Raw genomic sequence first — 57,671 nt, 5'->3', positions numbered from 1 at the left:
GCCTGTCATTCGACCCGCCGCTGCCGGCCCTGCGGGACCGGGCACAGTCCCACATGCTGCCGGGCGACGCCATCAAGTTCCAGGTCGAGTACCAGCACCCGTTCTGGCGGGATGCCGGGCTGAGCGGCACGGTGCTGAGCCTCGACCACGACGTGTCGCTCGTCTACGACAACTGCATCCCGGACCCGGACACGGGCACAGTCGATCGCGGCGTGCTCGTCGCGTTCGTCGAGGGGCGGCACGCCCGCGCATTCCATTCGCTCGAGGAGGCTGAGCGCACCCGTCGCGTCGTCGCGGACCTCACCGTCTTCTTCGGTGAGGAGGCGGCCAGCCCCTCCGAGGTGCTGCAGCGGAATTGGACGGAGGAGCCGTTCACGCGCGGCTGCTACGGCGGCCGGTTCGGCACGGGGCTGTGGACGACGGCCGGCACGCACCTGGCCGCCCCGTCCGGCCGGATCCACTGGGCGGGCGCAGAGACCGCGGCTGTGTGGAACGGCTACATCGACGGCGCCATCCGCTCCGGGCGGAGAGCCGCCGACGAGGTCGTCAGCCTCCCGGAGACTCCTCGCCTCCCGTAGGGTCCTGCGCCAGTCGCATGCTGCTGATGAGCATGTCGATGAGCTCCGACTGCAGCGAGTCCAGCTCCCCGGGCAGCGGCGTGTGCACCTGCGCGCTGCGCTGGCGCAGCTCCGGGTCCGTCAGCGGCACAGCTTTGAGCTGCGGGTCGTCCGCGATCTCCTGACCCAGCATCGAGCGGAACACGACGCCGCCCCCACGCCGTGCGAAGTCGAGCAGGACCGCACTGCGGTCGGCCTCCACGACGGGGTCCAATTCGTGTCCCCGCTGAGACGCCGCAGCGGACAGCAGATCACGCTGTGAACTCTGCCCACTGAGCAACCCGTAGGGGTGCTCGAGCGCTTCCTCGAGACTCAGCGCCAATCTGCCTGCGAGCTCGTGGTCGACGGACATGATCGCGGCCATCGGCAGCTGCTCCGTGTACTCGACCCGCACTCCGGTGGGGATCCCTGTGACGAAGCATGCCCCCATGTCGACGCGCGCATCCCGTACGAGCTGGACGGTCTGTGCACTCGAGCACGCGATCACGTCGATCCGCGCGGTCGGGTGGGTGCGGACGAAATCGGCGATCACACTGCCGACGAGAGACTCCGCGAAACCGTCGGAACAGGCGATGCGCAGCCGCCTGACGCCACCAGCGGTATGCGTGAGATCGGCCAGCAACTGCTCCCGTTCGACATCCGATCGTCGCACCGAGGCGAGGAGCCGGTACCCGTGCGTCGTGAGCTCCATGCCCCGACCGTGCCGCACGAAGAGCGGCACCCCCAGGGAGCGCTCGAGCTTCACGATCTGGCGGCTCACCGCGGATCCCGCCACGTGCAGCCGTCGCGCGGCCTCGTTGACGGAGCCCGCGGCTGCCGTCTCGCGAAAGTACTGCAGCTCGACGGACAGGATCTCAGCCACGACTCGCACCCCTCGTTCCGTTGCCTCTGGGGCAACGGTACAGTGCGCGATCGGCTGTGGCTCGCACCACACAGGCGGGGTCGACCTGACGTACCTTCGTCTGAGAGGACTGACGGGTCGGCCCCCTTCACCGCCGAAGGCCGCACTCGATCGCTGGCACACGGAAGAACTGTCCGTGGTGATCCAGGCAACGACTTCCAGGAGAGACTTCGTGCACGCACCCACCACAGCTCCGCCGGTCAGACGCCGGACCCGTCTCCTCGACGCGATCGAGTGGTTCGGGAACAAGCTGCCGGAGCCGATGATCATCTTCCTGTGGCTCATCGGCATCATCATGGTGGGCTCTGCAGCGCTCGCCGCTGCGGGGGTCTCCGTCATCCACCCCGACAGCGGTGAGGACACTCCCGTCCAGAGCCTCCTCAGCGGTGAAGGGCTGCAGTTCGTCCTCGAGAACACAGTGTCGAACTTCGTCGGATTCGCGCCCGTGGGCACGGTCCTCACGATCATGCTGGGCATCGGACTGGCGGACAAGATCGGGCTGCTGCAGTCGCTCATCCGTGCGGTGATGCTCAACATCCCGGTGTGGCTGCTGCCCTTCGCCGTCTTCTTCGTCGCGAACACGGCGACGATCGCCGCGGACGCCGCGTTCCTCATCATGCCGCCGCTCGCGGCGATCGTGTACCGGACGCTGGGTCGCAACCCACTGGTCGGGATCGTGTCCGCTTTCGCCGGCTCCTCCAGCGGCTACGGGTCCGGATTCCTCATCACGTCGATGGAGCCGATCCTCGCCGGGCTGTCGACGGAGGCCGTCTCCATCATCGGTGCAGACCTCGAGGTCACCGCGGTCGACAACTACTACTTCATGGTCGCCGCCGCAGTCCTCTGCACCGTGGTGGGCGGATGCATCACGCGATGGGTGGTGGAGCCCCGGTTCGGCGAGTACGCCGGTGAGCAGATGGCGACCGCGGAGCCCCTCAACACGGAAGAGAAGCGCGGGCTGATCGCGGCGGGGCTGGCGGCCGCCGCCTTCATCGCGGTCATCGCTACCGTCGCACTTCTGCCGGGCTCACCGATGCAGAACGAGGACGGGGGCTTGGTCCCCTCGCCTCTGCTGAGCGGTGTGGTCCCGGTCCTGCTCGTCTTCTTCACGCTCACGGCGCTGGCCTACGGCGCCGGCGCCAGGAAGATCTCGCGCGGCCGTGACGTGGTCGAGCACTTCGCGGAGGCGGTGGGGAGCATGCGCCACTTCCTCGTGGTGATCTTCTTCATCAGCCAGTTCAGCGCGTACTTCACATGGTCGAACATCGGGCTGTGGGTGTCCGTCAACGGGGCCCAGGCCCTCATCGCCATGAATGCCTCCGGGATCGGCCTGCTGGTGGGCGTCGTCATCGTGTCCGCCATCATCACACTGCTCATCACCAGCGGAACGGGTCTGTGGGCGATCCTCGCCCCGATCTTCGTCCCCATGTTCATGCAGCTGGGCTTCCACCCGGCCGCCGTCCAGATGGCCTACCGGATCGGCGACTCCTCGACCTCGATGGTCACCCCGCTCATGCCCTACATGATCGTGATCCTGGGCTTCATGCGCGAATGGGACCCCAAGCAGGGCCTGGGGAATCTCATCTCGGCAACACTGCCGTACGCGGTGGGAGTCTTCATCGCTCAGAGCGGTCTGTTCCTCGTCTTCTACGCAGCGGGTCTACCCATCGGTCCGGGGGTCGGTTTCCACCTCGAATGATCACCCGTGTCGCCGCCCCACTCTTCACGCACATCGCCGCACCCTCTCATTCCATGTCCTGCCGAAAGGAACCCCATGACGATCTCCGGCCCCACCCGTTCCGACGCCGTCGCCGCCGCACACGGGCGGTTCGACTCCGGGCAGCTCTTCGAAGAGCTCGCCGCGCGGGTGCAGCGGCGCACCGTGAGCACGGACCCGTCGCTCGCGGAGGAGACGGAGGAGTACTTCAGAGCCGACCTGGGCCCCGCCGTCCAGGCGATGGGGTTCACCTGGAACCGGTTCGACAACCCGGCCTCGTCCACGCACCCGTTCTTCGTGGCGGAGCGGATCGAGGAGGACGCGGCCTTCACCGTCCTCATGTACGGCCATGCGGACGTGCAGCCGCCGCAGACCGGTCAGTGGCGCGACGGCCTGGACCCGTGGACGCTCACGGTCGACGGTGACCGGTGGTACGGACGCGGGTCCGCGGACAACAAGGCGCAGCACACGATCAACCTGGCCGCACTCGACGAGGTGATCCGTCTGAGCGGCGGCACGCTGGGCTACAGCGTGAAGCTGCTCGTCGAATCCGGGGAGGAGGCCGGGTCCCCGGGTCTGTCGCAGTTCTGCGCCGACCACCGCGAGGAGCTCGCCGCGGACGTCTTCCTCGCCTCCGACGGGCCCCGCATGTCCGCGGAGACACCCACCGTCTTCCTGGGTTCCCGCGGCACCACGCTGATCCGGCTCGAGGTGGACGAGCGCGACCGCGCGCACCACTCCGGCAACTGGGGCGGGGTGCTGTCCAACGCCGGCACGATCCTCGCCCATGCGCTGGCGTCGCTCGTCGACGCCCGCGGCCGCATCCTCGTCGATGCGCTGCGCCCCACCGGCATCGACGATGCGGTGCGCCGCGCCACCTCGACGCTGCGGGTGGGCAGCGACCCCGGCGACCCCGCACTCACCGAGGGCTGGGGCGAGCCGGGCCTGTCACCCGCCGAACGCCTCTTCGCGTGGAACACGCTGGAGATCCTGGACTTCCTCTGCGGTGACCCGCACCAGCCGGTCGGAGCGATCCCCGGGAGCGCACACGCGGATCTGCAGTTCCGCTGCGTCGTGGGTTCGACCGACGCCGAGGCCGTGGTCCCCGCGATCCGCGCCCACCTGCAGGCGGCCGGTCTCGACCGGGTGAAGGTCGTGGACCGCGGCGGGATGACCGCGACACGTCTGAGTCCGGAGGATCCGTGGGCGCAGCTCGCGCTGGCCTCGTTGGAGGAGACGACCGGGAAGGCTCCGGCGCTTGTCCCGAATCTTGCAGGGACGATCCCGAATGGAGCGTTCGCGGACGTGCTGGGACTGCCGACGGTGTGGGTGCCCCACTCCTACCCGGGGTGTGCGCAGCACGCTCCGAACGAGCACGTGCTGGCGTCCCTGACGCGCGAAGCCATGGGCATCATGGCGGGGCTCCTGTGGGATCTGCGCTCCCACCGACCCTGAGCCGGTCTCAGCTCTGGTCGCGGCGAGCCGCCTCCCGTTCCGCGCGGCGTGCGTCGCGGGAAGCGCGCGCCATCTCGCGGAACTTCTCGAGCTCTGCGAGCGCTTCCGGGGACCCCGGCAGCAGGGGCGCGGGCTGATCGACGGGCGGCACGATGCGGGGGCCTGAGCCCTCGACGACGACGAAGGTGACGGTGCGGTCGGCATCGTGCGTGATCGACAGGTGCACGGTCTCGCCGCCCTTCTGCCGGAAGTGCTCGAGCACCCAGCCGGTCAGCCGGAAACTGGGGGCGCCGGAGAAGGCGGAGACGACCTCGGCCTCCTGCCACGGGATGATCTGCGGCAACTGGAGGGCTTTCACAAGCGCCTCCTTCGCGGAGAAGCGCGCCGCCAGGGATTCCGCGGAGCGCCGCTTGCCGTTCTTCTTGAGCTGCTCCGCGGGGGTGAGGAGCCGGTCCAACAGCTCCGGCACCCGCTCGATGTGTTCTGCGAATCGCGGCACGTCCGCGATGTCGACGCCTACTCCGATGATCGCCATGAGGACGACCGTAGCCGATCCCCGTCACCGCGGACGCGGATCGCCCCGCCGTCATGGACAGCGGGGCGATCACAGGCCACCTGGGCCGCTCACTCCACGGTGACGGACTTCGCGAGGTTGCGCGGCTGGTCGACGTCCAGCTCCTTCGCGGTGGCGAGCTCCATCGCGAAGATCTGCAGCGGCACGGTCGCCAGCAGGGGCGCCAACAGGGTCGTGGTCTCCGGGACGTAGAACACCTCGGAGGCGAACTCCTCGACCTCGGTCGATCCCTCCTCTGCGATGACGACCGCGTTCGCACCACGGGCGCGCACTTCCTGGATGTTCGACAGCACCTTCGCGTGCAGCGAGTCGCGGCCCTTCTTCGATGGGACGACGATGATGACCATCTGCCCTTCGTCGATGAGCGCGATCGGGCCGTGCTTGAGTTCGCCCGCGGCGAAGCCCTCCGCGTGGATGTAGGCGAGCTCCTTGAGCTTGAGCGCCCCCTCCATCGCGACGGGGTAGCCCACGTGACGGCCCAGGAAGAGCACCGACTGCTCGCCCTTGTGGCGGACGGCGAAATCGGTCACCTGCTGCTTCGTCTCGTCGAGGATGCGCTGGATCTTCGCGGGGATCGCCTCGAGCTCGTCGAGGATCACCCGGATCTCGTCGCTGTACTTGTTGCCGCGCAGCTGCGCCAGGTAGAGGCCCAGCAGGTAGCAGGCGACGACCTGCGACAGGAACGCCTTCGTCGACGCGACCGCGATCTCCGGACCGGCGTGCGTGTAGAGGACTCCGTCGGATTCGCGCGGGATGGTCGAACCGAAGGTGTTGCAGATCGCGATGACCTTCGCACCCTGCGCACGTGCGTGGCGGACCGCCATGAGCGTGTCCATCGTCTCGCCCGACTGCGACACGGCGACGACGAGCGTCTTCTCCGTCACGACGGGATCGCGGTACCGGAACTCGTGGGCGAGTTCGACCTCGGTCGGGATGCGGCACCAGTGCTCGATCGCGTACTTCGCGACCTGACCGGCGTAGGCGGCCGTGCCGCAGGCGATGACGACGATCTTGTCGACGGATTTGAGGACCGATTCCTCGATCCGCATCTCCGACAGCTGGAGCCTGCCGTCCAACCCGAAGCGTCCCAGCAGTGTGTCCGCGACCGCCTGCGGCTGGTCGTGGATCTCCTTGTCCATGAAGGAGGCGAAGCCGCCCTTCTCCGCGGTCGCCGGATCCCAGTCGACGTCGAAGGGCTCACCGTCGACCGGGTTGCCCGCCGCGTCGATGATCCGCACGTCGTCCGGGGTGATCGTGACGATCTGGTTCTGACCGATCTCCACCGCGCGGCGCGTGTAGTCGATGAACGCGGCGACATCGGAGCCCAGGAAGTTCTCGCCGTCGCCCAGGCCGATGACCAGCGGCGAGTTCAGGCGGGCGGCGACCACGGTGTCCGGGGCGTCCGCGTGGACGGCCAGCAGGGTGAATGCGCCCTCGAGCTGTCCGACCGTCACCCGCATCGCCTCGGTCATGTCACCGGACGCGCGGTAGTTCTTCGCAAGCTGGTGGGCGGCGACCTCGGTGTCCGTCTCGGAGGCGAAATCGACGCCGCCGGCGACGAGCTCCGCCTTAAGCTGCGCGTAGTTCTCGATGATGCCGTTGTGGATGAGCGCGAGCCTGCCGTCGTCGGCCAGGTGCGGGTGGGCGTTGCCGTCCGTGGGACCGCCGTGCGTCGCCCACCGGGTGTGACCGATCCCCGTGAGAGCCTCCGGGAGTGGGTCGTCCTTCACCTCGTCGAGGAGGTTGGCGAGCTTGCCGGCGCGCTTCCGGGAGGCGAGCTCACCGCTGTCGGTGACGACTGCGACGCCCGCGGAGTCGTACCCGCGGTACTCGAGGCGGCCCAGGCCCTGCAAGAGGACGTCGAGGGCGAGGTGGTCGGCACCGTCACGGGCGGCCGAGGAGACATATCCGACGATTCCACACATGGAAAAAGCGTAACCGCCGGAGCAAGGGCACACGTGCCGGTCGGCCGGGCCAGTACCGTGATCCGAAGGAAAGACGCAGGTTCGGCGTGCTCCGCGTCACGCGGCCGACTGCGATATCCGCCGCATCACTCGACCACGCAGCCGGTCACCGCTCCACCCGGTACCGGTGGAACGCCGGGACCAGCGCACACGCGGTGACGACGCCGACGATGACGAGCAGTCCCCCGCCGCCGGTGGCCCACCCGGCGCCCACGCCCGAGGCCGCCCACCCGTGGAGGATGTCGGCCAGTCGCGGTCCACCCGCGACGACGACGATGAAGACCCCCTGCAGCCGGCCTCGCACGTCGTCGCTCGCGGCCTCCTGCAGCATCGTGGAGCGGAAGGCCGCCGACGCCATGTCCGCGGCCCCGCCCACCACGAGCATGCCGAGGCCCACGACGAGGAGGACGAGCAGCATCCCGCTGACGACGAGTCCGCCGTCCGGGCCCGAGGTCGTGGACCCGGCCGCGGCCTCGGCGGCGGGGAGGTGACGGTCGGCGAGGCCGACGGCCAGTCCCAGCACGGCCATCGCGGCGCCCCACACGATGATCGCGTTGACGACGGCGAGTCCCTGCCGCTCCACCCGGGACACCCAGCCGGAGAAGATCCCGCCCAGCACGGTGCCGGCCGGCATCGCGGCGAAGAACAGCGCGTAGACGATCCCTCCGTCGACGGGCCCGCCGAACGATTCGTGGGCGATCTCCGGGAAGAGGATGCGGGGCATGCCGAACACCATCGCGATGATGTCGACGACGAAGCTCATGAGCAGCACGTGGTGCAGGCGCAGGTAGCGGAACCCGTCGATGACGCTGCGCAGGCCGGGACTGCTGATCGCGTTGTCCGGGACCAGGGACGGCAGGCGGATCACCGCGTAGAGGGTCGCCAGCAGGAAGAGGGTGTCCGCGAGGTACAGCCACGCGAATCCCATGATGGGGATGAGTGCGCCGCCCACCAGCGGGCCCACGATCGCCCCCGCCATGACGACGGTCATGTTGAGGCTCATCGCGGACGGGAGGAGGTTCATGGGGATGATCTTCGGCAGGATCGCGGTGCGGACGGGCTGGTTGACGGCGAAGAACGACTGCTGGAGCGCGAAGATGGCGAGCAGCAGCCACACGTTGTTCAGCTGCAGGGCCGCCTGCACCCAGAAGAGGGCGGCGGTGAGGATGAGCCCGGTCGTCGTGACGAGGAGCAGCTTCCGACGGTCCATCGAGTCCGCGAGCGCCCCACCCCACAGCCCGAACACGACGAGCGGGACCAGACCGAACACTCCCGTGAGTCCCACCATCGCGGACGACTGGGTGATCGCGTAGATCTGCGCGGGGACCGCGACGACCGTGAGCTGCGCACCGATCGACGTGACGATGTTCGCCGTCCACAGCCTGCGGTAGTGCGCGTGCTGGAGGGGGCGGGTGTCGGCGAAGAGCGCACGCAGGCGACGACGGCGAGGAGGACGAGGGGTCACAGAGGTCGATTGTGTCAGAGCAGGCGGACGGGGCGGCTGGCAGCAGCGCTCTCCTACTCCCCCCGCTTCGCGTAGGCGAGCCCTGCAGGCAACGCGCGCGTCCACGCCTGGTCGCCCCGGAGCAGATTGGTCGCCTGCTCCGTCAAGAAGTCCTGCAATCCTGGTGGCGGGCCGTACCCTCCTGTTCCGTCCTCGCCGATCCCGTCCCCCACCGTCCGCTCAATCGCCCGAAGCGTGTTCGTCACGACCTCAGCGGCGCGAGACCGGGAGAGCCCCCAGGCGGACGCTTCGGCGATGAGGTCCCCCGCAGTGACCGCCCCCGCAGCCGCCTTCCCATTCACGCGCATGGCAAGAGGATCGGGTTCAGCCGTGAAGAACGATTGCGGGACGATGTCGTAGGCGTCGGCGAGCCGCACGGTCCCCTCGGGTTGAGAAGTGGGAACGCCGATCTGCGGCAGCAGGAGCGAGAAATTCTTCGCGTGGGCATCCGTGTTGCCGGCGACGATGTTGAGGGTCGTCATCTGCAGTAGGCCCTCACGGTCGTCCGACCCGGGGGCGAAGACCGACCCGTGCACAGACAGCAGTGAGGCCACATTCCGCAGCGAGGCCCGTGACTCCACCTGCTCGTACTTCGCGTTGCCTCCCCAGGGAAGGCCCAGAGCCTGGGCTGCATCCTCTTGGTGCACACGCACGGCCGGACCGTCGTCGGGGACCACCCGGTCGTAGCGCTCGACCACCAGGACCACGTGCTCTCCTGCGCCCTCCACTGACGCTGAGTGGCCTGACAGACCGATGGCGCGCGCGATCGCGTTGAGGTACGCCTCGGCTCGGACCCCCGCCGCCTCTTCCCGGGGGACGGGCTTGAGCAGGTGTGTGGAAGGGTACGACCCGCGCCCCACCATCCACTTCTCGGTCGCGGAGTCCCACGTGAGCGCGACCTTCGGCCGCACTCCGGTCGCAGAGGAGCCGCCTCCCCCGACTGCGCTGGCCCGCAGGTAACCTCGTGCCCTCTCGAGCACACCGCTGAGATCAGGTTCGTCGAGGACGAGGGGATCCAACGGCGGCCGAGGTTCGCCGATCGTGACAGCACCGCCGACATCCGCACCCACTTCCGCGAGCAGGCCGTGCAGGTCGTCCGATGCGACCCTCGCTTCTCTCGCCAGTTCCTGCAGACCGATCCCTTCCGGCAGCAGTCCGCCGAAGAAGGGCCCGGGGTCCGGTCGGTCCGCACCGAACGGAAGACTGTGGGAGAGCACTGCCGAGTTCAACGGTGACAGTTGCTCCCAACCTTCGGCCCAGCGGAACGAGCTGTCAGGCAGGAACTCACCGATCACCGTCCCCGTGAGCCGTACATCGAGTGATGCGGTCATGACGCGGGCGGTTCGTCGATGCCGTGCACCTCGGCGTCCAGTCGCACACCCAGAGCGGTGAGGACTCGGAAGTAACGGTCGTTGAGCTGCTTGCCCTTCCCCGACTCCAGCTCGGACAGCCATCGCTGGGTGACACCCAGACGCTGGGCCAGGTCCCGCTGCGACACACCGTGGTGGTTCCTCACATAGCGGACAAGGCGGCCCATGTCCGCCGCAGAGCTGATCTGTGCACGCATGCCGCTCCCTGGTCGTCTCTCTCCACCCGTCAATGACTACAATAACGTAATCAACGCGCCGTGACTACCGATTCGTATTCACGACTGACGAGTGCCGCTCTGCCCCGGCCCTCGCTCGGTCGTCCGTCTCACACTCCACCCGCGAGACATGGCTCACGCCGTCGCATGGAAGAATCGGGCGCATGGTTGAGCACGACAGGGAGTCCCTCGTCTCCGATGCCGCCCGACGGCTCGCGGGTCTCCGACCGAAGCCCCGGCCGGACACGGACGCGCAGTCCCCGTACTGGCACTTCACGCGCGAGCAGTGGTCCAGGCTCGCGGACTCCACCCCTCTCCCCCTCACCACGTCCGACGTGGCGCGGCTGCGCGGTCTGGGTGAGCGCATCGACATCGACGAGGTGGAGTCGATCTACCTCCCGCTGTCGCGGCTCCTCAACCTGTACTCCGCGGCGCGGGGGCAGAAGCACGACGTCACGCGGAAGTTCCTCTCCCCGCTGCGCAACGAGGGGTTCGAGCCCGCTCCACAGCGCACACCGTTCGTCATCGGCGTCGCGGGCTCCGTCGCCGTGGGCAAGTCGACGACCGCCCGTCTGCTGCGGGAGATGCTCGCCCGCTGGTCGGACACGCCCCGCGTCGAGCTCCTCACGACGGACGGCTTCCTCTTCCCCAACGCGGAGCTGGCCCGCAGGGGGCTGAGCGGCCGCAAGGGCTTCCCCGAGTCCTATGACCGGCGCGGCCTGCTGCGCTTCATGGCCGCTGTGAAGTCCGGTGCGGAGGAAGTGCGCGCCCCTGTCTACTCGCACCACACCTACGACATCGTCCCCGGCGCCAGCATCACTGTGCGCCGGCCTGACATCCTCATCGTCGAAGGCCTCAACGTCCTCCAGCCGCCCCGCCCCCGCGCAGACGGCAAGGTGGGCGTGTCCGTGAGCGACTACTTCGACTTCTCCATCTACGTCGACGCCTCCGCCGCAGACGTCCGCTCCTGGTACATCAGCCGGTTCCTGCGGCTCAAGCACGGCGCGTTCACGGACCCCGACTCGTTCTTCCACCGCTACTCGCAGCTGAGCGACGACGAGGCCCGTGAACTCGCCACGGAGATCTGGGACTCCATCAACGCCCCCAACCTCCACCAGAACGTCATGCCGTCCCGCGGCCGCGCGGATCTGCTGCTGCGGAAGTCGTCCGACCACTCCGTCTCCCGCATCCAGCTGCGCAAACTGTGAGGCCGTTCAGCCGCGGATGACCTCGCAGAGCTCGTCCGCGAGTGGTCGGCTCGCCACGATGACGCCGGACCAGCGGCGGGTGAGGTCCGTATGGCGGCACGCACCCTCGACGCGCTCTGGGGCCTCTCCCGTGTGATGCGGGAATCGAAAGCGGGTCGGCCGGTGTTGAGATCGTCGATACCGATCGCACCCGACCCCGCGCGCGGGCCCGCCGCGGGCCGCCCGTGCAGGGTGCGGTCGTTCCCGCCTCACTCGTTCCCGCCCTCAGGGAGGCCCTATGAGCATGAACAGTCCCCACATGATGCTGCGCCGGCAGACCAGCAGCGTCCGCTCCGGCGGTGATGCCCCGGACGTGAAGATCGACCGCCCCACCATCAGCCGCATCTTCCGCTTCGCCGCCCGGCAGAAGGGGAAGCTCATCGGCTTCCTCGTCCTGTCCGTCCTGGCGAGCGTCGTGGGCGTCGTCACCCCCGTCCTGTCCGGCAACGTCGTCAACGCGATCACCGCAGGCGGCCCTCTGTCGACCATCGGGTGGCTCGCCGCCGCCATCGCGGGTCTCGCGATCGCCGAGGCCGTCATCACCATCGCGAACCGCTGGCTGTCGTCCCGTGTGGGTGAGGGCCTCATCTACGACCTGCGGACCGCCGTGTACGACCACGTGCAGACGATGCCGATCGCGTTCTTCAACCGCACGCGCACCGGAGCGCTGGTCTCCCGCCTCAACACGGACGTGATCGGCGCGCAGCGCGCGTTCTCCAACACCCTGTCCGGGGTCGTGTCGAACATCGTGTCGCTCGCACTCACGGTGGGTGTCATGGTGACGATCTCCTGGCAGGTCACACTGCTGTCGATCCTCCTCCTGCCGATCTTCCTCATCCCCGCCCGCTCGCTGGGCGGCAAGCTCGCGAAGCTCCAGTACGAAGCGGCTGATCACAACGCGGCGATGTCGACGCGGATGACGGAGCGGTTCTCTGCCGGCGGTGCGACCCTCGTCCGCCTCTTCGGGGATCCCGCGCACGAATCCGCGGAATTCGCGGTGCGTGCCGAACGCGTCCGCGACATCGGCGTGCGCGTCGCGATGCTGCAGGCGACGTTCGTCACCGCGCTCACGCTGGTGAGCGCGCTCGCTCTCGCCCTGGTCTACGGGCTGGGCGGTTGGCAGGCGGTCGCGGGCACGCTCGATGCGGGCCAGGTCGTCACGCTCGCGATGCTGCTCACCCGCCTCTACGGGCCCCTCACGATGCTCGCGAACGCCCGCATGGACATCATGAGTGCGGTCGTGAGCTTCAAGCGGGTGTTCGAGGTCCTCGACCTGGTCGCCCTCATCCGCGAGGCGGACGACCCCACTCCCCTGCCGGACGGCACCCTGTCCGTCGCGTTCCGCGACGTCCGCTTCGCGTACCCCTCCGCGACCGAGGTCTCACTCACCTCCCTCGAAGAGGTCTCGACCCTGGACGAGCGGGGTGGGACCGAGGTCCTCCACGGCATCGACGTCGAGATCCCCGCGGGCCGCACGATCGCACTGGTCGGTTCGTCCGGCGCGGGCAAATCGACGCTCGCCTCCCTGGTGCCGCGTCTGTACGACGTGACCCACGGTGCGGTGGAACTGGGCGGCATCGACGTGCGGCAGCTGTCCTTCCGCGACCTCCAGCGCGCGGTCGGGATGGTGACGCAGGACGGTCACCTCTTCCACGAATCCATCCGCGAGAACCTGCTCATCGCGAAGCCGGGCGCGTCAGAGGAGGATCTGCGCGACGCAGTGCACCGGGCCCGCCTGGACGGAGTGCTGGCGAACCTGCCCGACGGCCTCGACACCGTCATCGGCGAACGCGGCTACCGCCTGTCCGGTGGTGAGCGCCAGCGGCTGACCATCGCCCGCCTGCTGCTCGCCTCCCCGCCGATCGTCATCCTCGACGAGGCGACGAGCGCACTCGATTCGACGAACGAAGCGGCCATCCAGATGGCGTTGGGCGAGGCGATGGAGGGCAGGACCGCCCTCGTGATCGCCCACCGGCTGTCCACGATCAAGGCCGCCGACGAGATCCTCGTGGTCGAGGGCGGCGAGATCATCGAGCGCGGTGATCACGCGGCGCTCCTCACCCGGGACGGGCGCTACGCAGAGCTGTACCGCACCCAGTTCCGCCAGGACAGCTGAGACCGCGCGGCGTCAGAGGGCCAGGCACTCCCCCACGACGGTCGCGAGGTGCTGCGCCTGGGAGTGCGCGTCCTCTTCCGTCGCCGCTTCGACCATCACGCGGATGACCGGCTCCGTACCGGATGCGCGCAGCAGCACGCGACCGGTCTCCCCCAGCTCCGCTTCGACTGCGGCGACCTGCTCCTGCACCGTCGGATCGCTGCCCGCACGGGTCTTGTCGACGCCCTTGACGTTGATGAGGACCTGAGGGAGCTTCGGCACCTCTGCCGCAAGGTCGGCGAGCGTCCGCTTGGACGTCGCCATGCGGTGCATGACGTGCAGCGCAGTCTGCACGCCGTCGCCCGTCGTCCCGTGTTCCAGGAGCAGCACGTGGCCCGACTGCTCGCCTCCCAGCGAATAGCCGCCCTTGAGCATCCGCTCCAGCACGTAGCGGTCGCCCACCGCCGTCTCCTCGATCCGGATGCCGCGCTTCTCCATCGCCAGCCGCAGGCCCAGGTTCGACATGACGGTGACGACGAGTGTGTCGTCTGCGAGAGCCCCGTCCTCCTTCATCCCCAGCGCGAGGATGCCCATGACCTGGTCGCCGTCGACTTCGCGGCCCAGAGCGTCGACGGCCAGGCAGCGGTCGGCGTCGCCGTCGAACGCCACACCCAGATCAGCCTGCTGTTCGACGACTGCGCCGCGCAGGTTGTCGATGTGGGTCGAGCCGACACCGTCGTTGATGTTGTAGCCGTTGGGTTCCGCCGCGGTGACGATCACCTCTGCACCGGCCTGCCGCAGGGCCGCAGGCCCCACGACGGAGGCCGCACCGTGCGCGCAGTCGACGACGACGGTGAGTCCGGACAGCGGCTGCTTCCCCTGGGACACGCCCAGTCCCCGCACCAGATGCTCCGTGAATTCGTCTGCCGCGGCCGGGTAGCGGGCGATCCGCCCCACCTGGGCACCCGTGGGGCGGTTCCAGTCCTTGTCCAGCAGCGCGAGGATCTCGTCCTCCTGCGCGTCGGTGAGCTTCGTCCCGCCGGGGCCGAAGAACTTGATGCCGTTGTCCGGCATCGCATTGTGCGACGCGGAGATCACGACGCCGAACGCGGCACCCGTGGATTTCACCGCGTACGCGATGCCCGGGGTGGGGAGGACACCGACGTCCTGGACGTCGACTCCTGTCGACGCGATGCCGGCGGACGTGGATGCAGCGAGGAACTCACCGCTCACTCGCGTGTCGCGGCCGACGATCGCCACGGGTCGCCTGCCGAACGGAGCGTTCTCTGGCTGGGCGAGCACGCGGCTGCCGGCGACGGCGAGCTGCAGGGCGAGTCGCGCAGTGATGTCGCGGTTCGCGAGACCTCTGACGCCGTCGGTGCCGAAGAGTCGAGACATGTATCCGGTGTCCTTCCTGAGACTGTGGCCCACAGTCTACGGCCGTCCCCGCCGCGAAGGTCCGAAGACGGTGCTGTCGGGACCGCGGGTGTCGGATGCCACAGCCGCGGAGCCCGTGGAACGGGGCGTCGACTGCGGTGGCTCAGTCGACGGCGAGGGATCAGGCGTCTGCGTCCTTCTCCGTGTCCTTCACGAGTGCCAGCTCGAACTCGAGCGTGATCTTGTCGCTCACGAGCAGCCCGCCGGAATCCAGCGGGGTGTTCCACGTGACGTCCCAGTCCCGGCGATCGATGCGACGAGTGCCCTCAAGACCGGCCCGCGTCTGCCCGGAGGGGTCGACGTCGATGCCGATGAGGCTGAGCGGCACGGACAGCGGACGGGTGATCCCACGGATCGTGAGAGAACCGCTCACGATGTAGCTCGCGTCGTCGATCTCCTCGATCTGCGTCGATTCGAACGTCATGTTCGGGTGCGTCTCCACGTCGAAGAAGTCCGCGCTGCGCAGGTGGGCGTCCCGATCGGCGTTGCGTGTGTCGACGCTTGCCATGTCCACCTCGACCGCGACGGTCGAGTTCTCCGGGTGCACGGTGTCGATGACAGCGCTGCCGGTCACCGCGTTGAACGCTCCGCGCACGCGCGTGACCATCGCGTGCCGCGACGAGAATCCGATACGGGAGTGTGACGGATCGATCGCCCAAGCGCCGTCGAGGATCCGGTCGGTCATATGCTTCTGCTCCAAGCTTCTGGCGGTGGGGTGAGCTGGCGGTGCGCACGAAGCGCCCGCAAAGCCGCAGGTGGAAGGGCCTACCCCCATGTCTCGTCCGACAACGATAGTACAGAAAGCATCTACTTCGCGGCTCTCTCATCCGACAAGTTCGATTACCGTCGCGTTCTACTGGAGGGTATCTTCGGGCCGGCCCCCGCATGAATGACGAAGACCCCCGACCGTGCAGGTCGAGGGTCTTCGTGACATCCGTGCCGCAGCGCGCTGCGACGGGATGGGATCAGCGCTTGGAGAACTGCGGCGCCTTGCGCGCCTTCTTGAGTCCTGCCTTCTTCCGCTCCGGGACGCGTGCGTCACGAGTGAGGAAGCCGGCCTTCTTGAGGTCCGGGCGGTTGTTGTCGCGGTCGATCTCGTTGAGTGCCCGTGCCACGCCCAGGCGCACAGCGCCGGCCTGGCCGGACGGCCCGCCACCGCTGATGAGGATGATCACATCGAAGCGACCCTCCAGATCGAGCAGGCGGAACGGATCGTTGACGAGCTGCTGGTGCAGCTTGTTCGGGAAGTAGGTCTCCAGGTCACGGCCGTTGATCGACCATTCGCCGGTGCCCGGCACCAGACGGACGCGAGCGACCGCCTGCTTGCGGCGGCCCACTGCTGCCCCTGGTGCGGTGATCGACTGCCCGCGGCCACCGGCCACGGTTTCGCCCAGGCCCGCATCGGCCGGGGTCTCAGTGCTGTATTCGGTCAGTTCGACATCGTCGACGGTATTCTCTGCCACGATTCTCCTCGGTGAAAGCTGTTCGACCCGCGCGCTTACTGCGCGACCTGGGTGATCTCGTACGGCTGGGGGTTCTGAGCGGAGTGCGGGTGCTCCGAGCCTGCATAGACCTTGAGCTTGCGCATCTGCGCCCGACCGAGGCTGTTCTTGGGGATCATCCCGGTGACTGCCTTCTCGACCGCGCGCTCAGGGCGTGTGGCGAGGAGTTCGGCGTAGTTGACGCTCTTGAGGCCACCCGGGTAGTTCGAGTGGCGGTAGGCGCGCTTCTGCTCCAGCTTGGCACCGGTCAGAGCGACCTTGTCCGCGTTCACGATGATCACGAAATCGCCGGAATCGACGTTCGGCGCGAAAGTGGTCTTGTGCTTGCCGCGGAGCAGACGTGCTGTCTGTGATGCGAGCCGACCAAGAACGACGTCAGTGGCGTCGATGACGTGCCACTGGCGCTGAACATCGCCGGACTTCGGGGTGTACGTACGCAAAGTTGCCTTCTTACATTCGTCAGTAGTCGGTGGACCCGTACACACCCGCTCCCTCGAGTCGTGATTTCGAGTTCACGGACGGGTCTGTCCTGTGCGCGCTACGCTTCCGACACGGATGACCCACCTGAAACCTGCAACGCGACTAGAGGCTTAGCGAGGAACGTGTGCTGACGTACGCAACGACGCTCAAATCTACCGCACTCGGCGTGCCTGCCGCAAACACGCCTCAGCCCGCCCGCAAGCTTCGCCGGTAGGCTTGCACGGTGTCCGTCCTCCGTGTGCTCGCCGCCGTCGCCTGCGTCCTGGGCCTCGTCGCCCCCGGCGCGGCCGCCTGGGCGACCCCGCTCACGGATCAGCCGGCAGCGCAGTCCACTCATGCGGCGACGGGTGTCGTCGTCATCGGCGCGGCGGGTCTCACCCAGTCGGACCTCTCCCCCGACCGCACTCCTCACCTGTGGTCCGCGGTCGAGGACGGCGCCGTCGCCAACCTGAGTGTGCGCACTCTCACTCCGGCCACCTGCGCCGCCGCAGGCTGGCTGAGCCTGGGTGCGGGCGCGCGCATGCACAGCGTCGACCTCACCCCGGACTGGTTCAGTCCCCTCCTCGCCCACACGTCGTGCCCGCGGATGATCGACCCGATCCCGGATGCGGCGACCGCTGTCGACGACGACACCGAAGCCGAGGTCCCGGGCCCCGCCGTGGAGGCCCCCGGCACCGCAGGCACCCCGCTCGAGGCAGGGCCGGCGACGTTCGAGGACTTCGACCGTGTCCTCACCGCGAACGAGGGCGCCGGCTACGGCGCGGCGCCCGGCGCCTTCACCCGGCCCACCACGGGTGCGGTGCAGGATGCGACGGCTCGGTCCGCGGGAGACGACTCCGACGCCGGAGCAGACGAGGCGACACCGGCTGACGGGTCGGACGGGACGGCGCCGGCCGACGGGTCGTGGTGCACGGCCGCGTACGGCCGCGGCGCCGCGTATGCGGCGGCGGACGCGGACGGGCACGTGCCGACCTGGGCTCCCGCGACGAGCCTCTACATGGACCCGGCCGCGACCTCGGCGACGGACGGCGCTGACGGCACGGAGGCGAGCACGGGCCGGACCGACGGGACCGGCGGAGACGACGAGACCGTCCTCGACAGCTGCGCGCTCACTCTCATCGACGCGGGCACCGCGGCGGACCCCACGTGGGAACCGAACGCCTGGCACGCGTGGAACGACGAATCGCTGGGCCGGACACGGACCGGGCAGATCGCCGCGCTGGACGCCCGGGTGGGCCGGATCCTCGCGCAGACCCCGGAGACCTCCGACGTCATCATCGCGGGGGTGGGCGACGCCGACTACCCCTCGCGCCTGCGTGCACTCATCGCAGTGGGGCCCTCCTACGAGCCCGGCACCCTGCGGTCGTCCTCGACCCGCCAGCCGGGCCTCGTGCAGCTCACCGACGTCCTGCCCGCCGCGATCGGGGCGGTGGAACTCGAAGCGGCGGGCACCTCGCCCGCCCAGTTCGTCGTCGACCCGTCCGACGACGCAGAAGCCCGCATGGACCGGCTCGTCGCCGACTCCCGCAAGGCCGGCACCGTCCACACCCACGCGCAGACCTTCAGCATCTTCCTCGACGTCGTCCACTACACGCTCACCCTCGCACTGGCGGTCCTCCTGCTGAGCTCCGTCGTCCGTGTGCTGCGGACGCGGGCACCCCGCACATTCCCCGCACTGCGCCGGTGGGGCACCTGGGTGTGCTTCACGATCGGGCTGATCCCCATGGGCAGCTTCCTCGCCGGCATCCTGCCGTGGGGACGCGCACCGAACCCCGCGTGGGGACTCGTCGGAGCGATCACGGTGGGCACACTCGCCCTCGTGGGACTCAGCGTCGCCGGCCCGTGGCGCCGGACGTGGCAGGGACGCATCGCCGCGGTGTCGCTCGTGACCGCCGCCGTCCTCGTCGTCGACGTCGCACTGGGGTCACGACTGCAGTTCAACGCGCTCATGGGCTACAACCCGATCGTCGCCGGACGGTTCTACGGTCTGGGCAACCAGGGGGCGGCGCTGTTCCTCGCCGCGGCCCTCCTGGGACTCGGGATCGTCGCCGCACGACTGCTGGACACGGGCCGCACGATCGCAGCCCGGGTGCTCGTCGCGGGCTTCGCCACCGCATCCGTGTTCGTTCTCGGCAACCCCGCGTGGGGCGCGAAGTTCGGTGGGACGGTCGCCGCACTGGTGGGCTTCACCGTGCTCCTGCTGTCGCTGTTCCGGATCCGGGTGAGCATCGTCCGGCTCGCACTCATCGGTGCGGGTGCGCTCGCGATCATCGTGGGTGTGGCAGGCCTCGACTACCTGCGGCCACCGGCGGCCCGGTCCCACTTCGGCAACTTCTTCGCCCAGGCGCTGGACGGGCAGCTGATCGAGGTCATCAGCCGCAAGCTCGAAGCCAACCTGCGGATCATCGTCATCAACCCCGGCCTGGCCGTCGTCGTGCCGCTCGCGGTCTTCACCGTCCTGTTCAGCCTCGCGTACCTGCGCCGCTTCGAACGCACCGCGCTCCTCGCCCGCCCCTGGGAGGACACCCTGCCGAAGGCACTCACCCACCCCACCGTCCACGCCGGCTTCCTGTCCGCCGCGATCGCTCTGGGTGTGGGGCTCGTCATCACCGACTCCGGCGTGGCCGTGCCCGCCACGGGGGCCATGATGCTCGTGCCGATGCTCGTCGTCATGAGCATCGGTGTGGTGCGTGAGGACGGCGCGGTGCATGAGGACGGATCGGTGAACGAGGATGGACCGCTGCGTGAGGACGAGCCGGAGCGCAAGCCACTGCCGACGGACAGCGAGGCGGCACGATGAGGCGGACACTCCTGGCGGTCTGGGCCGCGCTCCTCATCCTCGTGCTCACGGCGGCACCCGCTGCGGCGGGGACCACTGCCACGGAGACGACTGCCACCGGGACCTCCGCGACCTCTGCGGCGGGGACCGCTGCCGCGCAGACCTCTGTGACGGGAACGGCCGCGACGGGCAGTGCGTCACCCGCCCCCGTCCAGGACGAGACCCGCGCGCACCCCGTCATCCTCCTCGGATTCGCGGGACTCACCTTCGAGGACGTCGACCGCGACCGCACCCCGAACCTGTGGCGACTCGTGGATTCGGGCGCGGTCGGCGCGCTCACCCCCCGGTCGGTCCGCGCCACCAGCTGCGCCGCGGACGGCTGGCTCGCTCTGAGCTCCGGCCGTCGCGCCGCGGACGAACAGCGCCCCACCTGCAGGGTCCTGCACGAACCGATCGGCGGTTGGATACCCGACTGGGACATCTACCTGGGCCAAGCCGGCGAGGACAACTACACGCCCGCAGTCGGCGCACTCCGCGACACCGCCGACGAAGCGGACGTGCGGGTCACCGGCATCGGCCCCGGTGCCGCAATCGGCTCCGCGTCCGCGACCGGCCGCACCGACGACTGGCAGCCGCTGCGCGACCGCGGTGAGGTGGGCAGGCAGGTGACGGCGGCCTCGGGCGCGGCCGACATCGTCCTCGTCGACCTGGGCAGCGTCTACGCGCCGGGCCATTCCGTCGCGGACGTCGACGAGGCGGTGGGCGAAGTGCTGGACGCCGTCGACGAACTGCCGACCGCCGAGGCCCCCACTCTCATCGCCGCCTCGATCGCGGACGCACGCACCGACGACTCGCGGATGCAGTTCGCCGCCGTCCGCGGACCCGTCAGCGGCGACACTCCCGCCGGGGGCACCGGCTCGGCGCAGCTGCTCACCTCGTCATCGACCCGCCAGCCGGGCCTCCTCCAGGTCACCGACCTCACACCCACCCTGCTCACCGCCGCAGGGGTCACGGGCGCGGGAGGATTCGCCGGCGCACCCCTCACCTTCGTCGACGGCCCCGCCGACGCCGCGGGCAAGCAGCAGATCATGCTCGACCGCCAGACCGCAGTCCTCACCCAGGAGAGCATCTCCGCCTGGTTCTACGCAGCATGGGGCGTGCTCCTCCTCGGCCTGCTCACCGTCTGCGCCCTCATCACCCGCAGACGTGGGATCAAACGGGTGGCGAACGCGATGACCGTCGGCGGACTGTTCGCGGCAGCCGTGCCCGTGTCGACCTTCCTCGTCAACGTGCTGCCGTGGGAGCGCTCACCGTCCGCGGACGTCGCGATGCTGGGCGGGGTCGCAGGCTGGGCCGTCGTCATCACAGCACTCGCCCTGCAGGGCCCCTGGCGCAGGCTGCCCGCGGGAGCACTGGGCTTCGTCGCCGCGATCACGGTCGGGGTGCTCGCCGTCGACGTCACCACCGGCTCCTCCCTGCAGATGTCCACACTGCTGGGCGAACCCCTGCTCATCGCGTCGCGCTTCTACGGGATCGGCAACTCCGCACTCGCCCTCTACTGCACCGCGCTGCTCGTGGGCCTGGGCGTCATCTGCTCCTGGATGCGCCGACCCTGGGCGATCACCGCGCTCGTCGTCGTCGCGGTCCTCGCCTCCTGCGTCCTGCTGGCCACCCCCGGGCTGGGCACGAAGTTCGGATCCGTGCCGACCCTGGTGCTCGGCACCGCCGTCTTCGCCCTCACCGCCGCCGGGGTGAAGCTGTCGTGGCGGAGACTCCTGCTGTTCGGCGGAGGCGCCGCCGCCCTCATGCTGCTCGTGCTCTTCCTCGACTGGCTGCGACCCGCGGACCAGCGCACCCACTTCGGCAACTTCTTCGAATCGATCCTCTCCGGTGAGGCGGGCACCGTCCTGCTGCGGAAGATCGGGATGAACATCGACATCCTCACCCAGAACTGGATGACCCTGCTCCTGCCGGTCGTCGTGGCACTGGTCCTCTGGGCCGCGATCTCCCCCGCCCGCTTCCGCATCCCGCTGCTGGGCGAGTGGTACCGCGAGATGCCGCTGCTGCGCACCTCGATCATCTCTCTGACGGTGCTGCTGACCGTCGGCACCTTCATCAACGACTCCGGGATCGTCGTCCCCGCCGTGGGCATCCTCTTCCTCGTCCCCGCACTCACGCACCTCGCAGGTGTGCGGGCGAAGCGGCCTGCGGGCGGCGAGGCTGCGGAGCCGCAAAACTGAGGGACCGCGAAGCTGAGGGACGTGAATCTGCGGCTCGTGTGACGACGGGTCTCGAGGCTGCGAGCCGCATCAGCGAACGGTGACGCGGGCTCGGCCCGGACGTCGTACAGCCGACACCCGCCCCCGGCCGCCGCTGCCGGCGCAGATACGACGAAGGGCCTGCACGTCTCCATGCAGGCCCTTCGTGTCTCCAGGCACCTGAGTTCGGAACTCAGCTCACGGCAGTCCGTCCGCTGTGTGCGGCCGGTCCTCCACGACGGCTGACCGATCACACGTGTGCCCGGCGCCCTTCGTCAGGCCGCCGGGCCGCACGTGCGCTCAGAGGCCCTTGCTGCGCTTCCGGCTGGCTGCGAGTGCTGCTCCACCGGCTGCGACGAGTGCCGCGGCGAGGCCGAGGATCCCGCCCAGCTCCGCGCCCGTGCGCGGCAGCTTGCCGTTGTCGTCGTCACCGGCATTGTCGTCACGATCGCCATCGCCCTGGCCGTCGTCGCCACCGTTGCCACCGTCGCCGTTGCCGTCGTCGCCGTCGCCGTCGCCGTTGCCGTCGCCGTTGCCGTCGTCATCGCCGTCGTCGCCACCATCCGGGGCGGCGGTGACGGTGACGTCGAGTTCGAGCGAACGGGTGACGGGCAGCGGGTTGTCATCCCACCAGGCGTGCTCCGGATCCGCGGCGATCGTCGCCGTGACCGTGTAGTCGCCGGCCTCCACGTCGTCACCCGGGGTGACGGTGACATCCGTCGCCGTCGTGCCTTCCGCGATCTGCTCGAGGAGGGCGGATTCGACCGTCGGGGCGCTCGCCGCGTGGGCGGCTTCGACGCCGGACAGGTCCGCGGAGAACCCGTCGGGCAGCTCGAGAGCCAGCTCGAACGGTCCGTCGATGAGGCGCGTCGCCTCGGTCGTGAACGTGAGGTCCGCGTCCTCGCCCTGCTCGACCTCGATCGTCTCGCCGCCCTCGTACGAGAACGTCGCGGCGAGCTCCTCCGTGTTGATGACGTCCAGCGCGAAGTCCGCCTGACGCTCCTGCGGGTCCGCCTCCACGACGTCGCGCTCCTGGAAGTAGTTCTCCCACACGTCGAAGTCCGTGAGACCGGACTGCTCGAACTCACCGTTCGCGAAGGCGGAGAAGTTGTCGCCGCCGGACGCCAGGAAGCTGAGCGTCGCGACGCGGTACTCCGCGTCCGGGTCGATGTCCTCGCCGTTGACCTTCACGGACACGACGTGCTCGCCGCGCGGTGCCTCGGAGTCGTAGACGACGTCCAGCTCCTCGGAGAGGCCCATGTGGAGGAAGGAGCGGGACGCGCCGTCCGGCTGCCACTGCTCCTCGATCAGCTGGATGACGTCGTTGCCGGTGAGCGTCACGACTCCGTGGTCGTTGGCGAACGGCAGGACCGCGTTGAGCTCTCCGACGGTCACCTCGCCCGGCTCCTCGTCGCCGAAGATGTCGTCGACCTTGAGGTCCGTGCGCAGGCCGCCCGGGTTCGTCATGCCGAAGTCCGCTTCGTCGAGCTGCGACATCTCGACACCCTCCGTGAGGGCGTCGGCGACGAGGTTGCCCAGCGTGGACTCCCCGCCGCGGTTCTCCGAACCGTCCTCGTTGAACGCGCGGGTGATGTCGTCGTCGATCGTGCCGACGACCTCGGAGCCGATCTCGTTCGACTTCTCGATGGCGTCCGCGACGATCGAATCGACCTCGTCGACGACCGGCGAGTCGAACGTCTGGTCGGCGGTGTCGATCAGCTCCTGCTCGTCGACCGTCCAGTTGCCGTCGCCCTCGCTGGTGAGCGTCACCTTGCCGACGGTGTCGCCGTAGTTGCCCGACTGGACGACGGGGCGCGTGCGGTCCTCATCGCCCGGCACCGGTGCCTCGAGGTTCGTCCGCAGGTGGGAGTGGCCGAAGAACATCGCGTCGATGGACGCGTCCGCACCCGTGACGACCGCGTTGAACTCCTCGTTCGACTTCAGTGCAGAGTCGATGTCCGTGACGACGGCGGGGCCCAGGTGGGCGGTGAGGACCGTGACGTCCGGCTTCTCGCCCTCCGGCAGCGCTTCGAGCTCTGCCGCCGCATCGTTGATCGCCGTGACGGGGTCGCCGAACTCGATGTCGTCGATGCCGCCGGGGCTCACGAGCGTCGCGGTCTCCTCCGTCACCGCACCGATGACACCGATCCGCACATCGCCCTGCTCCACGATCGTGTAGGCGTCGATGCCGTCGGCGACCTCCGTGGTGCCCTTCTTGTACACGTTCGCGCCCAGGTGCGGGAAGTCCGCGCTCGCTCCCACCCGGTCGCGCAGATCCTCGTACCCGCGATCGAATTCGTGGTTGCCCGTCGCAGACGAATCGGTGCCGATCGCGTTGAGCACGTCGAGTGTGGGCTGGTCCTCCTGCGAGGACGACACGTAGGTGGACGCGCCGATGTTGTCGCCCGATGTGAGGAACGCCGTTTCACCGTCGAAGGCGGCGCGCTCACGTTCGACGACGGAGGCCACACTGTGGCCGGACTCCGCGATACGTCCGTGGAAGTCTGTGATGTTGAGCAGCTGAACCTGGGTGCCGGTGGGCGCTTCGCCGAAAGCGGGCAGCGCTGCGAGCGGCAGCACCATCCCGGTGGCGGCGGCGCCGGCGACCACACCGCGCAGAAGGGTCTTCTTCATCGTCGTCCTCACTGAGAAAGGTGGGTGTTACTTCCGAGATACTTGTGAATCCACCCGAAGAATAGCCTGTCTCTGCATGAATGAGGAGTGAATTCTCAGGATTCGCGACAGGAAGGTGACCGCCGCTCAGGTGCCCAGTTCCTCTGCCCGCCGACGATTGCGGGCGTTCTCCGCCTGCTGTGCCCACGCCTGGGGCCCGTCGGGGTAGCCGACTTCTTCGAGGACGAGCCCCTGCGCCGGCATGAGGTGGAAGGGCGGCAGCGTGTCGCGGTCCTCCCCCGCTTCCGCCCGGGCCAGCAGGCGAGCCGGTTCCGTCGGCGAGCATGCTCCGGTGCCCACCCGCACCAGTCCGCCCACCAGGGCGCGCACCATGTGGTGGCAGAACGCGTCCGCGCGCAGATCCAGGACGATCACGCCCGTCGCGTCACGCGCAGCATCGAAGTCCAGGAGCGTGCGGATCGTCGTCGATTCCGGGCGCGGCTTGCAGAAGGGCAGGAAGTCGTGGAGGCCCAGGACTTCCCGGGCGGCGCGCGCCATCGCCTGGGCGTCGAGTGCGCCGCGGTGGGTCGTGGTGTGGTGCGCGGCGAGGGGGTCGCGGAAGGCGTGTGCGTCCGCGATGCGGTAGGAGTACCTGCGCCACACAGCGGAGAACCGGGCGTCGAACGCCGCCGGCACCTGCTGCGCGGAGTGGACGACGACGTCCGGTGCGCCGAGGTGCCCCAGCACCCCGCGCAGCCTGCTCACCAGGCCGTCCGCAGGCTCCCGCGTGCGCGCACCGCGTCCGGTCAGACGCTCGACCACTCCGGGGGGCAGGTCGCAGTGGACCACCTGCCGCCGCGCGTGCACGCCCGCGTCCGTCCGTCCCGCGACGACTGTGCGCACCGGCTGCCCGCACACCTTCTCGAGACCCGCCTCGACCACCCCCTGGACGGTCCGCAGCGACGGCTGCACCGCCCAGCCGTGGAAGCCCGTCCCCGCGTACCCCAGGTCGACCCGGAACCGGACCGGCTGAGCCCCGTCTGTGGGGACCGGGGCGGATGCAGCCTCGCCGGACGGTGCCCTGTCTGTGGGAACGGCGGCGCGCGCGTCCGTCACCGTCACAGCCCCTCCGCGACACGGCCGGGCCGGTAGTCCTCCGCCCCGGGGGACGGACTGCGCTCGAGCGCGTGCGCGTCCCCTTCGGACGGGGTGTAGTCGATCTCCGTGATCGGTGCGTACGCGCCGCGCAGCGGAGCGGACAGCACCTGCGCGCGCCGTCGCATGTACGCGCGGACACTCGCGTTGTGGTGGCGGACCGCGGCGCCGATGTGGGTCTCGTGCTCGTCGAGCTGGGAGAAGAGGTCGCCTGCGAAGCCGACCTCGGCCTCGGCTGCGGTGGCCTTCTCCCGCAGCCCTGCGGCGACGGTCCGTGCGGCGTCGGTGACGACGTGTTCGGCGACTCCCGCATCGGACCGGGTGCGCACCGTCTGCGCGGTGACCACGGCCGTCTCGAGGTCCGCGATCCGCGGATCGCGGTCGCCCAGCGCACTGCGGGCCTCTGCGACGAAGACGGGGATGATGCCGTGCCGGGTGGACCGTGCGACGTCGAACTGCCTGCGCGCCTCCACGGTGAGCGACCGGTTGAGCGACAGCTGGTTGTAGCGGATCACGAGCGCCACAGACACCGCGATGACGGCCGCGAGCACCAGCACGAGCACGACCCAGACCATGCCAGTGCACCCTCCGCTCCCACGACCGCCTCAGGCGCCCACCGCACCCCGATACGGGCAGGATACACACGTTCGCGACGAGTTCTCCCGCCGGTCACCCGACCGTCCGCCTGCCCGTCATCTTCGTGCGCTGGGCTCGAGCATGTGAGAGTCGCACTGATCGCAGAGTCGTTCCTCCCGCAGACGAATGGTGTCACCCACAGCCTGCTGCGCGTCCTGGACCACCTGGCCGAACGCGGGGACGACGCCGTCGTCATCGCGCCGGGCAGCCGCGGCGACCGGCCCCGCGAGGTGGCGGGCGCGCCCGTCGTCCACGTCCCCAGCTTCGCGCTGCCGCGGTACCGCAAGGTGCGGGTCGCCCCCGGTGGAGTCGCCCGGATCCGCCGGCTGCTGGCGGGCTTCTCCCCGGACGTCGTGCACGTCGCGTCCCCCTTCGTGCTCGGGTGGCGGGGCGTGCTCGCCGCGCAGGACCTGGGGCTGCCGTCCGTCGCCGTCTACCAGACGGAGGTCCCCGCCTACGCCGCCCGGTACGGGATGCACGGGCTGGAGACGGTCCTGTGGAACCACGTCCGCACCATCCACCAGCACGCCTCGCTCACCCTGGCCCCGTCGTCGTACACCGTCGACCAGCTCACCGACCTGGGGGTCGAGGACGTGCGCCTGTGGGCCCGAGGCGTCGACTCCACCCGCTTCCACTCCTCCCACCGCTCCGCCGCGTTCCGGGCGCGGGTGGGGGTGAGTGAGGACGGCACCGGGCCCGAGGTCGTCGTCGGGTGCGTGGGACGCCTCGCCGCGGAGAAGCAGATCGAGGATCTGCGGGTGCTGTCGGGCCTGCCGAACGTGCGGGTGGTGATCGTGGGCGAAGGGCCGCAGAAGGACCGGCTGCGCCGCCGCCTGCCGGATGCGCACTTCACAGGGTTCCTGGGCGGGGACGCGCTGGCGCAGGCGGTCGCGAGCTTCGACATCATGGCCGCGCCCGGCGAGTTCGAGACGTTCTGCCAGACCATCCAGGAGGCGATGGCATCCGGCGTGCCGGTCGTCGCCCCGGCACGCGGCGGCCCGCTGGACCTCGTCGGCTCCTCGCGGACGGGGTGGCTGTACCGCCCCGGCGACCTCGCGGGCCTGCGCGCGCACGTGGCCGACCTCGCCGGTGATGCGGCGAAGCGCCGGGCGTTCGGGCGGACGGCCCGCGAGACCGTGCGGGGACGGTCGTGGAAGAGCGTGTGCTCGCAGCTGATCGGCCACTACTCCGCCGCGATCGCCCGCCCCGCGCCCCAGGCCGTCGGACGGTCATCCACCCGCGCCCCGAAGTGGGCGCAGGACCGGGTGTGAGACGACGCGGGCGTGAGTCGAGTGGCCCGGGTATGAGAAGAACGGCCCGGGTGCGAGACGCATGGTCCCCACGCGTGGAGGAGACCGGCGTGCGCCTGCGCCCGGGACCCGCCGTCAGCGCCCGGACGTGTGCGCGTCCCGTGCGTCGACGTAGTCGCTGACGTCCTCCGACGTCCACGTCTCGACGTTGTCGATGTCGGGCATCTCCTCCGCGAGGAAGACGGGGTCCTCCCCCTTCGCGACCTTCGCCCGGTAGTCACGCAGCAGTCTGAGCGCTGTGGGAGCGAGGACCGCGATGACAGCGAGGTTGATGAGCGCGATCGCGACCATCGACACCCCCGCGATCGACCAGGCCAGTTCGACGGTGATGACGGAACCGATGAACACCATGACGACCACGGACAGGCCGAAGGCGATGTGCCAGCCCCGCTTCGACGTGAGGAAGTGGACGTTCGCCTCACCGTACGAGTAGTTGCCCAGCACGGACGTGAACGCGAGCAGCAGCATGATGATCCCCAGGAGGATCGCGGACCAGGGGCCCAGGCTGTTCGTCAGCGACTCCTGCACCATGAGGAGGCCCTCACCCCCGGTCGACGTGTCCGGGAAGGCGACGAGCACGATGAACGCGGTGATCGAGCAGATGAGCAGGGTGTCGAAGTAGACGCCCAGCGTCTGCACGAGCCCCTGCTTGACGGGGTGGCTGACGGAGGCCGTCGCAGCGACGTTCGGGACCGAACCCATGCCCGCCTCGTTGGAGAGCATGCCCCGCTGGACCCCGTTGACGATCGCGGCACCGATGCCGCCTCCCACCGCCGCCTGCGGGTTGAACGCGCCGTCGACCAACTGGGTGAGGACCCGCGGCAGCTCTGAGAAGTTGAGCGCCACGACGATGAGGCCGACGACGAGGTAGATGACCGCCATGATCGGCACCATGTTCTGCGCGACGGTCGCCACACGCCGCATCCCGCCGATCACGATGCCGGCGGTGAGCAGGGCGAGCGCCGCACCCACGACGAACGGCAGCCATCCGAGGCCGGCGGGGTCCGTGAACACTCCGACCGCACCGCTCACCGCATCGGTGATGGTGTTGGCCTGCAGCGACGTGAACGCCAGGGCGAAGCAGAAGATGAAGAGCAGCGCGAAGAACGCGCCGAAGCCCTTGCTGCCCAGCCCGCGGTGGATGTAGAAGGCGGGACCGCCCTTGTAGGTGTCCTCCGCCCGGACCTTGTAGAGCTGGGCGAGCGTGGACTCGATGAAGCTCGCCGCGCTCGTGAAGAGGCACATGATCCACATCCACACGACGGCGCCCGGGCCGCCGATGAAGATCGCGCCGGCCACACCGGACACGTTGCCGGTGCCCACACGGGCGGCGGCGGAGATCACGAACGCCTGGAACGCGGAGAGGGACTTGTTGTCGCCCTTCGCCCCCTCTTCGGTCTGCGGCTTCTCCATGATGGACCGGAACATCGCCGGGAGCATGCGGATCTGGACGGCGCCCGTCCTCAGGGTGAACCAGAGGGCGATGACCGCGACGATCGGCATGCCGATCCATGTCCACAACCACCCCTCTGCGTCTCCGAGCCAGGTGTTGAGGTCGTCGATGAGTCCCATGCCCTTCACGCTAGCGTCAGACACACCTCACAACACAATCCCCGTTGTGTGCGTGTGCGGTGTGCGCGCCGCACTCCGAAGGGCGGCTCCGCTGGACGGGACGCACGCGCTGGCAGGCGGCGCGCCTATCATGGCACTGATCGGCTCAGACGAGCTTCGACCGACGCGAAGGAGTCCACGATGGTCAAGCGGCAGGTACCGAATCCGACAGAGATCCTTGAGCTCATGAAGTTCAAGAAGTTCGATCCGAACGGCAAGCGCCGCAGGCTCTCCGGCGCGCTCACCGTCGACGATCTTCGTCGGATCGCGAAGCGTCGCACCCCGGCCGCGGCGTTCGACTACACCGACGGGGCGGCGGAGGGGGAGTTCTCCATGACCCGGTCCGTCCAGGCCTTCGAGGACGTCGAATTCCACCCGGCGATCCTCAACGACGTGTCCCATGTGGACATGACCACGCAGATCCTGGGCGGCAGCAGTGCCCTGCCCTTCGGCATCGCCCCGACCGGTTTCACCCGCCTCATGCAGACCGAAGGTGAGATCGCCGGCGCGGGCGCAGCGGGCGCGGCGGGCATCCCCTTCTCCCTGTCCACGCTGGGCACGACGTCGATCGAGGACGTCAAGGCGACGAACCCGCACGGCCGGAACTGGTTCCAGCTGTACGTCATGCGGCAGAAGGAGATCTCCTACGGTCTGGTCGAGCGGGCCGCCGCGTCCGGCTTCGACACCCTCATGTTCACCGTGGACACCCCCGTCGCCGGCGCCCGCCTGCGCGACGCCCGCAACGGCTTCTCCATCCCGCCGCAGCTCAGCCCGTCGACGATCCTCAACGCGATCCCCCGCCCCTGGTGGTGGTGGGATTTCCTCACGACCCCCAAGCTGGAGTTCGCGTCCCTGTCGGAGACCGGTGGCACGGTGGGCGAGCTGCTGAACGCGGCGATGGACCCGTCGATCGACTACGACGACCTCGCGGAGATCCGTGCGCTGTGGCCGGGCAAGTTCGTGGTCAAGGGCGTGCAGACCGTCGAGGACGCGAAGAAGCTCGCGGACCTGGGCGTCGACGGCATCATCCTGTCGAACCACGGTGGCCGCCAGCTGGACCGGGCGCCCGTGCCCTTCCACCTGCTGCCGCACGTCGCGCGCGAGGTGGGGAACGACGTCGAGATCATCCTCGACACGGGTATCCGCAACGGTGCCGACATCGTCGCCGCGCTGGCACTGGGCGCCGACTTCACGCTGGTCGGCCGCGCCTACCTGTACGGCCTCATGGCCGGTGGGCGTGAGGGCGTCGACCGGATGATCGAGATCCTCTCCGACCAGATCGAGCGGACGATGAAGCTCATCCAGGTGAGCTCCGTGGCGGAGCTCAACCCCTCCCACGTCACGCAGCTGTCCCGGCTAGAGCGCCTGCCCGCACCGGAATTCACCCGCTCTCGCCCCGCGCAGGCCTGACTGCCGGGCGGGCCGCCCGGGCCTGACTGCCGGGCGGGCCGCCCGGGCCTGACTGCCGGGCGCACCGCCCAGGCCTGGCTGCCGGGCGCACCCCGCACAGGCCTGGCCGGCAGGCGCCGCCCTGCGCTCACCTGCACACGCCGTCCGGTGTGGCGCTCGCCTGCACACGCCGTCCGGTGTGGCGCTCGCCTGTACACCGCCCACCACACGCAGCGCCGCGGGACCGGTTACCGGCTGGTGGGACCAGTTACCGGTGGGGAGGACCCGCGAACTCGCCGGTCCTCCCAACCAGTAACAGGTCCCGCGGGAAGTGCAGGCGCTGCGGGAAGTGCAGGCGCTGCGACAACTCCAGGCACCGCGGGACGTGCGGACTGTTTCGGGAACTGCGGGCTCAGCCCAGCCCTCGCGCCTCCAGCGCCTTCCCCGTGTCCTGCGCGTACTTCACAGCGCCCAGCACCAGCGGGACGGTGCGGGCGGTCAGTGAGGTGTCGAGGCCTCGGGCGCGGGCGGAGTCTGTGGCGACGCGGGCGAGGTCGGCGAGCACCGGCAGGCTGCGGACGACCAGTCCCGCCGCCAGCCCCACCGTCGCCGGCTGCAGGCCGACGAACCGCAGCGGCCATGCGAGCACTTCGAACACGGCGACCAGTTCGCCGATCGTCGTCGTGAGCATGAGGAGCGCGGCGGCGAGGATGCACACGACGATCGTCGACGCGATGCGGGCCCCGTTGATCCAGTCGGTGAGCCACAGGTGGACCGCCACGACCCCCACGATGATGAGCCCGATCCGCAGGACCGGTGCGACGACCTCCCGCAGCGGCAGACGCGCCGTGAGCGCCACCGCCACGATGATGACGATGAGACCCGCGTTCACCGCCGCGTCGCGGGTGGCGAGCACGACGATGCTGAGCGCGGCGACCCCGGCGAGCTTCGCCCACGCAGGTGCGCGGTGGAGCCACGAATCACCCGGGATCCGGCGGCCCAGGAACCGCTGACGGGCTTTCACGCCTGGGCCTCGCGGGTGACGAGGTCGCGGTAGGTGGCGACGACCTCGGCGGGTGGGCCGTCCGCGTGCAGGCGGCCGTCGTGGATGAGGAGGGTGCGCTGGGCGTCGTGGGCGACCTCGAGGTCGTGAGTGGAGAGGATGGTCCGCACGCCGCGGCGGGCGACGAGGTCCGCGAGCACGGCCCGCAGCTTCTCCCGGTTCGCGAGATCCAGCAGGGTCGTCGGCTCGTCGAGCACCAGCACCGCCGGGTCGACGGCGAGGACGGACGCGAGCGCGACGAGCTGCCGCTGCCCGCCGGACAGCTCGTAGACGCTGCGTTCGGCGAGGTCCGCGACACCCAGTTCGTCGAGCACGTCGAGCGCCTGTGCCCGGCGGGCCTTCCGGTCGCGGACGGTGCGCTTGAGGGAGAGCTCCACGTCCTCGAGCGGGGTGGGCATGACGAGCTGCGCGGCGGGGTCGGTGAACACGAAGCCCACGCGGCGGCGGACCTCCCGGCCGTGGGAGGCGACGTCGAGGTCGTCGACCGTGACGCTGCCCTCATCGACGGGGATGAGGCCGTTGATGAGCTGGAGCAGCGTCGACTTGCCGGACCCGTTCGCGCCGATGACGGTCACGGTGGGTTCGGTGAGCGCACACGTCACGTCGGTGAGGATCGCACGGCGAGTGGGTTCGTCGGGCCTGCGGTCCGACGCCGGATCGAGCACGTGCACGCCCGCGCGGTCGAAGACGATGCTCATCGGCGGACGAGGACCCCCGGGAACGCGCGGTGGACGACGACTGCGAGGCCGGCGGCTGCAGCGTTCTTGATGATGTCACCGGGCCAGAACGGCATGTCCGCGACGAACGCCTGCGGGAACGTGAGGCCCAGGTTGACGGACATGCCGACGATGCCCAGCGGGTGGACGGTGAGGAAGCTCGTGAGGACGCCGCCCACCAGCAGCAGCGCCCACAGCTTCCAGCCGCGGAACCGCTTGACGAGCCAGGCTGCGACTGCGCCCAGTGCCAGCGCGTAGAGCGGGAAGGCCAGGAGATAGCCGGCCGACGGCCCCGCGAGGACACCGAACCCTCCGGTGAAGTTCGCGAGGATCGGCAGGCCGATGAGGCCCAGCGCCACGTAGAGCGCGGAGGCGAGGAACGCGCGCGCCGGGCCCAGCACCATGCCGGTGAGCGCGATGCCCAGCGTCTGCAGGGTGATCGGGACGCCCGCCCCGCCCACGGGGATCGCCGGCATCGCCGCGAGCACCGCGATGAGGGCCGCGAAGACCGCGACGAAGGCGAGGTCGCGGGCACCCCAGCGGCCGTGACTGCTCACTGCCGCTGCGCCCGCGGAGCCCGCCGCCGAGGTCTCGGCAGCACCCGTCCCCCTCACCCCCGCGGGAGGTGGAGTGGGCACACCGCGGTCCGCGGAAGCTGCGTGTGACATGGGATCTCCTTCGTGTGGAAGCAACCGTACCCCTGAACAGCGTTCAGGGCATGCGTCACACAGTAGCTGAACAGTGTTCAGGAGCAAATTTCACGGGCACCGCCACGAGGCAGCCACCGCCCGAAACGACAGAAAGGGGGAGCTTCAGCTCCCCCTTCTGCCTCACGCGGCGCGAGCGCGCCTCTGCCTCAGCAGCGCGCGCTCACTCCCATTCGATGGTGCCCGGCGGCTTCGACGTCACGTCGAGGACGACCCTGTTGACCTCGTCGACCTCGTTGGTGATGCGGCTGGAGATCTTCGCGAGCACGTCGAACGGCACACGTGTCCAGTCGGCGGTCATCGCGTCCTCGCTGCTGACGGGCCGCAGCACGATCGGGTGTCCGTAGGTGCGGCCGTCGCCCTGCACGCCCACGGAGCGGACGTCCGCCAGGAGCACGACGGGGCACTGCCAGATCTCGTCGTCCAGTCCCGCAGCGGTGAGTTCCTCGCGGGCGATCGCGTCGGCACGGCGTAGGATCGCCAGGCGTTCCGCGGACACTGCGCCGACGATCCGGATGCCCAGGCCGGGCCCGGGGAACGGCTGGCGTCCCACGATCTCTTCCGGCAGGCCCAGCTCACGGCCGATCGCGCGGACCTCGTCCTTGAAGAGTTCCCGCAGCGGCTCGACGAGCTGGAACTGGAGGTCCTCCGGAAGGCCGCCCACGTTGTGGTGGCTCTTGATGTTCGCGGTACCCGATCCCCCGCCGGATTCCACGACGTCCGGGTAGAGCGTCCCCTGGACGAGGAATTCGATGTCCCCGCCGGATTCGCCCCGCGATTCCGCGACGAGTTCCGCAGCGGTCTGCTCGAAGCTGCGGATGAATTCGCGGCCGATGATCTTGCGCTTGGTCTCCGGGTCAGTCACACCGTCGAGCTCGCCGAGGAACGTGTCCACTGCGTCGACGGTCACGAGCCGCACACCGGTGGAACCGACGAAGTCCTCCTCGACCTGGCGCCGCTCCCCTTCGCGCAGCAGCCCGTGGTCGACGAAGACGCACGTGAGCTGATCGCCCACCGCCTTGTGCACCAGCGCTGCCGCGACCGCGGAATCGACGCCGCCGGACAGCCCGCAGATGAGCTTCTTGTCGCCCACCTGCGCGCGGATGCGGGCGACCTGGTCGTCGATGATCGACTGGTTCGTCCAGTCGGCTTCCAGGCCGGCCACGCGGAAGAGGAAGTTCTCCAGGACCTTCTGGCCGTTCTCCGAGTGGAGGACCTCCGGATGCCACTGCACACCGGCGATCTTGCGGCCCAGGTCTTCGAACGCGGCGATCGGGGTGGAGGAGGTGGAGGCCAGCACGGAGAAGCCGGCCGGGGCCTCGGTGACGGAGTCCGCATGGGACATCCACACGGTCTGGTCGCCGCTCACACCGTCCAGCAGCGCACCGGAGTCCGTGACACTGGCGACAGTGGACCCGTACTCGCGCTGTCCGGTCTTCGCGACGGTCCCGCCCAGCGCGTGGGCGACGGTCTGGAAGCCGTAGCAGATGCCGAACACGGGGGTGCCCAGGTCGAGCAGTCCCGCGGGAAGGGCGGGCGCACCCTCCTCATTCACCGACGAGGGTCCGCCGGTCAGGACGATGGCGCGCGGTTCCTTCGCGGCGATGTCGCCTGCGGATGCGGTGTGCGGGATCACCTCGGAGAACACACCGGCTTCCCGCACACGGCGGGCGATGAGCTGTGCGTACTGCGCGCCGAAGTCGACGACGAGGACCGGACGGGACTGCGGGTGCGGGACACCGCTGACGGAGGGGGACTCACTCATGGGCGCCATCTTACGGTGAGTCATACGGTGCGGCGTAACGAGCGTCGCCGTCGGCCGCCCTCGCGGAGCGGATGCGTCCGACACATCGGGCTTCCGTACCGGCTCCCCCTACGCGCGCTCCTCCACGGCCGCGACCGCGTCGCGCACCGCGACGACCAGCTGATCCAGCGGCAGCCCGCGCGCCCGCGCGGTGGCGACGGCCTCGGCGGCGTAGGCCTCGACCCGCGGATCCAGGCCCGAGGCCGTCGGCAGGTTCCCCGGGTCGATCCCGTCCGCGATCCGTGTGCCGGCACCCCGACGGGTCGTGATGATGCCGGCCTCCTCGAGCTCCTTGTAAGCCCGGGCGACGGTGTTGGCAGCCAGTCCCTGGTCGGAGGCGAGCGCGCGGATGGCGGGCAGTTTGTCACCCGCGAGCAGTCCACCGTCCGCCACGCAGTCGATGACGCCGCGGCGGATCTGCTCGTACGGCGGTGTCGTGCCGCCCTCATCGGTCTGTCTCAGATAGTCGTACTCGCCCATGTGTGCTCCTTCAGTGCTCGGTTCGTGCTGCTGTCGGCTGCTGGAGACGCGGGCCTTCCGGGGCGCACGGACCCTCAGTCCCCCAGCGTTCCGGACAGCCGCTCGCGCATGCGGCGGCTCGCTTCGTTGAGTCCGTGGACGTCGACGGTCTTGCCGTACGACGCGTACTTCTCCGTCACGGAGTCGATCGCAGCGACCGTGGAGGCATCCCACACGTGCGATCGATGCATGTCGATGACGACGCTGTCCGGATCGTCCGCGTACTCGAACATCGTGTAGAGGTCGTTGGAGGATGCGAAGAACAGTTCGCCCTCGACTGTGTAGCGGGCCACCACACGAGCGGCCGCGTCGTCGCTCGAGGGCTCGTCCACCTCGACAAGCCCGCCGTCGCCCGCATCCCCGCTTGCGTGCGGGCCCTCGTCGACGATCTCCCGCTTGACGGTCACGAAGTGGGCCACACGGTTGGCGAAGGCCACCATCGCCACGAGCACGCCCAGCCCCACACCGATCGCGAGGTTGTTCGTCCACACCGTGCCGATGACGGTCACGAGCATGACGGTCGTCTCCGACTTGGGCATGCGCCGCAGGGTCGACGGGCTGATCGAGTGCCAGTCGAACGTCGCCCAGGACACGAAGATCATGATCGCGACGAGCACCGCCATCGGGATGACTGCGACGACGTCTCCCAGCAGCACGACGAGGACCAGGAGGAACACGCCCGCGCAGAACGTGGAGATCCTGGTCCGCGCGCCGGACGCCTTCACGTTCATCATCGTCTGCCCGACGACCGCGCAGCCGCCCATCCCACCCAGGAACCCGGACACGATGTTCGCAGCACCCTGCGCCCACGATTCGCGGGTCTTGTTCGACCGGGTGTCCGTGATGTCGTCGACCAGCTTCGCGGTGAGCAGCGATTCGAGCAGCCCCACGACCGCCATCGCCAGGGAGAACGGCGCGATGATCTGGAAGGTCTCCCACGTGAGTGGCACGTCCGGGAGGAAGAGCATCGGGATCGCGTCCGGCAGTTCGCCCCGGTCGCCCACGGTGGGGAGGTTCCATCCCATGAGGACGACGACCGGGGTGAGCACGAGGACGGCCATGAGCGGTGCGGGGACGACCGTCGTGATCCGCGGCAGCAGGAACACGATGAGCAGGCCCGCTGCGCAGACCGGGTACACCAGCCAGGGCACACCGATCAGTTCCGGCAGCTGCGCCATGAAGACGAGGATCGCCAGCCCGTTCACGAACCCCACCATCACCTGGCGCGGGATGAACCGCATGAGCCGGGCGGCCCCGATGACCGCGAGGATCACCTGGAACACCCCGGCGAGGATGACGGCGGCGATGAGGTGGTCCACCCCGTGGGAGGCGGACAGGGGTGCGATGACGAGCGCGACCGCGCCGGTCGCGGCGGAGATCATCGCGGGACGTCCGCCCAGGATCGCGGTCGTCACCGCCATCGTGAAGGAGGCGAACAGGCCCACCCGCGGGTCGACGCCCGCGATGATGGAGAAGGCGATGGCCTCCGGGATGAGGGCCAGCGCGACGATCAGCCCGGCGAGGACTTCTGTCCTCAACCACCCGAAGCGTGTGAGGGTGCGACGGACGCTCTGCCGTTCGTACGGATCAGCCCGAACCGTCATTCCTTCGGTGCGACGACGACTGCCGCGTCCAGCTCCGCCACGACCTGTCGGTGGATGCGCCGTTCGAGGATGAACGACATGACCGGCACGACACCGGCGAGCGCGAGGACCAGCAGGCGCTTCACCTTCCACCGCATCGCCTGGTTGAGCCAGAAGCACGCGATGAGGTAGACGACGTAGCACCAGCCGTGGCTGATGGCGATCGCCGCCGCGAGGTCGAAGCCGCCGAAGTTGAGCGCCTCACTGGGGGAACCTCCCAGCACGAACGGGACGTAGAGGTACTTGTAGAGCATCTCCACCGTGAGGATCATGAGCATCGTGCCGGTGATGAGCGCCATCACGCGGTAGAAGCGTTCGGCGTTCCGCGCGGAGGTGAACTGCTTGACCGTCCACACGTCGTCGGGGTCGAACTGCGGAGCGGCGTCGGGGTTCTGCGTCACTTCGGTACTCCTCCTGCGTGCAGGTCCTTCTCGCCGGCCTGCTTGACGATGACGTATTCGGTGGGCCCGCCGGCCTCGTTCTCCTGCTGCGTGCGGTAGGCGTCGCGCAGGAGGCTGAACCAGATGTAGAACGCGAATCCGGCGAAGAAGACCCATTCGACCGCGTACACGGCCGACTGCCAGTCGAACCCGCCGCTCTGCTCCTTCTGCAGGTCGACCTGCACCATGTCCCCGCCTGCACCGGTCATCTCCGCGGTCTCCGGGAAGACGATCCCGGAGTAGGAGTACACGTCGAAGAAGTTGACCAGCTGCGAGCTCGACACGCTGCGCACCTGCCCGTCGGGCAGGTCCGAGGCCGGCACCGGACCTTCGACCGGGCCCAGCCGAGCCACGAGGTCGATGTCTCCCGTAGGTGCCGGGTGAGCCGTCGCCGAGGCGGTGTCCGGCACCCAGCCCCGCACGACGGGGATGGCGACGGGTTCTGCCGTGGCGAGGTCGGGCGACGCGAGCTGCGCCTCGTCTCCCAGCTGCGCGCCGGCCACCTCGAACATCGTCACGATCCAGAAGCCGGATTCGCCGTCGTGGTAGCGGTCGGTGACCAGCACCTGGGCGTCTGCGAGGTAGTGGCCGGTGAGGCTCACCCTCTGATCGGACAGGCGGCCCGGCATCGGCACCTGCGCGTCCAGCACGTCAGTCAGCGGCTTGACGGAGTCGACGTCCTGCGCGGCGACGACCTCGTTCTTGTGCTGTGCGCGGTCGACCTGCCACATGGAGAGGCCGACGAAGATGCTCGCCAGCGCGAGCACCAGCACAAGGAACGACAACCACCGCGGGGTGAGGGCGAGCTTGAGCACTCAGAGGGTCTTCCGCTGATCTGTTTCCGGGGACACGACGACGTCGACGCGCTGGAACTCCTTGAGTTCCAGGTAGCCGGAGGTGGCCATGGCACGGCGCAGCGCACCGGCGATGTTCACTTCGCCGATCGCGGTGTGGCCGGGGCCCTGGAGCACCTGTTCGAGCGGGCCGACGGTGCCCAGTTCCACCTTGTGGCCGCGCGGCATCTGTGGGTGGTGCGCTTCCGCACCCCAGTGCGATCCGCCGCCCGGTGCTTCGTCCGCGCGGGCGAGCGCGGTGCCCAGCATGACGGCGTCCGCACCCATCGCGAACGCCTTGATGATGTCGCCTGAGTGGCCCAGTCCGCCGTCGGCGATCACGTGCACGTAGCGGCCACCGGATTCGTCCATGTAGTCGCGGCGGGCGGCGTGGATGTCTGCGATGGCCGTGGCCAGTGGCACGCGGATGCCGAGCGTGCGGTGGGTGGTGGAGGAGGCTCCCCCGCCGAAGCCGACGAGCACGCCTGCCGCACCGGTGCGCATGAGGTGCAGCGCAGTCGTGTAGGTGGCGGCACCGCCCACGATGACGGGGACATCCAGTTCGTAGATGAACTGCTTGAGGTTGAGCGATTCGTCCGCGCTGGACACGTGCTCCGCAGAGACCGTGGTGCCGCGGATGACGAACAGCTCCACACCGGCTTCGACGACGGTGTTCCAGTGCTCGAGCGTGCGCGCCGGCGACAGGGCCGCCGCCACGGTCACCCCCGCGTCACGGATCTCTTCGATGCGCGCGGTGATGAGCTCCGGCTTGATCGGCTCCGAGTAGATCGCCTGCATGCGTGCGGTCGCGGTGCCGCGGTCCAGGCCCGCGATCTCGTCCAGCAGCGGCTGAGGGTCCTCGTAGCGGGTCCACAGACCTTCCAGGTCGAGGACGCCCAGGCCGCCCAGCCTGCCCAGTGCGATCGCTGTGGCGGGCGACATGACGGAGTCCATGGGTGCGGCGATGAACGGCAGGTCGAAATGGTAGGCGTCGATCTGCCACGACAGGTCGACGTCCTTGGGGTCACGGGTGCGGCGGGCGGGGACCACCGCGATGTCGTCCAGCCCGTAGGCGCGACGACCCCGCTTTCCCCGGCCGATCTCAATCTCTTGGCTCACCCTCCCAGCCTACCGGCACGGGCGGACACGGTTTCAGAGGAGTCGACCAGGGTGGGGTGTCTCACGTGGTGGGAAGGCCGGCGCTTCGCAGCATCCTCACCCGTGCACCCACGCGAGGAACTCCTCCGCGTCGATGACGGGCTTGTTCCAGCCGGCGGCCTTCTTGGCCTTGCCGGACTGGGTGCCGCGCTCCGCGACGACGAGGACGTCCGTCTTCGTCTTCGTCATGGTCGGGACCGGCACCAGTCCGCGCGTCCGGGCGAGGCCCTCCATCTCCTCGCGCTCCAGCGACCCGTAGGTCGCGGACACGACCGTGCCGGTGAAGCACACGCGGGCGCCGCTGATGAGGACCGTGTCCAGCCCCGGCGCCGCGTCGAGTTCGAATCCGTCGGGCAGGACCGGTACCCCGATGTGCGCCTCGACGTCCTTGAGCCGCCCCACGAGTGCCTCCGTCCGATCCGTCACCCGCTCCCACGCGCCCCGCAGCGCTTCCGCGAGGACGAGTGCTGCGTCGTCCTCAGCGGACAGGTTGCCGCCCACGAGGAAGCCGCTCGGATCCCGTCTTCCCTCGGTACCGGAGGTGCGGCTCATGAGGTAACCGCGGCCTCGGGCGAGGGAGGGGAACGGTGTTCCCCCGGACTCCGATGCGCTCCCCCGCACTCCCAGACGCTGCGCGCGGTCGCGGATCGCACGGGCGCGGGCAAGGGCCGTGGGTGCGGTGAGGCCCCGCAGCTCGTCCTGCGTCGCACCGTCGAGGGGCACCTCCACACCCAGCGGCATGGGTTCGACGACGCCGTTGCGCTTCACTTCGAAGTCGATCCAGCCCAGCGTCTCGTCGACACGCACCCCGACGGGGACACGGCCGGCGAGCAGGGGTGACAGCGCCGCCCATGCCTCGGCCAGCAGCGGGGCGAGCTGCACGTCCTCCGTCGTGATCCCGTAGTCGGTGCGGGCGGCGTAGAGGTCGCTCGTCGGGTTGATGACCGTCGTCGCCTCGTCGCCGTCATCGGTGACGACCGCGATCTCCACCGGCCGAGGCCGATACCGGTCCCCCGCATTCCCCACCGTGAGCGCGGACAGGTACACATCCCCCAGTGACGGTGCAGCACTGCCGGAACCTGCCAGGAACCGCCGGATGCGGGAGTCCGACTTCAGGTCGCGGGGCAGCACGTCGCGCTTGAGCACCAGCCCTTCGAGGCTCGTGCAGCGGGACAGTGCGACGTACAGCTGCCCGTTCGCGAACGTCCCACCGGTGAGGTCGACGACGACCCGGTCGAGGGTCTGCCCCTGGCTCTTGTGGATCGTGATCGCCCATGCGAGCTTCATCGGCAGCTGGGTGAAGGTGCCGACGACCTCGTGCGTGAGTGCTCCGCCGCTCACCACCGGGCGGGTGATGTCCCACGTGTGGGGCCGCACCTCCACGGTGCGCTCGTCGCGCAGGCGCACGTGGACGACGGGCTCCCCGTCGTCCCAGGCAATCGCGGTGACCTTGCCGATCGACCCGTTCACCCACCGGTCCGACGGGTCGTTGTTCAGCAGCATGACCTGGGCGCCCACGGTGAGCCCCAGGTCGTCGTCGGCGGGGTGCTCGAACCCGTCGGTGTCCCCACGGACCTCCGCGTGGAACGTCTGCACGGGGTCGGGGAGCCGTTCGAGCATCCGCCGGTTGCGTGCGCGCACGATGCGGTTGGTCGTCGCGAGCGTGAGCCAGAACTCGTCGAGTGACGGCTCGAAGTCCGGGTCGGTGCGGGCGTTGAGCTCTGCACGGGCATCGTCCAGGAGCGCACCGTCCCGCACCGCATTGAGCAGGTCGACGAGCCGCGTGTCCCCCACCTGCCGGAACACGGTGGTGAGTTCGACGACGGGGAACGTGGACCGGTCGAAGGTCTGCGCGGAGAAGAAGTAGGGCGTGCCGTACTGCTGCTCGATGTGGGCGGCTTCGCGGTCGTGGACGACCGGCGGCAGCTGGTACAGGTCGCCCACCAGCACCAGCTGCACTCCCCCGAACGGTGCGCCCGGCTGCGGGCCGAACCGCTCCAGGGCCGCGACGAGCGCGTCGAACAGGTCCGCCCGCACCATGGACGCCTCGTCGATGACGAGGGTGTCCAGGGAGGCGAGCGCCTTCGCGAAGCGACCCGGGAAGTACCCGCTGCCGCGCACCGTCTGCGCGTTGACGCCCAGCGGGAACGAGAACAGCCGGTGGATCGTGTACCCGTCGACGTTGAGCGCGGCGATGCCCGTGGGTGCGACGGTGAGGACGTTCTTGTCCGTCACGTCGAGGAAGTGGCGGATGAGGGTCGATTTGCCGGTCCCCGCACGTCCCGTGAGGAACAGGCTGCGGCCCTCTCCCAGCAGGTCCAGCGCCTCCTGGAACTCGCCGGTGATCTCGAGGGAGGTCACGCCGGGTGCCGTCATCCCGCGGCGATCTCCTGCAGCTTCGCGACCACCTGTGCCTGCGAGGGGTTCGTCTGCGTCGATCCGTCGGAGTAGAGAAGCGTCGGCACCGTCTGGTTGCCGCCGTTCGCCTCCTCGACGACCGCCGCACCGTTGTCGATGTCCTCGATGTTCACCTCCGTGTAGGCGACGCCCGCCTGGTCGAGCTGCGGCTTGAGCCTGCGGCAGTACCCGCACCAGGACGTGGTGAACATCGTGACGGCGCCGGTCTCCGGCAGGAACTGGTCAACGCTCATGGCTCTCCTTCTACGGTTGTGAGGAATGGTGCTCTCACCACCGACAACAGCGTCACGTCAGGGAGTGTTCCCGTGTCACGTCGACGAGGTGGTCGACCGGACCGTGCGCGTCCTCCGGGTCCAGCGACAGCCGCCACGTCGCACCCGACCCGATCGCGCGGGCGAGGTAGCTCAGTGAGGTGGCGACGACCTCGGCGACGGTGTCCGGTGAGGACATGTCCCGTCCCGCGCGGACCGCGTGCGCGGCTTCCGCCGTGATCGCAGCGGCCAGAGTGCAGCCGGTCCCGTGCGTGTGCGGGGTCGCGATGCGGGGGTGGTGGAACTCGCGGAGGAGGACGTCGCCGTCGCGGCCCCAGCCCTCCGCCGCCGAGGTGTCATTCCCCACCCGCACGGCCAGCACGTCGACGAGCCGGTCGCCGTCCATGTGCCCGCCCTTGAGGAGGACCGCCCGGCTGCCGCGGCGCACGAGTTCGACGGCCTGTGCGCGCTGCTGGGCGACGTCGGCGGCCTCGGGCGCGTCATCGCCCAGCAGCAGGGCGGCCTCGGGGAGGTTCGGGGTGATGAGGTCCGCGACCGGGGCCAGCAGGTCGCGCACCGCGCTCACCGCGTCCCTCTGCAGCAGCCGGTGCCCGGAGGTGGCGACCATGACGGGGTCGACCGTGAGGAAGCCCAGCAGGCCGTGGCTGTGGTTGTAGTGGGCGAGTTCGACCAGCTCGCGGGAACCCAGCATCCCCGTCTTCGACGCGTCCACCGGCATGTCGCCCAGCACCGCGTCGAACTGGTCCGCGACGAAGTCCGTGTCGATCGGATAGACGCGGCTCACCCCGTGCGTGTTCTGGGCGACGAGCGCGGTGATGACGGTGGTGCCGTAGACGGCCCGCGCGGTGAACGTCTTGAGGTCCGCGTGGATCCCCGCACCACCCGACGGGTCCGTCCCCGCGATCGACAGCGCGACCGGCGGGCGATGCGCGGCGGGTGGACGGTGTGCGGCGGGCTGGTCCCGGGTCGACGGCTGGTCCGAGGACGGTTGATCCGAGGTGGACGGCTGGTCCGAGGCCCCCTCGTGGTGTCCGGCGGTCATGCGCCGAGATACGCGGTGCGGATCGCGCGGGCCGCCGCCTGCGGATCGGAGCTGGTGCAGATCGCGGACACCACGCAGATGCCCAGGACCGGCGCCTCCCGCAGCTCGGGCGCCCGCTCCGCGGTGATCCCGCCGATCGTCACGGCAGGCAGGCCCATCTCCGCAGCGATCGTCACGAGTGCGGTGATGCGTTCGGGGCCGAAGCCCGCCGGTGCACCCTCCTTGGTCTTCGTGTCGTACACCGGTCCCACGCCCAGGAGGTCGACGAGTGCTTCCCCCGTCGTGGTGTCCCGCAGCGCCGCCGCCGTCGAGAACTGCCCCGGCGTGCGCGCCGACAGGCCCACGAGCGGATCCATGCCCAGCACCTCGCGGACCTCCTCGACCGGGGAGTCCTCCTGCCCCACGTGGAGGTGCACGTCCAGCCCCTCCTCACGCAGCGTCCTCACGACCTCGAGCCGGTCGTCCACGAATACCGCGACGGGACGCTCCGAAGCCGCATCCGGCCCCGAGGCGCCGGCCGTCTCTGTGCCCGCCGCCTCGGCTGGCCCTGAGGCCGGGTCAGCGGCTGATGCAGCGGCCGGCTCGGACACCGGATCAGCGGCAGGGCCGCCCGGCGTGATGGTCCGGCCGATCGCGGCCAGCGCGGCGACGGTGTCCCGCGTCATCTGCGCGACCTCGGCGTCGGAGGAGTCCTTGTCCCGGATCTGGACGATGCCCGCACCGCCGGCGACGGCCTCGGCGACGGTCTGGGCCACCGTCCGGCCGGCGGCCTGGCACATCGCGGTGTCGGTGACGAAGTACAGGCTCCAGTCGTAGGGGGCGAGGCGTGCGGGGGGTGTCATCGGCGAATCCTTTCCACGGTGGTGACCGTGACGTCGACGGCGGTGAGATGGGCCTCGGTGACCGTGTGCAGCGCGTCGACGAACGCGACGGCGAACGATCCGGGGCCCTGGCTGTGCGCTGCCGCGAGCGTGCCGGCGGCGGCGAAGTGTGCGTGTGCGGTGACGACGGCTGCGAAGCGATCGTCCGGGCTTGCGCCCAGGTAGCCGCCGGTGAGAGCGGCGAGCGAGCATCCCGTGCCGACGACCAGCGGCATGAGAGCGGACCCACCGGCTATCCGTGCGACGAGCAGGTGGTCCGGGTCGCCGGGGTCGACGTCGATGACCGCGTCACGGGGACCGGACACGGCGATGACCGCACCGGTGTCGTCCGCGAGGCGTGCGGCGTGGTCGAGGACGTCATCGACCTCGTCGGTCGATTCGATGCCCCGACCTCCCGCGCCGGCTCCTGCGAGCGCCGCGATCTCCGAGGCATTCCCCCGGATGCACGTGGGGCCGGAGCGGGCGAGGCGGCGGATGTGGACGGAGCGGTGATCGGCGGCACCATAGGACACGGGGTCGAGCACCCAGGGTGTGGCGGTGTCCGCCGCCGCGGCCGTGGCCGCATCCGCGGCGAGCAGCTGCTGGCCGGTCGCGGTGCCGAAATTCACGAGGATGCCGTCAGCGATGCGCGCGAACTGGGCCGCGTCCGCCTCGTGGTCCAGCATCGCGGGAGATGCCCCCGCCGCCAGGAGCACGTTCGCACTGAACTGCTGGACGACGGTGTTCGTGATGCACTGGACGAGCGGCACCTGCGCACGCATCCTGCTCAGATGCCCGGCGACGTCGACTGATGTCATGACGATCCCTTCGCTAGTACTGACTAGATCAGGTTCGGTGGGTGTGATCTCAGCCCGTCGGCCCGCACCTGTCCGGGAAACAGTGCGAGGTGGGCACCCCATGTCACTTGCCCCCGCAGTCTAACGCCACGACGACTGCGGCGGGAGGAGGGGGCGTCGCCCCCGAGGAGGCGCAGTGCACCCTGCGGTGTGGCGGTGGGGTGTCGTGCGCATAGGATCGGGTGTCGTCCCTCACATGCCTTCGCATGTCCTCACCCGCTGATCGGAGGCATCATGCCGGAAGTCCAGTTCTCCCACGCCGCCCCCATGGACGGGTCCTTCACGGAGATGATGTCGCTCGAGGAGATCGACACGAACATCTACCGCGCCGGCTACGTCTTCGAAGAGCCGTACGCGCTGTACGGCGGGCAGGTGGCCGCGCAGTCGCTCATGGCGGCGGGACTCACGGTCGACGACGACCGTCAGCCGCACTCGCTGCACGGGTACTTCCTGCGCCCGGGCAACGCGGCGAAGCCCACCGTGTTCCAGGTGTTCCGGGACCGCGACGGCCGGTCGTTCTCCGCACGTCGCGTCGTCGCGTTGCAGGAGGGCAAGGTCATCTTCAGCATGTCCGCGTCCTTCGCCCGCGCCGTGGAGAGCCCGGAGTACGGCGAACCCCTGCCGGTCGCCGAAGCGCCCATGGGCACACCGTCGACTCTGCCGCGGATGTTCGGCTTCGAAGCGCGGACAACGGAACAGGTGTATGACGCGAAGGACTACCCGCTGCGCTTCTGGGCCCGCTGCACGGAGGACCTGGGCGACTCCCAGCTGCTGCACCAGTGCGCACTCACGTACCTGTCGGACATCTCTTCCGGCGTGGGCGCGTACAACACGGACGACTTCAAGTCCGACGCGAGCCTCGACCACGTCGTGTGGTTCCACCAGGCCGTGGACATGAACGGCTGGGTGCTCATGGACCTGCACCCGGAGGCGGTGTCCCACGGGCGCGGCCTGTACCGCGGGCGGTTGGGCGCGGAAGACGGCACCCACCTGGCGACGATCGCGCAGGAGACCCTGTTCCGGCCACGCCGGCAGGGGTGAGGCCCGGGGCTGGGGTGAGGCCCGGGGCTGGGGTGAGGCCCGGGGCTGGGGTGAGGCGCGGGGCTTATGCAGCCACGGCGGCGAGCTCATCGTCGATGAAGCCGCGACGGCTGGCGCGATACCCGAAGAGCGCCATCACGACCGTGACCGCGACGAGCACGAGCAGGATCCCCGACCACTCCCCCGTCTCTCCGTAGACGACACCCACGAGGAACGGACCCACCGCCGCCACGATGTAGCCGAAAGGCTGCACGAACCCGGACACGCGTGCCGTCACCAGCGGGTTCCGGCTGCGCGCCGGGATCAGCGCGAGTGCGGTGGGGAAGCAGAAACCTCCCAGCCCCAGGAGGAGCGCCCACAGCAGCGGCACCGTGTCCGTCGCGAGGTACAGCCCCAGATAGCCCAGGGCGGTGAGTCCCGAGAACAGCACGGGGAACAGCTCCAGCCGGCGCACCCGGTCGATGATGACGGGCATCACGAGACCGCCGACGACATTGAGCCCACCCACCATTGCCAGTGCGACGGACCCCACGGAAGCGGACACCCCGCTGTCGACGTAGATCTGCGGCAGCCAGCCCATCTGGATGTAGGCGTTCATCGACTGCAGGCCGAAGAACAGCATGAGGAAGAGGGCAGTGGGCGCTCGCCACAGCGAGCCGCGGGCACCGGTGGGGTCCGACTGAGCGGCCGCGTCAGTGTCCGCCTGTGTCGCGGCTTCAGCGTCTGGATGTGTCGCTTCGTCAGCGTCCGACGCGGTGTGCTCTGCGGATGTTCCACGCGAATCGCCCGCGGGTGGCGTGTCGCTTGCACCGGCGGGGACGACCCGCGCCCGTCCGGCAGAGGGGAAGTCGTACCCGGTCCGCGCTGCGACGAACACCCAGACGACGACCTGGGCGGCAGCGAGGAATGCCCAGATGAACAGCGCCCAGCGCCACGCGTCGTCACCGCTGAAGAGCAGAGCGCTGAGCGGCCCCAGTGCACCCGAGAGCCCGAGCACGGACGTGTAGATCGTCATGAGTGCCACGATGTGGCGGCCACCGTGGTTCTTGATCCACGCCGGAAGCAGGACGTTCGCCAAGGCGATGCCGGCCACGACGAACGCCGTCAGCGCGATGAAGATCCAGATGTCGCCGACCCAGGGGCGCACGGCCAGACCGATGAGCGTGAGCACCATCCCGCCCGTCAGCATCTTGCTCAGACCGAGTTTCGACGCCAGCGGTACCGCCGCGAGTCCCATGATCGCGAAGAAGAGTCCGGGCATCGCGGTGACGACGCCCGCCAGGGGGCCGCCCGCATCGAGGTCGGTGAGCACGTCGTCCAGCACCGAGCCCAGCGAGGCGATGCCGGCGCGCAGATTGATCGCCGCGACGAACACGGCGAGGAACGCCAGCAGAACAGGCACGTATCGCAGGGGACGGCCGGGAGCTGACGGAACATTCATAGGGACATCCTGCCTTACCAGTGGTGGCACGGTGCGTGAGGGGCCGAACGGCTACGACGGGAACGCGCCCCGGTCGCTGCTCTGGCCCCTGCGCGCGCCGCCTACACAAAACTTCGCCACCTACGTACCTAAAGGCGTGTAGGTGGCGAAGTTTTATGTAGTCCGTGATGTGGCGACCAAATGGACGTGTAGGTGGCGAAGTTTTGTGTAGCTGGTGACGAGCGTGGGACGCGAAGCCCCTGCGACAGCTCACACTGGACGCTTCACACCGACCGCTCCACGCGCATCACGTCAGCAACGTCACACCACTCACTGCGCGTGGTGGTTCGGTGCCTCCACCGTCACACGCCTCACTGCGCGTGGTGGTTCGGTGCCTCCACCGTCACACGCCTCACTGCGCGTGGTAGTTCGGTGCCTCCAACGTCACACCACTCACTGCGCGTGGTGGTTCGGTGCCTCCACCGTCACACGCCTCACTGCGCGTGGTGGTTCGGTGCCTCCACCGTCACACGCCTCACTGCGCGTGGTAGTTCGGTGCCTCCACCGTCATCTGGATGTCGTGGGGGTGGCTCTCCTTGAGGCCCGCCGTGGTGAGGCGCACGAAGCGGCCGCGCTCCTTGAGCTCCGGGATCGTGCGAGCGCCCACGTAGAACATGGTCTGGCGCAGTCCGCCCGTGAGCTGGTTCGCGACCTGCTTGAGCGGGCCCCGGTAGGCGACGCGCCCCTCGATGCCCTCCGGGATGAGGTCCGTGTCGGTCGCGACGTCGGCCTGGAAGTAGCGGTCCTTCGAGTACGACTTGCCCTTGCGAGGGGCCATTGCACCCAGGGAGCCCATGCCGCGGTAGCCCTTGAACTGCTTGCCGTTCACCAGGAGCAGCTCGCCGGGGCTCTCCGCGGTGCCTGCGAACAGGGAGCCCAGCATGACGCAGTCCGCACCGGCGACCATGGCCTTGCCGATGTCGCCGGAGTACTGGAGCCCTCCGTCACCGATCAGGGGGACGCCCGCCTTCCGCGCCGCCTGCGCCGCGAGGTGGATCGCGGTGACCTGCGGGACGCCCACACCTGCGACGACGCGGGTCGTGCAGATGGAGCCGGGGCCCACACCGACCTTGATGGCGTCCGCACCGGCGTCGATGAGCGCCTGAGCGCCCTCTGTCGTCGCGACGTTGCCGCCGATGACCTGGACGTCTCGGAATGCGGGGTCGGTCTTGAGCGTCTTGATCATGTCCATGACGCCGCGTGCGTGTCCGTTCGCCGTGTCGACCACGAGCACGTCCGCTCCGGCCTCAGCGAGCATGCCGGCACGTTCGAGGGCATCACCGTAGAAGCCGACGGCCGCGCCCACCAGGAGGCGACCCTGCCCGTCCTTCGCCGCGTGCGGGTACTCCTCGCTCTTCACGAAGTCCTTGACGGTGATGAGGCCGCGCAGCACGTAGTCGTCGTCGACCAGCGGCAGCTTCTCGACCTTGTGCTGGCGCAGGACGTCGTACGCCTCGTCGGGGTCGACGCCCACCTTCGCGGTGAACAGCGGCGCCTTCGTCATGTATTCGCCGACGGTCGCAGACGCGAACTTGTTCCGAGGGATGAAGCGCAGGTCGCGGTTCGTGATGATGCCCAGCAGCACCCCGCCGTCGTCGACGACGGGGAGACCGGAGATCCGGTACTGGCCGCAGATCTCGTCGAGCTCCTCGAGCGTCCGGTCGGGGCTGATCGTCACGGGGTTGTCGATCATCCCGGACTCCGAGCGCTTCACGTAGTCCACCTGCTCCGCCTGGTCCTCCTTGGACAGGTTGCGGTGGATGATGCCCAGACCGCCGATCCTCGCCATCGCGATCGCCATGCGGGATTCCGTCACGGTGTCCATCGCCGCGGACACCAGCGGGATGTTGATCTCGAGTTCGCGCGTGACGCGAGTCGCGGTGGAGGCCTCCGACGGGATGACGTCGGTATCGCCCGGGAGCAGCAGGACGTCGTCGTAGGTGAGTCCGGTGAGACCGAACGGGTCCCCTGCCACTGTCGAAGATGCCTGATCGCCCGCCATTTGTCCCCCATCACCCTTTGTACAGACTCTGCCGCGTGGGGCGGTTCCGCACATCGCCCACACCGCGTCGCAGCTTTGGGGCAATGCTACTCCGCGGTCTCCACCCGCCGTACATGAGTCTCCTCACGCACGGGCGTCCAATCCCCCCACCGCAGGACGGCTGTGCTCACGGCCGTCCCGTCCCCCAGGCACGGCCCTCCCGTCCCCCACTCATGGCTGTCCCGTCCCCCACTCACGGCACTCCGGTCCCTCACCCACGAGTGCTTGGTCCTTCGCTTTCGAGGATGATTCTCGCCACGGCCTCGCATATCGTTCCCCCATGACCTCTCTGCCCGATTCCTCGGGTCGCCCCGGTGACCTGCATCCCGAGGAAGGTGTGGGTCTTCGCCGCCGACGTCGCCGGTCGAACCCCGTCCCGGAACCCGTGCCTGCGGATTCGTTCGCCGCAGCACCGTCACTCACCGGTCCGACCGTCCGGCTGGAGCAGCTGTCCCACGACCACACCCCGGGCCTGCAGATCGCCGCGGCGGAACTGGGGGATCACTGGTACACGTCCATCCCCGCTCCGCATGACATGAGCGCGGAGACCACGCGGCGCCTGTGCCTGCAGCGCGACGAGTCGATGGTGCCGTACACGGTGATCGACCTGGCGTCGGAGACCCCGGTCGGCATGACGACGTTCATGAACATCGACGAGCACAACCGCCGGGTGGAGATCGGTTCGACGTGGCTGAGCCCGCGCATGCACGGGGGCCGCACGAACCCGGAGATGAAGCTCATGATGCTCACGCGTGCGTTCGACGAACTGGAGTGCATCGCCGTCGAGTTCCGCACCCATTTCCACAACCTGCAGTCCCGGCGGGCGATCGAGAAGCTGGGTGCGAAGCAGGACGGCGTCCTCCGCAGCCACATGCTGCATCGCGGGGTTCTGCGGGACACGGTCGTCTACTCGATCATCGCGGCGGAATGGCCGACGGTCCGGATGGGCCTCGAGCAGCGACTGCTCAAGCACACCTCAGCCTGAACCCACGCGTCCGCGCGACGTCAAGCGTCCGCGCAGACCTCAGTCGTCCGCGTAGGTCTCACGCGATCGCGCGACCTCCCACGCGTCCGCGCGACGTCAAGCGTCCGCGTAGTACTGCGCCGCCGCGTACACGTCGTCGACGTACTGCTGTGACGCGTTGTAGCGGAGGATGCCCCGCACCCATTCGTCGTCGGATCCGAAATCCACTTGCATGCTGCAGAAGTAGTTCGCCGCGGTGAAGGCGGCGTCGTCGATGTGGTGCGGGTCGGCCGTGCCGATGCCGCGCGCGTCGACGGAGTAGCGCTCCCAGGTCTCCGGGATGAACTGCATGGGCCCCACGGCCCGGTCGTACTCGGTGTCCCCGTCCAGCCGACCGTCGTCGGTGTCCCGCACCTCCGCGGTGCCGCCGGTCCCGTCGAGGGGCACGCCGATGATCTCCGGCTTCACGTCGCCGTTCGCCGTCACCGAGGCCCCGCGCAGCCACCCGTGGTGGCTCTCCACCCAGCCCACTCCGGCCAGCGTGTTCCATTCGATCCCGCACCCGGGGTGGCTGTCCGCCGCCCATAGCGAGGCAGATGCGTAGGCTTCCAGCACCCGCTCCGGTATCCCCGTCCGCTCCGACAGGTCGTCGACCCAGCCGGGGTCCACGGCGTAGTCGGAGGCCGGGGATCCGGCCGCCGGTTCCGCACGGCCGTCGTCCTCCGCGCCCGAGGCCGCCGCCACTCCTCCGCCGATCCCCACCGGCTGCGCGGGCTGGGCGGGGGCGCCGTCCGCGGGACCGTAGTCGACCTCGGCGGTGGACGGTGCGGACTGGGGCGCGGGAGTGAGTGCCAGGAACGACACAAGCAGCCACAGGCCTGCCCCCATCGCCAGCACGGTGAGGCTGGCGAGGATGGTGGCGAACACGCGACCGGGAGACATGGGCGGGCACACCTCCAAGGGGCAGCGGGCGCAGGTGGGGACGAGCGGGAATCAGGGGCGCTGGAGCGCGCGGACAACGCTACCGCCTGCGTCATGGTGCCACCTGGGAGCCGGAGGGTGATCTGTGCCGCCTCCCGGACGTCGTGACCGCGACGACCACGACCGCGAGGGGACCTGCGAGGACGGACAGCAGGTCCACCATCGTCATCGTGTACGTGAAGGTGACGCCGGGGATCGCGACACCGGCGGCATCCGCCATCGCGGGTCGCACACGTCCCAGCACGAACGGGAACACGAACGAGCTGGCGCTCCACACGAACGCGAAGGCGTACAGCAGGCGGGTGGGGACCCGGCGGCGGGCGGAGCCCAGCCGCGCTCCGTGCACCACGCGGATGAGGAGGAGCATGAGCAGCAGCCACGCGATGACGCCGAGCACCAGCACTACGATGTACGGCCACGACACCGCCACGGGGACGCCTTCGAACACGACGTCCACCGACCCCATGCCGCCCACCAGTGGGAGGGTGCCATCCATCGTCCTGCCGGTCTCCAGGATCGTCCCCCGGAACGCCAGTGCGGTGACCACCACCGCGACGACGAAGAAGAGCACGGCGAGGCCCCAGAAGAGCACCTCGGCCGCGCCCAGGAGGACGCGGACGGGGCGGCCGGGACGCGACCGCGCACCAGGGGCGACCGCGCCCGGGTGGTCAGCAGCGGATCTCACGTGCCGCCTCCCACCAGGGCACTCGCTGCGAGCAGCATGACGACGGAATTGTTCACGATATGGAGAATGATAGGTGCCTACAGGTTCCGGTGGAAGCGGAGGAGATCGCCGGGCTGGCAGTCCAGCGCGTCGCAGATCGCCTCGAGGGTGCTGTAGCGGATCGCCCGCACATGGTTGTTCTTCAGCAGGGAGAGGTTCGTGACGGACACGCCCACGCGTTCGCTCAGCTGCGTGAGGGTCATTCCCCTCTCCTCCAGCAGGGAGCCCAGGGCACAGCGGATCCGTGTGGGGGCCAACGGCTCGCTCTTCGTCTTGCCGTCGCGGCTCATACGAGGGTCCTGTGCTCGGACCACATGCGCGAACCGGTGGCCAGCACCGCCACGACGACCGCGATGACCGGGCCCACGAAGACTCCCAGCAGGTCTTCGGCCGTCATCGTGTAGGCGAAGGTGACTCCCGGGAGGGCGACACCGGCAGCCTGTGCCATCGCGGGCTGGGTCGCACCCATCACGAACGGTGCCGCGATGGCGACGACGGTCCAGACGGCGGCGAAGGCGTACAGGAAGCGGGGCGTGACGGATCGGAACGGAACACCCGCGCGCAGTCCGCGAGAGATCCGGGCGAGGCACACACACAGGATCGCCCACGAACCCACCACGGCGAGCACAGTGGCGAAGAAGGGCCACGACACTCCAAGTGGCACGTCCTCCAGATAGACGTCGACGCTACCGCCCTCGATCACGCCGCCGTTCTCGATGAGTGAGGCGCCGTCGATGACACGGCCGGTCACCGGGACCTCGCCGAATCCCATCATGATCACCCCGACCAGGCCCAGACCTGCCAGGACCGCAGCCGCCGCCCAGCAGGCGACTTCGAAGACGGCAAGAGTGATGCGGAGGAAACGAGGCGGACGGGGGACGTCGACCTCGGGTGTCAGTTCGATCGCGGACGGTTCGAACTCGGACGGTTCCACAGCGGTCATCGGACACCTCACGTCGGTACGGGGCCGGCTCCAGGTCAGAAGCACCAGCATTATGATAGTCATAATTACGACTGCCATAAAACTCCGTGGGGTCAGCTGCCGACTCGGAGCGTCAGGAAATCACCCGCTCGGCGACTGCCGATCAAGCCGGAGCGGTCTAATCCAGCTGCGCGGGGGCGGGGGTGAGGCTCAGTTCGCTGTCGAACACCCGCCCCTCACCGGTGAGCGGATCGCGGAACTCCAGGCGGCTCGCCAGCAGCTGCAGCGGCGACGACAGGTCGTAGGGGTCGAAGCCGATGTCCACCGGATAGACCGGATCCCCCAGGATCGGCATCCCCCACCCGTACATGTGCACGCGCAGCTGGTGCGTCCGCCCCGTGTGAGGACGCAGCTCGAACTCCCCGATCCGTGGAAGTTCCCCCGCACGATCCGACCCTGCACCGGACGACTCGAGCACACCGTCGGCCCGCCCGGACAGCGGGAGGTCCTCAATCCCCAGCTCCCCCACCAGACGGGCCTCCGTCCGGGAGTTCGGCAGACCGGGCACCTCCCGCACCTGCCGCTCCCCCGACTCCTTGTGGAGCAGGGTGGCGCGGCAGGCGGCCCAGCCGGCCGGCACCTCGGCGACGGAGGGCAGCGCGGCGAGCGCACGATATGTCTTGTGGATGGCTCTCTTCTGGAAGAGCGACTGGTAGGCGCCGCGGGTCTCCGGCCGCTTCGACACGAGCAGCAGACCTGCGGTGACCCGATCCAGCCGGTGGATCGCGACGAGGTCCGGATCGTCCCGCTCGACACGCAGCCGGGTGACGACGCATTCGCGGACGAACCGGCCGTTCGGTGTGCTGGCCAGGAAGTGCGGCTTGTCGATGACCAGCAGGTGGTCGTCCTCGTGAACGACGCCCATCTCCACCGGCGTGCGCTCCTCCGGCGGGACGTAGCGGTGGAACCAGTAGAAGCCACCGGGAACCACGGGATCGTCCAGGGACACCCGGTTCCCGTTCTGATCCGTGAGATCCCGTTCGGTGGTGATCTCGAGGATCTCCTCCTCCGTCGCATCCGGGAAGTCCTCCCGCAGCCACGCCCCCACCGACGGCGGGACGGGCTGGTGCATGCGGGCGTGCATCCCGTGCCCGCCGGGCGCGCGCAGACGTGTCGCAGAGATCCCCTCGCGGGGCAGGAGTGGAGAGGGCATGGCCATGATGACCGATCCTATCGAGCTCGACACCGTCCCCCGCGCCCGGGCGTGTGACAGAATTCCCAGAGCACATTCAGGGACTGCAAGGAGGCACCCATGCGCGTTCGCTCTGCCCTCGGCACTCTTGCCGCACTCACACTCGTCCTCACCGGCTGCGGCCAGGAGGGCACCCCCGAAGCCGACGGCCCGGGATCCGGCGAAGCACCGGAGTACACGGTCGTCGATGACTTCGAACTCAGCGAATCGGACACGTGGTCCGGAGCGAAGGAGCGCGGGCGCCTGCGGATCGGTGTGAAGTTCGACCAGCCGGGGCTTGCGAACGTGGGGCCGGGCGAAACCCGTCCGGAGGGCTTCGACGTGGAGATCGCGAAGCTCGCCGCCGCAGGGCTGGGGTTCTCGGACGACAAGGTCGAATTCGTGGAGACCGTCACCCCCAACCGCGAACCGTTCCTCCAGCAGGGCACCGTCGACATGGTGGTCGCGAGCTACACGATCAACGACGAGCGGAAGAAGGTCATCGACTTCGCCGGCCCGTACTACACCACCGGGCAGGACTTCCTCGTCCTCACGGATTCGGACATCGAGTCGACGGACGACCTGGCGGACACCGTCGTGTGCTCGGTCGACGCGTCGACCTCGGCGATGCGCATCGAGGAGGACTTCCCGGACACGGAGCTCGTCACGTACGACACGTACCCCAAATGCCTCAACGACATCCGTGCCGGTTCCGCCGACGCGATGACGACCGACGATTCGATCCTGCGCGGCTATGCGGCAACAGAAGATGGCGGCTTCCGGGTGCTGGGCGATCAGATCTCCGAGGAGCCCTACGGGATCGGCCTGCCCAAGGACGAAGAGGCACTCCGCAACGCGATCAACGACATCCTCGAGCAGGCGAACGAGGACGGCACGTGGGTCGACGCCTTCGAGTACACCCTGGGCGACTCCTCCGACGTCGAGCAGCCGGAGCCGGAGAGGTACTGACCGCGAGTGGCGAGGCGGGACGGGGCTGCACGGCAGAACGGCTGCGCGGCCGAGCGGCTGCGCGGCCGAGCGACAGAAACGTGGCCCTGTCCCGCAAGTGGGCGTTTTGAGCGTTTCGCTACACTGGATGCATGGTGGGAGCAATCGCGCACGAACAAGCGCAGGAGTTGCGGTCGGCCGTGGACAAGATGTTCCATGAGCTCGACGCGTCAGATGTGCCGAAATCTGCTCGGGATGCGTTCTTTCGTCTCGTGGACGTCTTGGAATCGAACTCCGACGTGATCGTCCTACCCTCCGAAACCCTCATGACCACTCAAGAGGCCGCGGACCTTTTGGGCGTGAGCCGTATGACTGTCGTCCGACTCATCGAACGTGGAGAGCTCGCGACTGAAGGCGGCGGGGTGCACCGTCGCATTGCTGCGGTCGAATTAGCTCGATATCGGGCATCCAGCATGGCCCGTCGAAGGGCCGCCCTGCATGAACTCGCGCAGGAGATCGACGACGAGACTCCTCCCGATCAAATCGTCAACACACGATGAGTCGCAAACCGTGAATCGCCCGGTCGCTGTTCTCGACGCTTGCACTCTCATCCCGATCAGACTCGCAACGACGCTGCTCTGGCTGGCCGAGGCTGATCTCTTCCAACCACTGTGGTCAGACACGATCCTCGACGAAGTTCAACGCAACCTCCCCAAAGTGCGCGTCGAGCCCGCCGCGGCAGCACGTCGCGTGGGCATGATGCGAAACGCGTTTGGAACAGAAGCGCTTGTCGATGGGTTCGACGAACTCATCGACAGGATGCGATGTGATCCGAAGGATCGGCTCATCACGTTCTTGGCCACGCTTACCGCTACCGCGCCGATCTTCGCGAATCTCACCGCAGATATAGCAGAAGAGCCCTCAACGACGCCGTCTCCCGTCCCCGCGCTCGTCGAAGCAGACCCAGCCTGTGCGGTGAACGCGTTCGGAAAAGCCGGCGATCTGACGAACCCTGCACAGGTTGCGATGCTGTGGTGGAGCGGATTGTTGGACGAGAGGGGCGCGGCGCGGGCTCTGACCTATGATCCGTCTGCGTGGGGTGACTACCAGTGGGCCGTCAACCACCTTGGGAACAGGTCCCTTGCATCTAAGGTGATCCGAGCCGTGGATGCCCCTGATCGAGTGGCCTACATGCGGTTCGTACCGGAGGTCGCGGTAGCCTCGCGGGCGTTCGAGTCTTTTCAGACGACGATGACGTTCTTGACCTTGGTCCAGATCGATGACGGAACGTGGCGTGTGTGGGGGCTCGGCCCCGCCATCTATTCTGCAGATGACATCTTCGGCGCCTGATCCACTGCTCCTGAAACATCGCGGTAGGTGACTCGCCAGGTTCATTGCCATGCATCCATGGCACCTGCCGCGGTCCCGCGCGATCATTCTTCGCGCAACAGAACGCCCACCTACACATTTCTTCGCCACCTACAACGAAATAACATTGTAGGTGGCGAAGAAAGTCGTAGCAGGTGGGCGGGCCAGCCCGGCGCCGTCAGGCCACGGTCACCGCAGATTCCGCGGTGCCGGCAGCGCCCGCAGCCTCCGCGGCCACGCGCAGCTCGCCGTCCTCCACGGTGACCGTCACGCGGTCGCCCTCGTCCACCTCGGAGGCGACGAGCAGGTCCGCGACCGCGTCGTCCAGCTCGCGCTGGATCACCCGGCGCAGGGGGCGCGCACCGTATTCCGGTTCGTAGCCGCGGTCCGCGATGAGGTCGACGGCCTCGTCATCGACCGTGAGGCCGATGCCCTGCGCGGTGAGGCGCGCTTCCGAATCGGTGAGCTGCAGGCGGACGATGTCGCGCAGCTGCTCCCGCTCGAGCTTGCGGAACAGCACGATGTCGTCGATCCGGTTGAGGAACTCCGGGCGCATGGTCTCCCGCAGGCGGCCCATCACACGGCTGCGCACCTCGTCCGACGTCTGCGTGCCGTCCGTGCCGGTGGCGGAGAACCCGATCGTGCCGATCGAGCTGGTGAGGAACTCCGACCCCAGGTTCGACGTCATGATGACGACGGTGTTGCGGAAGTCGACCGTGCGGCCCTGCCCGTCGGTGAGCCTGCCGTCGTCCAGCACCTGCAGCAGCAGGTTGAAGACGTCCGGGTGGGCCTTCTCAACTTCGTCCAGCA

General features: G+C 69.1%; 50 protein-coding genes and 1 riboswitch (2 of these 51 cut by a window edge). Of the genes, 14 read left to right on the top strand and 36 right to left on the bottom strand.

Translation table 11 applies throughout. The annotated features are described in order from the left end of the window. Positions 1-578, top strand: partial view of a flavin monoamine oxidase family protein gene (locus tag JFC09_RS12200; protein ID WP_198394300.1) — the final stretch only. It extends 931 nt beyond the left edge of the window; 578 of the gene's 1,509 nt are visible here — the last part of the coding sequence; its start codon lies beyond the left edge, outside the window; the stop codon is at positions 576-578. Here the strand turns inward: JFC09_RS12200 and JFC09_RS12195 are convergent. Beyond that, entirely contained in the window at positions 547-1,479 is a 933-nt protein-coding gene (locus JFC09_RS12195) for a LysR family transcriptional regulator (protein ID WP_198394299.1), read from the bottom strand. The two genes, JFC09_RS12200 and JFC09_RS12195, sit on opposite strands and share 32 nt — an antisense overlap. Positions 1,480-1,690: 211 nt before the next feature. Here JFC09_RS12195 and JFC09_RS12190 point away from each other — a divergent pair, with 211 nt between their 5' ends. Beyond that, the gene (locus JFC09_RS12190; protein WP_198394298.1) at positions 1,691-3,217 is read left to right on the top strand and encodes an AbgT family transporter; all 1,527 of its coding nucleotides are present in this window, start codon (positions 1,691-1,693) and stop codon (positions 3,215-3,217) included. 75 nt (positions 3,218-3,292) lie between these two features. Continuing rightward, complete coding sequence (locus JFC09_RS12185) at positions 3,293-4,690, top strand: M20 family metallopeptidase (RefSeq protein WP_198394297.1); 1,398 nt, start codon at positions 3,293-3,295, stop codon at positions 4,688-4,690. A gap of 7 nt (positions 4,691-4,697) precedes the next feature. On the opposite strand, the gene JFC09_RS12180 is transcribed toward JFC09_RS12185, so the two are convergent. The 5 genes from JFC09_RS12180 to JFC09_RS12160 form a co-directional block, all read right to left on the bottom strand. Continuing rightward, a complete protein-coding gene (locus tag JFC09_RS12180) occupies positions 4,698-5,225 on the bottom strand; it encodes a holo-ACP synthase (RefSeq protein ID WP_198394296.1) in 528 nt (175 codons plus the stop codon). Between the two features lie 89 nt (positions 5,226-5,314). Continuing rightward, complete coding sequence (glmS, locus tag JFC09_RS12175; RefSeq protein WP_198394295.1) at positions 5,315-7,189, bottom strand: glutamine--fructose-6-phosphate transaminase (isomerizing); 1,875 nt, start codon at positions 7,187-7,189, stop codon at positions 5,315-5,317. A 145-nt stretch (positions 7,190-7,334) separates the two neighbouring features. Continuing rightward, positions 7,335-8,693 (bottom strand): MFS transporter, encoded by a 1,359-nt coding sequence (locus JFC09_RS12170; protein WP_198394294.1) that lies wholly within the window; start codon positions 8,691-8,693, stop codon positions 7,335-7,337. A gap of 53 nt (positions 8,694-8,746) precedes the next feature. After that, a complete protein-coding gene (locus tag JFC09_RS12165) occupies positions 8,747-10,063 on the bottom strand; it encodes a HipA domain-containing protein (RefSeq protein WP_198394293.1) in 1,317 nt (438 codons plus the stop codon). Beyond that, the gene (locus JFC09_RS12160; RefSeq protein ID WP_198394292.1) at positions 10,060-10,299 is read right to left on the bottom strand and encodes a helix-turn-helix domain-containing protein; all 240 of its coding nucleotides are present in this window, start codon (positions 10,297-10,299) and stop codon (positions 10,060-10,062) included. Before JFC09_RS12160 ends, JFC09_RS12165 begins: the two co-directional genes overlap by 4 nt. 182 nt (positions 10,300-10,481) lie before the next feature. Between JFC09_RS12160 and coaA the strand changes: the two genes are divergently transcribed. After that, on the top strand, positions 10,482-11,525 hold the full coding sequence (coaA, locus tag JFC09_RS12155; RefSeq protein WP_198394291.1) for a type I pantothenate kinase: 1,044 nt from the start codon (positions 10,482-10,484) through the stop codon (positions 11,523-11,525). Positions 11,526-11,802: 277 nt separating this feature from the next. Beyond that, positions 11,803-13,680 (top strand): ABC transporter ATP-binding protein, encoded by a 1,878-nt coding sequence (locus JFC09_RS12150; RefSeq protein WP_198394290.1) that lies wholly within the window; start codon positions 11,803-11,805, stop codon positions 13,678-13,680. A 12-nt stretch (positions 13,681-13,692) separates the two neighbouring features. Here the strand turns inward: JFC09_RS12150 and glmM are convergent, their stop codons facing one another. From glmM to rplM, 4 genes are all read right to left on the bottom strand, one after another. Beyond that, positions 13,693-15,057 (bottom strand): phosphoglucosamine mutase, encoded by a 1,365-nt coding sequence (glmM, locus tag JFC09_RS12145; protein ID WP_198394289.1) that lies wholly within the window; start codon positions 15,055-15,057, stop codon positions 13,693-13,695. 160 nt (positions 15,058-15,217) lie between these two features. Beyond that, positions 15,218-15,781, bottom strand: a complete 564-nt coding sequence (locus JFC09_RS12140; RefSeq protein ID WP_198394337.1) for a YceI family protein — start codon at positions 15,779-15,781, stop codon at positions 15,218-15,220. 280 nt (positions 15,782-16,061) lie between these two features. Next, positions 16,062-16,559, bottom strand: coding sequence for a 30S ribosomal protein S9 (gene rpsI / locus JFC09_RS12135; protein WP_332839754.1), 498 nt, complete (start codon positions 16,557-16,559; stop codon positions 16,062-16,064). Between the two features lie 35 nt (positions 16,560-16,594). Continuing rightward, on the bottom strand, positions 16,595-17,038 hold the full coding sequence (gene rplM, locus JFC09_RS12130) for a 50S ribosomal protein L13 (protein ID WP_198394288.1): 444 nt from the start codon (positions 17,036-17,038) through the stop codon (positions 16,595-16,597). A 263-nt stretch (positions 17,039-17,301) separates the two neighbouring features. Here rplM and JFC09_RS12125 point away from each other — a divergent pair, with 263 nt between their 5' ends. Together JFC09_RS12125 and JFC09_RS12120 are read left to right on the top strand one after the other, a co-directional pair. After that, positions 17,302-19,878: a hypothetical protein gene (locus JFC09_RS12125; protein ID WP_198394287.1), complete on the top strand. Its 2,577-nt coding sequence runs from the start codon at positions 17,302-17,304 to the stop codon at positions 19,876-19,878. Further along, the gene (locus JFC09_RS12120) at positions 19,875-22,097 is read left to right on the top strand and encodes a hypothetical protein (RefSeq protein ID WP_198394286.1); all 2,223 of its coding nucleotides are present in this window, start codon (positions 19,875-19,877) and stop codon (positions 22,095-22,097) included. Before JFC09_RS12125 ends, JFC09_RS12120 begins: the two co-directional genes overlap by 4 nt. A gap of 318 nt (positions 22,098-22,415) precedes the next feature. Here JFC09_RS12120 and JFC09_RS12115 read toward each other — a convergent pair whose 3' ends face one another. The 3 genes from JFC09_RS12115 to JFC09_RS12105 form a co-directional block, all read right to left on the bottom strand. Next, on the bottom strand, positions 22,416-24,749 hold the full coding sequence (locus JFC09_RS12115; RefSeq protein WP_198394285.1) for a 5'-nucleotidase C-terminal domain-containing protein: 2,334 nt from the start codon (positions 24,747-24,749) through the stop codon (positions 22,416-22,418). Between the two features lie 126 nt (positions 24,750-24,875). After that, positions 24,876-25,844, bottom strand: coding sequence for a tRNA pseudouridine(38-40) synthase TruA (truA, locus tag JFC09_RS12110; protein WP_198394284.1), 969 nt, complete (start codon positions 25,842-25,844; stop codon positions 24,876-24,878). Between the two features lie 2 nt (positions 25,845-25,846). Beyond that, positions 25,847-26,458, bottom strand: a complete 612-nt coding sequence (locus tag JFC09_RS12105) for a hypothetical protein (RefSeq protein WP_198394283.1) — start codon at positions 26,456-26,458, stop codon at positions 25,847-25,849. Positions 26,459-26,602: 144 nt separating this feature from the next. On the opposite strand from JFC09_RS12105, the gene JFC09_RS12100 reads away from it, so the two are divergent. Continuing rightward, positions 26,603-27,790, top strand: coding sequence for a glycosyltransferase family 4 protein (locus tag JFC09_RS12100; protein WP_198394282.1), 1,188 nt, complete (start codon positions 26,603-26,605; stop codon positions 27,788-27,790). Positions 27,791-27,904: 114 nt separating this feature from the next. On the opposite strand, the gene JFC09_RS12095 is transcribed toward JFC09_RS12100, so the two are convergent. Then, positions 27,905-29,401, bottom strand: a complete 1,497-nt coding sequence (locus tag JFC09_RS12095; RefSeq protein WP_198394281.1) for an alanine/glycine:cation symporter family protein — start codon at positions 29,399-29,401, stop codon at positions 27,905-27,907. A gap of 180 nt (positions 29,402-29,581) precedes the next feature. Between JFC09_RS12095 and JFC09_RS12090 the strand changes: the two genes are divergently transcribed. Continuing rightward, complete coding sequence (locus tag JFC09_RS12090) at positions 29,582-30,850, top strand: alpha-hydroxy acid oxidase (RefSeq protein WP_198394280.1); 1,269 nt, start codon at positions 29,582-29,584, stop codon at positions 30,848-30,850. A 391-nt stretch (positions 30,851-31,241) separates the two neighbouring features. Here the strand turns inward: JFC09_RS12090 and JFC09_RS12085 are convergent, their stop codons facing one another. The 14 genes from JFC09_RS12085 to thiM form a co-directional block, all read right to left on the bottom strand. Then, positions 31,242-31,853: an energy-coupling factor transporter transmembrane component T family protein gene (locus tag JFC09_RS12085; protein WP_198394279.1), complete on the bottom strand. Its 612-nt coding sequence runs from the start codon at positions 31,851-31,853 to the stop codon at positions 31,242-31,244. Beyond that, positions 31,850-32,590 (bottom strand): energy-coupling factor ABC transporter ATP-binding protein, encoded by a 741-nt coding sequence (locus tag JFC09_RS12080; RefSeq protein WP_198394278.1) that lies wholly within the window; start codon positions 32,588-32,590, stop codon positions 31,850-31,852. Before JFC09_RS12080 ends, JFC09_RS12085 begins: the two co-directional genes overlap by 4 nt. Next, the gene (locus JFC09_RS12075) at positions 32,587-33,276 is read right to left on the bottom strand and encodes a biotin transporter BioY (RefSeq protein ID WP_198394277.1); all 690 of its coding nucleotides are present in this window, start codon (positions 33,274-33,276) and stop codon (positions 32,587-32,589) included. Before JFC09_RS12075 ends, JFC09_RS12080 begins: the two co-directional genes overlap by 4 nt. Positions 33,277-33,478: 202 nt before the next feature. After that, the gene (guaA, locus tag JFC09_RS12070) at positions 33,479-35,080 is read right to left on the bottom strand and encodes a glutamine-hydrolyzing GMP synthase (RefSeq protein WP_198394276.1); all 1,602 of its coding nucleotides are present in this window, start codon (positions 35,078-35,080) and stop codon (positions 33,479-33,481) included. A 108-nt stretch (positions 35,081-35,188) separates the two neighbouring features. Further along, positions 35,189-35,599, bottom strand: coding sequence for a GntR family transcriptional regulator (locus JFC09_RS12065; RefSeq protein ID WP_198394275.1), 411 nt, complete (start codon positions 35,597-35,599; stop codon positions 35,189-35,191). Positions 35,600-35,673: 74 nt separating this feature from the next. Continuing rightward, positions 35,674-37,242 carry a SulP family inorganic anion transporter gene (locus JFC09_RS12060; RefSeq protein WP_198394274.1) on the bottom strand — a complete coding sequence of 523 codons (1,569 nt, stop codon included), beginning with the start codon at positions 37,240-37,242 and terminating at the stop codon, positions 35,674-35,676. Beyond that, positions 37,239-37,682 (bottom strand): DUF3817 domain-containing protein, encoded by a 444-nt coding sequence (locus tag JFC09_RS12055; protein WP_198394273.1) that lies wholly within the window; start codon positions 37,680-37,682, stop codon positions 37,239-37,241. The genes JFC09_RS12060 and JFC09_RS12055 overlap by 4 nt, the downstream gene beginning before the upstream one ends. Next, positions 37,679-38,536 carry an SURF1 family protein gene (locus JFC09_RS12050; protein ID WP_198394272.1) on the bottom strand — a complete coding sequence of 286 codons (858 nt, stop codon included), beginning with the start codon at positions 38,534-38,536 and terminating at the stop codon, positions 37,679-37,681. The genes JFC09_RS12055 and JFC09_RS12050 overlap by 4 nt, the downstream gene beginning before the upstream one ends. Then, positions 38,537-39,673, bottom strand: a complete 1,137-nt coding sequence (locus JFC09_RS12045; protein WP_198394271.1) for a GuaB3 family IMP dehydrogenase-related protein — start codon at positions 39,671-39,673, stop codon at positions 38,537-38,539. 96 nt (positions 39,674-39,769) lie between these two features. Beyond that, entirely contained in the window at positions 39,770-42,088 is a 2,319-nt protein-coding gene (locus JFC09_RS12040; protein WP_198394270.1) for an AAA family ATPase, read from the bottom strand. Then, positions 42,085-42,363: a mycoredoxin gene (locus tag JFC09_RS12035; RefSeq protein ID WP_198394269.1), complete on the bottom strand. Its 279-nt coding sequence runs from the start codon at positions 42,361-42,363 to the stop codon at positions 42,085-42,087. Before JFC09_RS12035 ends, JFC09_RS12040 begins: the two co-directional genes overlap by 4 nt. Positions 42,364-42,415: 52 nt before the next feature. Next, a complete protein-coding gene (gene thiD / locus JFC09_RS12030) occupies positions 42,416-43,444 on the bottom strand; it encodes a bifunctional hydroxymethylpyrimidine kinase/phosphomethylpyrimidine kinase (RefSeq protein WP_198394268.1) in 1,029 nt (342 codons plus the stop codon). Then, on the bottom strand, positions 43,441-44,286 hold the full coding sequence (locus tag JFC09_RS12025) for a thiamine phosphate synthase (RefSeq protein ID WP_198394267.1): 846 nt from the start codon (positions 44,284-44,286) through the stop codon (positions 43,441-43,443). Before JFC09_RS12025 ends, thiD begins: the two co-directional genes overlap by 4 nt. After that, the gene (thiM, locus tag JFC09_RS12020; protein ID WP_198394266.1) at positions 44,283-45,122 is read right to left on the bottom strand and encodes a hydroxyethylthiazole kinase; all 840 of its coding nucleotides are present in this window, start codon (positions 45,120-45,122) and stop codon (positions 44,283-44,285) included. Before thiM ends, JFC09_RS12025 begins: the two co-directional genes overlap by 4 nt. After that, a riboswitch (TPP riboswitch) is annotated at positions 45,110-45,233 on the bottom strand. Its footprint overlaps the gene before it by 13 nt. Positions 45,234-45,395: 162 nt before the next feature. Here thiM and JFC09_RS12015 point away from each other — a divergent pair. Then, complete coding sequence (locus JFC09_RS12015) at positions 45,396-46,202, top strand: acyl-CoA thioesterase (protein WP_198394265.1); 807 nt, start codon at positions 45,396-45,398, stop codon at positions 46,200-46,202. Positions 46,203-46,266: 64 nt separating this feature from the next. Here the strand turns inward: JFC09_RS12015 and JFC09_RS12010 are convergent, their stop codons facing one another. Together JFC09_RS12010 and guaB are read right to left on the bottom strand one after the other, a co-directional pair. Continuing rightward, on the bottom strand, positions 46,267-47,643 hold the full coding sequence (locus JFC09_RS12010; RefSeq protein WP_198394264.1) for an MFS transporter: 1,377 nt from the start codon (positions 47,641-47,643) through the stop codon (positions 46,267-46,269). Between the two features lie 514 nt (positions 47,644-48,157). Continuing rightward, complete coding sequence (guaB, locus tag JFC09_RS12005) at positions 48,158-49,684, bottom strand: IMP dehydrogenase (RefSeq protein WP_198394263.1); 1,527 nt, start codon at positions 49,682-49,684, stop codon at positions 48,158-48,160. 319 nt (positions 49,685-50,003) lie between these two features. On the opposite strand from guaB, the gene JFC09_RS12000 reads away from it, so the two are divergent. Then, positions 50,004-50,708: a GNAT family N-acetyltransferase gene (locus JFC09_RS12000; protein ID WP_198394262.1), complete on the top strand. Its 705-nt coding sequence runs from the start codon at positions 50,004-50,006 to the stop codon at positions 50,706-50,708. 96 nt (positions 50,709-50,804) lie between these two features. Here the strand turns inward: JFC09_RS12000 and JFC09_RS11995 are convergent, their stop codons facing one another. The 5 genes from JFC09_RS11995 to JFC09_RS11975 form a co-directional block, all read right to left on the bottom strand. Further along, positions 50,805-51,629, bottom strand: coding sequence for a lytic transglycosylase domain-containing protein (locus JFC09_RS11995; RefSeq protein ID WP_232483501.1), 825 nt, complete (start codon positions 51,627-51,629; stop codon positions 50,805-50,807). A 91-nt stretch (positions 51,630-51,720) separates the two neighbouring features. Continuing rightward, positions 51,721-52,353, bottom strand: coding sequence for a hypothetical protein (locus tag JFC09_RS11990; RefSeq protein ID WP_198394261.1), 633 nt, complete (start codon positions 52,351-52,353; stop codon positions 51,721-51,723). A gap of 77 nt (positions 52,354-52,430) precedes the next feature. Further along, positions 52,431-52,682 (bottom strand): helix-turn-helix domain-containing protein, encoded by a 252-nt coding sequence (locus tag JFC09_RS11985; protein ID WP_198394260.1) that lies wholly within the window; start codon positions 52,680-52,682, stop codon positions 52,431-52,433. Continuing rightward, the gene (locus tag JFC09_RS11980; protein ID WP_198394259.1) at positions 52,679-53,335 is read right to left on the bottom strand and encodes a hypothetical protein; all 657 of its coding nucleotides are present in this window, start codon (positions 53,333-53,335) and stop codon (positions 52,679-52,681) included. The genes JFC09_RS11985 and JFC09_RS11980 overlap by 4 nt, the downstream gene beginning before the upstream one ends. Before the next feature lie 157 nt (positions 53,336-53,492). After that, complete coding sequence (locus tag JFC09_RS11975; RefSeq protein ID WP_198394258.1) at positions 53,493-54,533, bottom strand: pseudouridine synthase; 1,041 nt, start codon at positions 54,531-54,533, stop codon at positions 53,493-53,495. Between the two features lie 93 nt (positions 54,534-54,626). Between JFC09_RS11975 and JFC09_RS11970 the strand changes: the two genes are divergently transcribed. The 3 genes from JFC09_RS11970 to JFC09_RS11960 all read left to right on the top strand — a co-directional run bounded on the left by JFC09_RS11970 (position 54,627) and on the right by JFC09_RS11960 (position 56,843). Then, the gene (locus JFC09_RS11970) at positions 54,627-55,514 is read left to right on the top strand and encodes a glutamate ABC transporter substrate-binding protein (RefSeq protein ID WP_198394257.1); all 888 of its coding nucleotides are present in this window, start codon (positions 54,627-54,629) and stop codon (positions 55,512-55,514) included. Between the two features lie 131 nt (positions 55,515-55,645). Then, positions 55,646-56,053, top strand: coding sequence for a helix-turn-helix domain-containing protein (locus JFC09_RS11965; protein ID WP_198394256.1), 408 nt, complete (start codon positions 55,646-55,648; stop codon positions 56,051-56,053). A gap of 10 nt (positions 56,054-56,063) precedes the next feature. After that, positions 56,064-56,843 (top strand): PIN domain-containing protein, encoded by a 780-nt coding sequence (locus JFC09_RS11960; RefSeq protein ID WP_198394255.1) that lies wholly within the window; start codon positions 56,064-56,066, stop codon positions 56,841-56,843. Positions 56,844-57,039: 196 nt separating this feature from the next. Here JFC09_RS11960 and JFC09_RS11955 read toward each other — a convergent pair whose 3' ends face one another. Further along, positions 57,040-57,671: the 3' end of an ATP-dependent Clp protease ATP-binding subunit gene (locus JFC09_RS11955; protein ID WP_198394254.1), read on the bottom strand. 2,101 nt of this gene lie beyond the right edge of the window; 632 of the gene's 2,733 nt are visible here — the last part of the coding sequence; its start codon lies off the right edge, out of view; the stop codon is at positions 57,040-57,042.

The organism is Brevibacterium yomogidense (assembly GCF_016107685.1).
Classification (GTDB): Bacteria; Actinomycetota; Actinomycetes; order Actinomycetales; family Brevibacteriaceae; genus Brevibacterium; species Brevibacterium yomogidense.
This window is presented reverse-complemented; position numbering and strand designations above follow the sequence as displayed.

Coding starts and splice junctions, on each gene's coding strand:
- JFC09_RS12185 (WP_198394297.1), top strand. CDS start 3,293: ATGACGATCTCCGGCCCCACCCGTTCCGACGCCGTCGCCGCCGCACAC.
- JFC09_RS12095 (WP_198394281.1), bottom strand. CDS start 29,401: ATGGGACTCATCGACGACCTCAACACCTGGCTCGGAGACGCAGAGGGG.
- JFC09_RS12090 (WP_198394280.1), top strand. CDS start 29,582: ATGGTCAAGCGGCAGGTACCGAATCCGACAGAGATCCTTGAGCTCATG.
- JFC09_RS12060 (WP_198394274.1), bottom strand. CDS start 37,242: ATGACGGTTCGGGCTGATCCGTACGAACGGCAGAGCGTCCGTCGCACC.
- JFC09_RS11970 (WP_198394257.1), top strand. CDS start 54,627: ATGCGCGTTCGCTCTGCCCTCGGCACTCTTGCCGCACTCACACTCGTC.
- JFC09_RS12180 (WP_198394296.1), bottom strand. CDS start 5,225: ATGGCGATCATCGGAGTAGGCGTCGACATCGCGGACGTGCCGCGATTC.
- glmS (WP_198394295.1), bottom strand. CDS start 7,189: ATGTGTGGAATCGTCGGATATGTCTCCTCGGCCGCCCGTGACGGTGCC.
- JFC09_RS12105 (WP_198394283.1), bottom strand. CDS start 26,458: ATGGTCTGGGTCGTGCTCGTGCTGGTGCTCGCGGCCGTCATCGCGGTG.
- glmM (WP_198394289.1), bottom strand. CDS start 15,057: ATGTCTCGACTCTTCGGCACCGACGGCGTCAGAGGTCTCGCGAACCGC.
- JFC09_RS12000 (WP_198394262.1), top strand. CDS start 50,004: ATGACCTCTCTGCCCGATTCCTCGGGTCGCCCCGGTGACCTGCATCCC.
- JFC09_RS12040 (WP_198394270.1), bottom strand. CDS start 42,088: ATGACGGCACCCGGCGTGACCTCCCTCGAGATCACCGGCGAGTTCCAG.
- JFC09_RS12035 (WP_198394269.1), bottom strand. CDS start 42,363: ATGAGCGTTGACCAGTTCCTGCCGGAGACCGGCGCCGTCACGATGTTC.
- thiD (WP_198394268.1), bottom strand. CDS start 43,444: ATGACCGCCGGACACCACGAGGGGGCCTCGGACCAGCCGTCCACCTCG.
- JFC09_RS12115 (WP_198394285.1), bottom strand. CDS start 24,749: ATGAAGAAGACCCTTCTGCGCGGTGTGGTCGCCGGCGCCGCCGCCACC.
- JFC09_RS12025 (WP_198394267.1), bottom strand. CDS start 44,286: ATGACACCCCCCGCACGCCTCGCCCCCTACGACTGGAGCCTGTACTTC.
- JFC09_RS12120 (WP_198394286.1), top strand. CDS start 19,875: ATGAGGCGGACACTCCTGGCGGTCTGGGCCGCGCTCCTCATCCTCGTG.
- JFC09_RS12140 (WP_198394337.1), bottom strand. CDS start 15,781: ATGACCGACCGGATCCTCGACGGCGCTTGGGCGATCGATCCGTCACAC.
- thiM (WP_198394266.1), bottom strand. CDS start 45,122: ATGACATCAGTCGACGTCGCCGGGCATCTGAGCAGGATGCGTGCGCAG.
- JFC09_RS12065 (WP_198394275.1), bottom strand. CDS start 35,599: ATGGGCGAGTACGACTATCTGAGACAGACCGATGAGGGCGGCACGACA.
- guaB (WP_198394263.1), bottom strand. CDS start 49,684: ATGGCGGGCGATCAGGCATCTTCGACAGTGGCAGGGGACCCGTTCGGT.
- JFC09_RS12080 (WP_198394278.1), bottom strand. CDS start 32,590: ATGAGCATCGTCTTCGACCGCGCGGGCGTGCACGTGCTCGATCCGGCG.
- JFC09_RS11995 (WP_232483501.1), bottom strand. CDS start 51,629: ATGTCTCCCGGTCGCGTGTTCGCCACCATCCTCGCCAGCCTCACCGTG.
- JFC09_RS11965 (WP_198394256.1), top strand. CDS start 55,646: ATGGTGGGAGCAATCGCGCACGAACAAGCGCAGGAGTTGCGGTCGGCC.
- JFC09_RS12150 (WP_198394290.1), top strand. CDS start 11,803: ATGAGCATGAACAGTCCCCACATGATGCTGCGCCGGCAGACCAGCAGC.
- JFC09_RS12165 (WP_198394293.1), bottom strand. CDS start 10,063: ATGACCGCATCACTCGATGTACGGCTCACGGGGACGGTGATCGGTGAG.
- JFC09_RS12160 (WP_198394292.1), bottom strand. CDS start 10,299: ATGCGTGCACAGATCAGCTCTGCGGCGGACATGGGCCGCCTTGTCCGC.
- coaA (WP_198394291.1), top strand. CDS start 10,482: ATGGTTGAGCACGACAGGGAGTCCCTCGTCTCCGATGCCGCCCGACGG.
- JFC09_RS12075 (WP_198394277.1), bottom strand. CDS start 33,276: ATGTCACACGCAGCTTCCGCGGACCGCGGTGTGCCCACTCCACCTCCC.
- JFC09_RS12010 (WP_198394264.1), bottom strand. CDS start 47,643: ATGAATGTTCCGTCAGCTCCCGGCCGTCCCCTGCGATACGTGCCTGTT.
- JFC09_RS12015 (WP_198394265.1), top strand. CDS start 45,396: ATGCCGGAAGTCCAGTTCTCCCACGCCGCCCCCATGGACGGGTCCTTC.
- JFC09_RS11980 (WP_198394259.1), bottom strand. CDS start 53,335: ATGACCGCTGTGGAACCGTCCGAGTTCGAACCGTCCGCGATCGAACTG.
- guaA (WP_198394276.1), bottom strand. CDS start 35,080: ATGAGTGAGTCCCCCTCCGTCAGCGGTGTCCCGCACCCGCAGTCCCGT.
- JFC09_RS11975 (WP_198394258.1), bottom strand. CDS start 54,533: ATGGCCATGCCCTCTCCACTCCTGCCCCGCGAGGGGATCTCTGCGACA.
- JFC09_RS11985 (WP_198394260.1), bottom strand. CDS start 52,682: ATGAGCCGCGACGGCAAGACGAAGAGCGAGCCGTTGGCCCCCACACGG.